Consider the following 57671-nt stretch of genomic DNA (forward strand, 5'->3'; position numbering starts at 1 on the left):
CTTTGTATGGCATTTTATAATTAAATTCTAATGATAAATCATCCATTATTTCTGAAATATCCCTTACTTTTTTAACAAATTTTACTGCTCTTTGATGCCAATAGCTGCCTTTTTTAAATAACTTGTCATATTCTTTAAGCGATGCACCACAGCCTCCAATCGTATTAACGATATAATCTATATCGGTATCGGCATATGCTGCTATATTCTTTTTAGCCAATTCGATAGTATCATTTGTTTCACCTGCATGATGTTGTAAAGCACCACAACAAGTTTGATTTGGTACTTCATGAACTTCTATATCATGTTGTTTCATAATTTTAATTGCTAAGTTATTGATTCTAGAGAAAAAGGCATCCATAATACACCCTTGGAAAAAGGCAACTTGTGTTTTTGTTTGTGTCTTAGTTTTATTTACTTTTTCATTATCATGGATTTTACGTGTTTTTTTCACATCGGGTAAAGCTAAATTTAACTTACCATACTTTGTTTCTTTTCCTAAAAGATGATTTTTGTTTATTAAGTTTTTAGCACCTAGCTTCTCATAGTAATATAATGCATAATTTATTTTTCGAATGACACCTTTTTTAGGTAAAATATGTTTGAACGTTACATTTCGAGCTAACTTTTCACTTAATCCCATCTTTTTATCTTCTTTTATGACTTCAACTGCTGACATTAATATATCTCCGTATTGAACATTTGTTGGACATACTGTTTCACATGCTCGACAACCTAAGCATAGATCAATACCTTCACTCATATCTCCAATTGAGACCTTACCTTCAGCAGCCATTTTCACCAGATTAATACGTCCACGCGGAGAATGTTTCTCCTTTTCAAAAGCTATATAAGTTGGACATACTGGTAAACAATATCCACATTGAACACAGTCAAACGTTGCTTGATAATCTAATTTGTCCACTAATGTATTATTCATTTCGCAACACTAACCTTTCTTCTCCCTTTTCAGGAAATATCTTTCCAGGGTTAAGAATATTCTTAGGGTCTAATGCTTTTTTAATCATTTGTTGATAACGTACCCCCACTTCACCCATTTCTTTTTTGATAAATGCTTTTTTCATAACGCCAATACCATGTTCCCCCGAGAGCGTTCCACCTAATTCAATCGCATAATTAAAAATTTCTTCCACAGCATCTTCTGTCTTACGCACTTCATTTTCATCTCGCATATTTGTATTAATTGTCGGATGTAAATTACCATCACCTGCATGTCCAAATACAACGATATTTAAATCATATTTAGTTTTAATCTCATCGATTTTCTTAAACATTTCCGGAATTTTACTTAGTGGTACTGTTGCATCTTCTGAAATTTTAGTATAACCACTTTCAACTACTGCAGGTGAGACAAGTTTTCTAACTTGCCATAATTTATCTTCTGCTTCTTTAGATTCAGCAATTTCAACATTTTCAACATCTATTTCTTTTAATGCTTTTTTGATAGTATCCAATTCATCACCTAAATTCTCTGGATTACCATCGACTTCAATTAATAATATAGCTGCTGCATCTCTAGGCAAATCTAATCCTGCATAGTCTTCAACTTTATTTAATGCATTATGATCTAAAATTTCCATTTTCGAAGGTCTGACACCTGATGTTAATATTTTGGATATAGACTTTCCTGCTGTGTATAAATCATCAAATATAACCATCGCTGTTTTTGTATCTAAAGGCTTAGGTATTAAGCGTAACGTAGCTTCAGTAATAATACCTAGTGTACCTTCTGAACCTATTAACAATTTTGTTAAATCATATCCTGTGACATTTTTAATCGTTTGGCCACCAGTGCGTATAACTTCTCCATCTGCCATAACAACTTCTAATCCAATAACATAATCTTTTGTTACACCATATTTTATACCACGCGGACCTCCAGCATTCTCAGCTAAATTACCACCAATTGTGCATACCACTGAAGAAGAAGGATCTGGTGGATACATTAAATTATGCTTTTCTGCTAAAGCATGTATTTTTCCTGTAATCACACCAGGCCTTGTCTTTATGATTAAATCATCAGGATATATTTCAAATTCATCATTCCACTGAGAAAAATCAACTACTATACCACCTTTAACTGGCAAAGCTCCCCCTGACAAACTTGTGCTTGCACCTCTAGCATAAATAGGAATGATATATTCATCTGCTAATTTCACTACATTTTGGACATCTTCCGTAGATAACACTTGAACTACATAATCCGGCATATATTGACCGAACGATGCATCAAAACCATAAGAAACAAGATCTGAAACATCCATAAGTAATCTGTCCGCGAAAATTTCTCTTAATCTCTGTTCAATCTCCTTGCTTTTCATATTTATCACCTACACCTTTTATCTCCCAATTTTTTGCGCATTGTAACTAAATGTTCTTTCATAGCCTTTTTTGCATTGTATTCGTCTTGATTTTTTATAGCCTGATATATCATTTCATGTTCATGAATTACACTCTCTCTTTTTTCAACCATACCTATATTTAACTTTAATGAATATGATAAAGCATTTACATGAATATCCTGTAAATTTTCAAATGTTTTGATTATATATTGATTCTTAGTACTTTGAACAATACATTTATGGAAATTATAATCAGGATCTATTCCTAAAGCATATTCATCTTGATGTGTTTCTATATATTCATGAAAAGCATCTTCTATTAATTGCATATCTTCTTCAGTTCTTCTAAGTGCACAAATACCTGCTGCTTCAACTTCTATAATTGTTCTCATTTCTAAAATATCAAGCAAATCTTTCTCTGAGAATCTACCATAAGCATGCTGCCTAAACGTATCAGAAACGTCATGATTAATAACAAAGCTACCTTTACCTTGAAATGATTCAATATATCCGGCTGAAGCTAGTTTACTCAGTGCTTCTCTTATAGGATATCTACTCACTTCAAATTCTTTAGCTAATACTGACTCTGAAGGTAATTTATCACCAACTTTATATTTGTCATTTTTAATTCTTTCTACTAATTTATTAAAGATGACTTCTGATAAACGTTTTGAGCTAGCATTTTTCATTTATGTTACGCCTACTTTCCTGAATTTAATATAATGAACACTCATCAATAATATAACTCCAATAATCCCTACAATACTTGTTATAATTTCAGGGAATATTAACATTACTGCAAATACAATAAATAAAATTCTTTCTAATATATTCAACTTCGTAAATAAATAATTTCCCATACCAGTAACTAACGCATAAATACCTACTAATGAAATTAAAATTGCCACTATTAATTGGCCATAATTTAAACCGCCTGTAGTTGCATCATTTAGTAACAACTCTGGGTGATATACAAGTAAAAATGGAATTATAAATCCTGGTAACGCTAATCTTAATGCAGTCCAAGATGTTTTTACAGGATCTGCTTTTGCAATACCAGCTCCAGTATAAGCAGCAAGTGCTACAGGTGGTGTTACGTTTGACATCGCTCCAAAATAAAATACAAAGAAGTGTGCTGCTAGAGGTTCTACACCTGCTTGTACTAATGACGGAGCTACTGTAACAGCCACGACAATATAAAGAGCTGTTGAAGGTAAACCAAAACTCAAGACTATACAAGTTACCATTACCATAATTAATATAACTATTAAATGACCGCCTGCTATATCAATAACATTGTAAGCCAGCATAGAGCCAACACCAGTCATTCCAACTGTTGCAATCACTATTCCTACAGAAGCACAAGCTAAAGCAACTTGAATAGAACCTTTGGCTCCGTCTATTAGAGCCTCTAAGAAACTTTTTGGCGTTACCCGATTTGTCTTATCTGTTGTACAGTAAGAAGCGATAATCGAAGAAATTATTCCGGCGAATCCTGCAAATATAGCTGTCTTACCGATTAACAGAGCTACAATAACTACAATAATAGGTAATAATAATGCGCCTCTTTCTTTTAATACTTTACGTACTAAAGGGATATTTTCTTTACTAACTCCTTTTAAACCTTTCTTTTTAGCTTCTGTATCAATTGCCCATATTAAAGCAATATAATAGAATACAGCAGGGATAATACCAGCTAATACAATCGTTGTATAAGGAACACCTAAAAATCCGGCCATTATAAATGCAGCTGCTCCCATAATTGGTGGCATAATCATACCTCCAGTTGAAGCGGCAGCTTCAACTCCACCAGCGAATCGAGGAGTAAGGCCTATATTTTTCATTAATGGAATTGTAAACGATCCAGTTGTTGCCACGTTGGCAACGGCACTACCGTTTAATGATCCAGTTAAGGCACTAGATATAACCGCAACCTGTGCAGGTCCTCCACGGCGTTGACCTGCAATAGCTAAAGCCAAATCATTAAATAACTTGCTTGCGCCACTTACACCCAAAAATGCTCCAAATAAGATGAACAACATAATATATGTAGCAGCAATGGATAAAGTACTACCAAATATACCTTCAGTTGTCATATAAAATCGATATAAAAGTCGATTTAAACTAAAGCCAGAATGTGCAAAATCAATAGGAAAATAATTACCATACAAAGCATAAATTATTGCAAATATACTTAATAAAGGAATAAAAATACCTATTGTTCTTCTTGTTATTTCGAATAATACGATAATAGCTATAACTGCAAAAATATAATCTGTTGTATTTGCATGTGATGCTCGGTCAACATGTAACGTATTATAATTTAGAATGATATATCCAATTCCAAGTAACGCTAAAATTATAAATCCAATATCTATAATAGAAGGATGATGTTTATCAATACCTCTTTTATTCAACGGATATAATAAAAAACCTAATAACACTATCAATAATAAAAATATTGAATTTTGATGAAATGTTTGCAGATTTAAGAAACTTGAAGCTGCTAACACAAATAAAGATAAAATTATAGCCAAACCATTTAGGATGTATTTACTACCACCTTTTAATTCTCTAACAGAATCTACGATTTCTTTTTCTGGTTTATTTTTCATCTTGATAACCCCCTTTGCTTTCTTTTTCTTTAACTTCTTCAGGGATTAATCGATCATCAATTTTGAGACCTTTTTCTTTATAATAACGGTATGCACCTTCATGCAATGGAGTATTTAAACCATTTAGTGCAGTTTCCAACTTCATTTCTTTCGCAGAGTTATGTACATCAATCATAAAATCTCGATTTTCGTGCAACATTTTAGTTAAATTATAAACCATGTCTGCGTCCATTTCTTTAGTCGTAACTAAAATATTAGGTTGTGCAATTGTTTGAATATCCTTCTTTTGCTTAGGATATGTTCCTTTTTTTATTGTATAGCGATACCAAGTATCCACTTGACTGTTAATTTGTTTCATTTGCTTATCTGTCACTTCTAAAATAGTAGCATTTACCCCTGAAGCATACATATCAGTAATCGATGATACAGGTACACCTGCAGGTAACGAACCTCCATCAAGCCTACCATCTCTCATAGAAGAAATCGTTTCTTCATATCCCAAATATTCAGGAGATATATCTTTTTTTGATTGGCCAATACCTTTCAACATCATTAAAGTTGATTGTTCAGTACCACTAGCTCTAGGACCTACTGAGAAAGAACTTCCTTTAATATCAGCAATTGTGCCAGTTTCCACTTCGCTATTTTTTAATACAAAATGTTCGACATTAGGCCAAATCATGCTCATTGAACGTAAGGAATCATACTTTTCTCCTTTATAAATTCCTGTTCCTTGAGATGCTTGAGTAGAAATCAAACCTTGTAAAATTGAAAAGTCAGCTTCATTCTTTTTCATTAAATCAATATTTTCTACAGAACCTGCAGAAGATTGACCATTAAATTTAGTATTTTGACTTCGATAATGCTTAGTCCATAACTGTCCCATGCCAACACCTATAGGATAATAGGTACCCCCTGTTGACGCTGTCGCAATGTTATATGTTTTCTTTTTCTCAAAATTACAACCTGCCAATATAACAACTAAACATACTAGTAAACTGATCAAGCGAAACTTCATACTATATCCCCCCTAATTATAAATAAAGCGCTTTCACTTGTATTACAAGTTTATATTTCAGAGTTACATTTTTCAACATATTTCTGAATATTTTTTCAATTAATTGTATAAATAGGTGGTATTAACCCCTTTATTATATGAGTTGAATTATAAAATTTTCTTTTTATTTTCTTTTAAATATTTGCATTAAACAACCATATCAACGCTCTCGCTGCCTATTTGTACAATAATAGGCAAATAAATACAGTTAGGAATTATTTTTATTCAATTAGGGAAAATATGACAAATTTTCAATTTTTACGTTTATACTAAAGTTAATTCAAAAAGAAAAGGAGGTCCTTCAAATGGGTATCGCTGAAATCGTAGGTGGAATTGTAGATATTATTAAAACTATCATTAACAAATTCGCTTAATAACTAGCTTTTCTTTTAACATTATAAAAAAGAGGAAATCATCAGTTGGGTTGATGATTTCCTTTTTTAATTTTGGCTATACATTTTAGCTTCCAAATAAATCTCTGACAATTCTTTCGCTTGATTTGCCATCCTGATATTTAAAGTGCTTGTCTAAGAATTTTGGCACCTTTTCTTCTTCAAAGTCTTTGTTATCTAGTGATTCTATCAGTTCTTCGAAGGTTTCTACGATTTTACCAGGCACAAACGTTTCATATGGCTCGTAAAAATCTCTTGAAGTAATATAATCTTCTAAATCAAATGCATAGAATAACATTGGACGTTTGAACACAGCAAATTCATAAACTAGCGAAGAATAATCACTTATTAGAATATCTATGACAAACAGTATGTCATTTACTTCTCTAAAGTCTGATACATCTACAAAATATTTTTTATATTCTCTAGGAATGTTCAGTTTATTCTTCACAAACGGATGCATTTTAAATAAAACAACCGCATTGTTTTCACGACAATAGCGTGCAAAACGAGTTAAGTCAATTTTGAAAAATGGGTAGTGAGCACTTCGATGACCATTTCCTCTAAATGTTGGTGCAAAAAGGATAACTTTTTTCCCTTTAATAATCGGTAATTCATCTTCCATTTCTGCTATAATTTTTTGTTCATAGTCTTTATCAAATAAAATATCCGTTCTTGGTACACCAGTAGGTATAATATATTTTTCTTTAATACCAAATGCTTCACCGTAGTATGGGATATCATTTTCTGATGAAACATAAGCTTTTGTATAGTTTCTATGGTTAGGAGAATTGAAAAAAGGGCCTCCTTTTTTACCTGTACGACTAAATCCGACTGTTTTAAATGCACCCACTGCATGCCATAGTTGAATGATTTCTTGGCTCTTTCTGAATTTAATAGTATAAAGAAGTGGATGATAGTCATCAACAAATATATAATCAGCTTTTCCTAATAAGAATGGAAACCTAAATTTATCAATTAACTTTCTTCTTTCTGTAATATCAGATTTGAAAATCGTATGAATTTTATATTTTTCATCTAATTTTTTATCTAACATTTCATTATAAACAAATTCAAAGTTACCAGACATTTCTGCACGCGAATCTGAAGTAAATAATACTGTGTTCCCTTTTTTTAAGTGAAAGAATTTTGTAATATTAAATATTGTTTTAAAGAAAAAGTTACGTACTTTAAATGATCTTTTGTTATATTTACTTCTGTACTCTTTATATTTAGTTACTATCTTCTTTTCTTTTGGTTTTGGAGCTTGGAATTTAATGTCTAGTACAAACTCGTTAACTTCTCTAGAAATTTTAGGTATTACTTTGTAAGTTGTTTTTTTAGAGTCGCCGCCTCTTTTAAATTCATGCTTAAAGTAGCTTAATAAATAATTATTTTTTCCATTACGCGTTTCTATTTCTTCATAATGCTCTAATTGTTCTTCATCTAATTCATATTTTAATGGGTCTAATAATGTTTCATTAACATTTGCAATATAATCAAATTTACCTTTATAAACAAGCAAATATTGATCAGATGGTAAATAATTCCCATCATCTAATATAGCAACATTAAAACGTGCTATAAAATGATTACCATCTATTTTCACATCATTTGCCTGTAATTCTTTTGTTTCTGTTAAATTTCTAAGAATGAATCCATTACTTACTATTTCTATATCTTCAGCATAACCTTCGATAAAAAGTTGGATTCTTTCCCAATATATATTTACAACTTTTAACTTATACTTACTCAACTTTTCTTTCCACTCCTAAGCTAATCTCAGTCGTTACATTACCCACTTTATAACCGTTTTACCCCAAGAGGTTGACAGGTCAGATTCAAAAGCATCAACTGCATCATTTATAGTTCTTACTTCAAATTCTTGGCCTTTAAGTAAAGATAATTTTTCTATAACGTCTGGATATGTTCTATAAAATTCAGCAATATCTTTAAAATCTTGCGCACCACTTCTACTACTGCCTATCATCGTAATGCCTTTTTCCAACACTAAACGCGTGTTTACTTCAATAGGGTATTCGCTAACACCTAGTAAAGCAATACTGCCTTCTGGTGAAATTAAATTAATAATTTGATCGACTGCAGATTGACTGCCTTTTCCGCCGACACATTCAAAAGCATGATCAATTATTAAATCTTCTGGTACACGGTTAATATAAAATACCTCATCTACAAATGAGAAATGACTTAACTTAAAATCCGTTTTCCCAAACACGTAAATTTTCGCTTCTGGATATAACTTACGTAATAAAATAGATGTTATAAAGCCTAAATTACCGTCTCCCCATATGCCAAAACTGCCTTGTGTTTCTATAGATTTCTTCTGAAATCGTTGTATAGCGTGCCAACTTACAGACACGAGTTCTGAATATGAAACAACACTCAAATCTATATCATCCGGTAATTCAACGATTCTATCATGTTCCATAAAGACATAATCTTGCATAAAACCATCAAAACCACTTGATCTAAATTTACTACTTGGTAAATAGTTTTCACTGATGACTTCGCTTTTTTCAATAGGTGTATTCGGTACCATAATCACTTTCGTCCCGACTTTATACTCGCCTTTGTTATCGTATACAACCTCTCCTACGCCTTCATGTACTAATGACATAGGGAGTTTCTTTTCAAGAACTTGTTCATTACGACTACCAGTATAGTATCGTTGGTCAGCCGCGCAAATTGATAAATATAAAGGTCGTACGATAACTTTATCACTCTTAATATTCTCATTATTATAAGTCACTTCAAATTGACGGGGCGCTACAAGTTGATAAACCTGATTAATCACTCAACATCCCACCTTTAATAATAGAATTGGCAACTTTTAAATCATAAGGTGTTGTAATTTTAATATTGTAAAGTTCCCCATCTACTAATTTCACTTTTTTATTTAAAACAACGAGTATTTTACAAGCATCTGTTAAAATTTTTTTATCTTCATCAGATAAGTTATAGTAACTATTTTTCAATAAATTAATGTTAAACGATTGTGGCGTCTGGCCTTGATACATATGATCTCTTACAGGAATGCTTGAAATATCTTCTTTATTTTCAGATTCGATAATTGTATCTGTTGCAGGAATAACAGTATCAACTGCACCATGTTCAAGAACTAGATCAATGTTCTCTTTAATAATACGTCTTGTTAGGAAAGGACGAACTGCATCATGCGTTACAATAACATCTTCATCCGTTACTGATTTAAACTCTGAAATCGCTGCAATGATATTCATAATTGTTTCATTACGGTCTTCTCCGCCTTTTATTACTTCAACTCTATCGTCGTTAATATTAAATTTATTTAATGTGTCTTTGGTGTGAGAAATCCACTTTTGCGGTGTCGCAATATAGATTTTATCAAACTCTCTTGTTAATAAAAATTTCTCAACTGTATGTATAATGATTGGTTTACCATCAAGATCTAAAAATTGTTTTGGCAAAGGAACGTTTCCCATTCTAGAACCGATTCCACCTGCTAATATTCCAGCATATATCATTTAATTAACCCCCGCTTTTATATATTTTGATGATTTATTAAACTTAAATCCTAATAACCTAAGATTTAAATCTTAGGTTAAAAGCTTACTCCTTTTTGATTTTTTCTTTTATAGTTGAAAGTGCAGTACCTACACTTATACCCATACGCGTAGATTTTCTCTTTAATACTCGTGTTAGGTTATCAATTTGTTTATATTCTTTCTTAATTATTGCTTGTTGTTTTTTTACTTTCTTTCTTAATTCTTTATTCGTTTTATTAGTTTTATTTTCTTTTGACTCAGCTAATTCAGTATATCCAATTAACCTATTTGAAATTTCAATTGGTGATAACTTATTAATAGGTGCTAACATATTAGGTAATTTGATTTTTTCTAATTGTTTATCTAATGGTGGATTATTATAGTATTCATAATTATATATATGATCTAAACCATTTTTATTCAAAAATTCTATAAAGTTATCAAAGTTTCTAGCTTGCACTTTTTCAGGCGCATGAAAGTCAAGTCGCTCTACTAGCTCATCCAATGTTACCCCAGATTTTAATTCGCTCTCTTCTATATGTGTTAAATTATGATATTCAGCTAACTCTTTCATACGTGCATCTTTTGTTAACAGTAAACTAGGAGTGCCTGCAATTGTAGCTGTTATATTACCATGTAGTCTTGCCCCTACTGCAAAATCCATTTCTCCCATAAAATCTATCCATGATTTAGCATTTAAAGGATATCTCACTTTATCTTCTTCATAGTATCTATCATTTATAGTATTAGGATAAAAATCAGTATTTTCACCTAATTTTTGATTACCTAAATATGTCATTTTGAATTCTTTCATCCATTGAGGAATAAAATAATAGTTATCATATTTATCAGTAACACTTGTTATGAATTTCAAAACATGTTCTGGTGAAAGTTTAGAAGAATTTATTGCCACAGTAGAGTTTTCATGAAGATTTAAATCTTTGATTTTTAAATCTCTGCCAAAAGCATACATAGATGGACAGCCTATAACCACATGGTCTACTCCTTCTTTAAATCCAAGTGAAGTTAAGTAATCAGCTGTAATTTGTCCCCTTAAGCCAATTATGTTCGAACGCTCCAATACAGCATTAACAAAATCTTTAACTTCTTTATCAAATGAAAATCCATCTTCAACATTTTTATCTATAGGAGCTTTAACACCTGCACCAATTACAATGACTGGGATATTCAGTTTTTTAAATAATTTTGTATAAGCTTTTAAACTTGCAACAAATGTATCACGAAATGCATCTGCTAATGGGATAATATAAGCATCATAATTTTTATTAATATAATCAGCATCATTTTCGTTTATTCTATATCTATCAGGAACAATTTCTACATTTTCAGTTGTTAAGTTTCTATAAATACTATAGGCGTAAATTAAATTACCTATATTCCCTCCTATTAAATTATTAAGAATCATCTCTTCAGGCGCTTTAATTTCATTTGGAGCTATACCTGAACGTATTAAGTATCTCTTCAAAAACTTCCCCTCCTAAATTATTCACTTATTACATTTTATATCATTAGTTAACAAAAATAAAATGAATTATATATAATTTAAGTAGATATATAAAGTTTTTCATACGTTTTTATAATAACTTAAATATTTAAATACTATACTAATAAAGTTATTCCCTTTTTGAATTTATTGATTTTACTTTAAAAAACCAAAAACGCCATAATGTATCCATTTAGGCGTTTTACTTTTTTACTATTAACTTAAAATTAATTGAGTAAGCTCTGCTGACGTAATATTGCCAAAGTAATATTTTAAGTTTATTTCATCTAACGCTTTAATAAGTTCTGCTTTGACTACTTTTGTGCCTATTAATGCTTCTTCTACTTCTGTGATATCTCCTTGACCAAAGAAATCTCCGTAAATTCGACATTTGGCAATTCGATTTTGTTCTATGGATAATGTTATGTCGACTGTGCCACAATTGAATCGGTCACTGCGATTATATTCATATTTAGGTGAACGTCCGTAGTTCCAATCCCAGTTTTTATATTTTTTCGCTGCAAGTTCATCAATTGCATCCCAATCTTCTGCGCTTAATTCATATCGTTTCGCTTCTTTAATATCATCAATACCCATAATTTGTTCGACCATTAAATTTTTAAATTCGTCTATCGTAACATTTTTATATTTTTCATCTAAGTAATCACGAATATTGCCAACGCGAGCACGTACGGATTTTATACCTTTAGATTCAATTTTTTTACGATTTGGTTTAAGTACATTTACCATTGGCTCATAATCGACATCTAATAATAAAGAATAGCCGCCATATATACGATTGTTAATAAGCGTCATAGCTGCTCCTGATACTTTTTTATCATGAATTGCTAAATCATTACGCCCGCTTTGAATCACTTCTGTAGCTCCTAAATTATGTAGGGCATCGATTGCTGGCTCGTAAAACCTCTGAAAATCTCCATAAATAGAAGTATCTTTTTCAAGAATACAGCACATATTTACAGCACCACGATCAACATATACTGCGCCTCCCCCTGTATCTCGGCGGACAACTTGTATATCATGTTCGTCTACATAATCTTGATTAATTTCTATAGCTGTATTTTGGAAACGGCCAATCTCGACTTTCGGATCACAGTAATATGGAAACAAAATATCATCATCCAAGAAAATATTCTGACTTACATAAACTTGCATTGCTAAGGCTATTGCCCCGTCTGCAATATATTCTCCATTACGAATAGGTTCAATTAAATACATATCATCACTCCTAATTTTGTAAGATTTGTTGTGCATCTGTTATTAAAGTAGAAATGTCTTCTGTTAAATGTATTGTTCTATCTTCTATATTTTTAGGAATGCGATACGCTTTTTTGTTTAAAGTCATATAAACTGCATTTTCGTTATGGCGTGTCATACGTTGGAAAGGATGTTTCACAAATTGAGGTGTTGTGTAACCAATGCCAATTTCTATATAAAGAACTTTGTCATCTTGATGTTTTTCTAAAAATGCATTATACCGATCTAACTGTGCATGAAAGTCAGCATCTTCTACCATACCTACTTGTGCTTTACGTTTATTTATTTCCATAGGTGCATCACATTTCGGACAATGTGGAATGAGGTCCCAAGGGATTTTCATATCTTCTTGTTGTTCTACCATTTGTCTAATTGCATCATCATCTCGATACGTTTGAGCATGACAGTGTTGACTACATTGCCATAAAATATATTTACCTTGGATGTGGAACACTTTATCCATGTCATATTCAGCTATATCAAAAGCATTATCCGCATTAGTTGTTATAATATGGTGTTCTTTATCTTTAAGCATTTCTTTTAATGCAATATATGACTTACCTACAGGTTGATCTATATAATTTAATTTTACAAATCGACTTTCAAAAGCCCAATATTCTTGCCAACTTTCAAAAGGATGTAAACTCGCTTGTAACATATCAAAAAATCCATACTTTTCGATAAAGTCTGGAAAGTTCTTTGTAAAACGATCGCCAATATACGTGAAGCCATCAGAAGCTGACATACCAGCACCAATACCAACTACGACCGCATCCGCTTCTTTAAAAGCTTGAGCAATTACTTCAGCTTGGGTATTGTGGGTTTGGTTCAATGTTAATGCATCCCATGTTTCTTTATTCATGTTGACTGAGTGCCTCCTTATATAATTGGAAATCTTTATCTTTAAAAACATTAAAAATAACTTTTATAGGAGAATTTGTTTCATTTAAATAATTTAACGTTGTTTCGATTGCAATTTTTGTCGCCTCTTCTTGTGAAAATCCAAATACACCAGTTGAAATACAGCAGAATGCTAAATGCTTCAATCCATTTTCATCAGCCAGTTTTAAACAACTTCGATATGATTTCGCAAGCAAGTCTTTATTCATTTGTGAGACAGGTTTTCTTTGAACTTGTGGTCCTACTGTATGAATCACATATTGGGACGGTAAATTATATGCTGACGTAATTTTAGCTTTACCTACGCCTTCTTTTTTACCTTGTTTTTTAATAATTTCATCGCATGCTAAACGAAGCTGTACTCCAGCTTTTGTATGAATAATATTATCAATACAATTATGGTTAGCCTGCATACAACCTAAGAACTTACTATTAGCAGCATTCACAATACCATCTACTGCTAATGTAGTGATATCACCTTGCCATAAATAAATATTTTGGTTTAATTCTGGCTCCAAATCTTCAATATATGTTACATGCTTTTGGTTAAGTTCTGATAAATAAGCATCTTGTACTTGGATAAAAGCATCATCTATTGGTTTAGGGGGACGAACATTTTGGAGTCCGCGATACAGCTCCCACTTACTTCGTCCCTCATCAACAATAGGATTGTCTCCATGTGCTTCATTCCATAAATAAGCTGTGAGATAAGCGAGTCTCTCATCTTGTGTTTGTTTCATTTATGCCTCAGGTAATGCGTTAAATGCAGCTTCGTCTACATTTTCTAATTTAACTAACCAATTTTCTTCAGGTTTTTCAGAGTTTAAAATTGTTGGCTCATCTTCAGCTTTTTTATTACGTTCCACGATTGTACCTGCTAATGGAGATTGTACATCTAACACTGTTTTAGATGCTTCAATACTTACAATTTCATCGTCTACATTTATGTCGTCTGGTCCCATAAATTCTACATAACCTACAGTTCCAATATCATCTTGTAACTCCGGTGTCATTCTAAAAACATATTGATTATTTACTTTCTCTACCCATAAGTAATTCGCTAATTTTTTCATTAAAAATCTTCCTTTCATTTATAAATATATTTCTGATAATAGCTCTAAAGTTCTACATCTCTGTTTAATTCCTGGATGTAATGGTACTAATAAGACTTCATTTGCTTGGAAATCTTCGACAAGTCGATCTATTTTAAGTTTAACTTGTTCTTTCGTCCCTGCAATAACACGTGCACGATGTTGTTCAATCAAATGTTGATCTCGTTCACTTAATTTATATGATTTAGCAGTTTCAATAGATGGAAATCGACTGAATTCAGCAAACTGTTTTTTGCCTAGTAACCATACATCTAATGATTGTAACAAGTCTTCAGCTTCTTGTTCAGTATCTGTAACAATAACAAATGTTGTTATCATAACAGTGGAGCTCATATTTAATGATGTGCGATTAAAAGCTTTGCGATAAGTATCGACACTTTCTTTTGCACTATCAATTTGAGCTTGATTAGGTAATAAAAACGTACCTAACGTCAAGCCTATTCCTTGCTCAGCTGCAATCTGAGCTGATTCAGCACTTGTACAAAGTAGCCACATATCCGAATGATGAGATAAATGAGGTTGAGCAATTAATCCTTTATAGCGCTGACTTTCATCTTGATTCGTAATATAATGACGTATATCTTTGATACTTTGCTCATAATCTAGGAAGTCTGTTTTACCTTCATTCAAAGCACGTTTAACAATCGCAGTTCCTAAATTGCTACCAATGCCTAAATCCGTTCTATTTGGAAACAAACCTTCTAACAATCTAAAGTTTTCTGCTATTTTATACGGGCTATAATGTGGTAACATAACGCCACCAGAGCCTAATTTAATTCGCTTTGTTTCTGATAATAAATGCATCATCATTAATTCAGGACTACTGCAAGCAAACGCTGGCACATCGTGATGCTCTGTTAACCAAAATCTCTTAAAGTTAAGCTTGTCTGCTAACTTAGCCAGTTTCACAGTATCTTGCAAAGCTTCTTCAGCGCTTTTTCCTTCATCTATCACAGCGTAATCCAATACACTTAATTCAACCAAACCATCATCTCCAAGATTACTTACATCACTGCTAAAATCATGTTCGACTATATTATGCATGATGATGTATGAAATATCACATTTATTGCTTAATTCCCTTTTTGTCCAATATATATTATAACTTTTTTATCAGTATTTTGTTAACCATTTATGCAATTATTAAATTTCCAGCATATAAATATTCATTTAGCTATTTGTTTATTGATTATTAAATTTTTCAATGTTAATTTGAAAGTAATGAAAAGCGCGAAAGAGGATGTTATAACATGAATAAATACTCACCTTTATTAGAATCACTTCAATTGCCTAATGGCGTTGTATTATCAAACCGTTTTGTACTTTCACCGATGACAACAAATTCATCTACTAAAGAAGGTCATATTACAGAAGAAGATTTAAATTACGCCAAAAGACGTGCAGATTCAGCACCTTTGCAAGTAACTGGCGCAGCATACATAGAACCTTACGGACAATTATTTGAATATGGATTTAATATTTCTGACGATGCTTGTATACCGGGGTTAACTAAAGTTGCTAAAGCAATGAAAGGTTCAGGCAATAAAGCTATTTTACAACTTGCACACGCAGGTCGTTTTTCTAATCATGCTATTTTAAAATATGGACAAGTTTATGGCCCAAGCCCAATGTCATTAAATTCACCTATTAAACATGAAGTACTAGAAATGTCAGTTTCTAAAATAAATGAAGTAATACAACAATATGCTGACGCAACTTCGCGTGCTATTCAAGCAGGATTTGATGGTGTCGAAATATCTATAGCACAACGTTTACTTATACAGACATTCTTTTCTACATTCTCAAATGAACGAACAGATCAATATGGAAGAAACACATTAGAAAACAGAGCAAGATTCGGATTGGAAGTCATGGAAGCTGTCCAAAAAATAATCGATAAAGAAGCACCTGATGGTTTTATTTTCGGTTATAGAGCGACTCCTGAAGAAACACGAGGAGATAAACTTGGTTATACAATCGATGAATTTAATCAACATTTAGACTGGGTATTAGAAGTTGCAAACATTCATTATTTAGCTATCGCTAGTTGGGGGCGTCATATTTACCAAAATACAACGCGCACACCTGGTAAATATTTTGGCAGAAGAGTAAATCAAGTCGTATATGAACATTTAAGTGGAAGAATACCACTTATCGTTAGTGGAGGTATCAATTCTCCTGAAACAGCTTTAGATGCACTCCAAAATGCAGATATGGTCGGGATGTCTTCACCTTTCGTTACAGAACCTGATTTTGTTCATAAATTAAAAGAAGGCAGACTCGAAGAAATTAATTTAAATGTTACATCAGAAGAACTTGAATCATTAGCAATTCCAAAAGCAGCTTTTAAAGACATCGTACGCATGATGGATTATGGGGAAGGTCTAGAAAAGAAAGCACGAGACGAATTACGAAAGTTAGAAAAGAATTATGATGACTAAATTTCCTTAACAAAAGCTCCTAATTCGTTAAATAAAGTTTAACGAATTAGGAGCTTTTTTGAAAAATAGAGTTTCTTGCCCTCTTATATTCCCCATTTTATTAATGAACTTGAGTATGTCAAACCACCGCCAAAGCCAAATAACAGTAGTGTTTCGCCTTTTTTAATATCTCCTCTGTCTACTGCATCATCTATAGCAAGTGGTATCGTAGCTGAAGATGTATTGCCGTAATAAACTAGACTATGTAGCGTTCGTTCAAATGGATATTCACTTCTCTTACAGATGTTCTGTATCATTTTCAAGTTTGCACTGTGTGGTACAAACCAATCTACATCTTTCAATTCTACATTTGCTTTTTCAGCTACTTTTTCTATTTCTCTTGGTACCATTTTAATTGCCCATTTATACACTTCTTTACCATTTTGATTTACGAAACCGATTTGTTCTAAATCTTTTCCGAACATCGTTTTACTTACATCTGTACAGTATAAACTTTCAGCTAATTTTCCTTCTGAGCCACTTGTGGACGTGATAAAACTTGATTCTTCATCATTTTCTATTAAAAATGCACCCGCGCCATCACCAAATAAAACACATGTATTACGGTCAGAATAATCAGTGATTTTAGATAAAACTTCACCTGCAACGACAATAATTTTATTGTACATACCTGATGATATATATGCATTTGCCATATTAATACCATATACAAATCCTGCGCACGCTGCATTAACATCTATTGCAGCAGCATTTTCAAGACCTAGTCTACCTTGTACATATGAAGCTACACTTGGCGTTCTATAGTCCGGTGTTAAAGTTGAGACAATTATTAAATCCACATCGCTAATGTCTTTATTATATTTCTTTTCTAAATTTTTAATAGCTTCATAACATAAATCAGATGTAAATTCGTCATCTGCTGCTATACGTCGTTCTTTAATACCTGTACGTGAAATAATCCAATCGTCACTTGTTTCAACTAGTTGTTCCATATCTTCGTTTGTTAATACTTTTGATGGCTTATATGAGCCAACAGCTGTAATTTTTGCATGAGTCATCTTTTCCCCACCTCATCTTGATAGAATTCTTATTTTCTTTTTAAAATAATACTTTTGTTATTCATTAAATGATGTGAACTACTTTTTTATTATCGTACTATAAACAACTATACTCCTAGATTTTAAATTAATAAATGGTCATATTATATATTTTTTGTGTATAAAGTATGTTATTTGGTTTTTTCTTTTGCTCTGAATATGATTAAATCAGGATAATACGGGAATTAATAAATGGTCATATAAGTTTAAGGAGGTCACCTTATGAAGGCTATAACAGTTGGATTGATTCCTTCTCCAGATATGCCAAATAAATTGGTTGATAAAGTAATCAATCAACTAGAGGAAACTTTCAAATCTAATATAGATTCAAACGTGGATTGGCACTTTGAACAGGAAGTAGCTCCTATGATTGGCACATCTGAGCATATGGATGAAACACTTGATTTAATAAAAGATAAAAAAAATCAAAACAATTGGGATTATGTTATTTGTGTCACTGATTTACCGAGTATTTCTGGTAAAAAAGCAGTCGTATGTGATATAAACACAGACACACATTCAGCATTTCTTTCTTTACCAGCTCTTGGTGTAATTAATTTAAAGAAGAAATTGAAAAGCTTTCTAGCTTTTGTGCTTAATTACATGTATCGCAAAGAAGACGATGTTGATTTATTAAAAAATAAAGGATTTAAATTTGCTAAAATATCTAAAGTAACACCTAATGAGGACAATTCAACCCAAACTGTACGAATTATAATAGAATCTGCTGCTATAGGTTGGATTCATATTATTGCTGGAATGACTTATGCTAATGAACCATGGTCAGCAATAGGTGATTTCAAAAAGATTATATCTGTTTCATTTGCGACAGGTACGTATGTGTCTATTTTTTCAACGCCTTGGGATTTAAGTATTTCATATGATTATTGGCGTTTTATTTTATTAACGCTTTTATCTTTAATAGGGATGACTGCATGGTTAATTTATTCTTATAAGCTTTGGGAGCATCCTTCTACAAAAACACAAAGGATTTATCGAAATGCTTATAATTTAACAACATTTATGACGGTAGGCTCGATTACTATATTTCACTACCTTTTACTTTTTGTGTTACTCGGGATAAGTGCGTTACTTTTCGTGCCACCTGAGTTATTTACATCATGGACTTCTTTAAATAGCATACACCCAACTTTCATAGACTATGTTAATTTAATTTGGTTCATTACTTCACTAGGCTTTTTAGCAGGAGCTTTAGGTTCAACAGTTGAGAATGCTGAAAAAATTCGTCGCGTAACGTATTCTTACAGACAATACTATCGTTACGAATACATTTCTCAAAGTCAAAGTGAAGATGATAAAGAAAATGAAGAACAATATGAAGGTGAAAAACAATCGCATAGAAAGGAGGAGAAATAAGATGACTAAAAATAAAATGGTCATAGGTATAGTTGCAGCCCCTGGCCTCCCTGAAAATTTAGCTTATCAACTTGAAAATGAACTACCTGAAACTTTGTCTAAATATATAAATTCAGATGTTGAATGGAAAATTAGTTTAACAATCGATCCTTTAACGGGTTCAGCAGAATCTGTTGAACGAATCTATGAAAAAACAAATGACTACAATCATTCTAATGAATGGGCTTATACGATATGTATAACCGATTTACCAGTCTTTCAAGAAAAATATGTTGTAGCTGTCGATATTAATAAAGACACTGGTACAAGTCTTATTTCTCTCCCTTCATACGGTTGGAGACCAATGAAAAAAAGAGCGAAACATACTATCGTTGGCATTATTAAAGAAGTAAATGAGTACAAACATAAAAATAAAAATAAAGAACCAGAAACAAGCCATGAACTGATGAATAGCCAATTTCCTTTATCATCTCTTAAACGTACATCACACTATATAGAAAATACTAAATCAGAACACGTTCAATATTTAGTATCCAATAAAACATTTGGGGCATTTAGATTAATAAGTGGTATGACTTTTGCGAACAACCCGCTCAATATGATGTCTAGTTTAAGTAGTGTTGTGGCAATAGCTTTTACAACTGGAGCATTCGGTATCGTTTTTACAACAATGTGGAATTTAAGTTATGTTTATACAGAGTGGCGATTATTTTGTATGACGATTGTTGCAGTTTTAGGTATGATGATTTGGACAATTGTAGCACATCGTTTGTGGGAGCCTATTAAACAAAGTGAAGATCGTCGCATTACGAGATTGTATAATTTTACAACGGTTTCTACTTTAGCAATTTCATTGATTATTTATTATGTGACGTTATTGATTTTATTCTTAGTAGCCGCCCTTGTTATTTTACCGCCTGATTATCTCGGTCAAACATTGAAGATGGGCAGATCAGCAGACTTCATAACTTTCTTTAACCTTGCATGGTTCGCAGCATCAATTTCTACTGTTGCCGGAGCAATTGGCGCAGGCTTAAATAATGAAGAATTAATACTCGAAAGTACTTATGGCTATAGACAAAAAATGCGTTACAAACGCATCAAAGAATTACGAGAAGAAAAAGAACAACAAGAAGCTGAAATCGAAGAAGAAGACAAAGCAGAGCAACAAGAAAAAAAACAAGACAATAAAGATCAAACAGTCTATAACACGGATTAAAATCAAGAGAAATAAGAGTACCCGTATCAGTACGGTCAGACAACCCTTAGACTCCCTCTATGTAAATTCGTCTATAAATATTAAAATTGTCTCACGTGAAACAGAAATATTAAAAAAAGCCTTAGCTTAAAACCTAATTACATTAGTAGGTTTATAGCTAAGGTTTTTTATGAATTTGATAAATGAATTAATTTATCAGCGTTATCTGTGAAGATACCATCTATTCCCCAATTTGCGAGTTGATTCGCACGGGATGCTTTATTAACAGTCCAAACGTTAATTTCATATCCTGCTTCTTTAATCACACTTATTTTAGATTGCGTTAACTGAGATGAATCTTGAACATTAACAGTTTTAGAATGACAATAATCTAAAATTGTTCTCCAGTCTTCTCTGAAAGATGTTGTCCAGAATAAACAAGCTCGTTTATATTCCGGCATTATTTCATGCGATAACTTGATTAATACAAAATTAAAACTTGAAATAAGAACTTCAAGATTAGAGTTTAACTGAGCTAACTTTTCTTTAACTTGTTTAACCATACTATTGGAAAGTGCAGTTCCATTTGGTCCAGTTACACCTTTTAATTCTACATTCAAATTCATATTATATTCATTTGCTATTTCAATCACATCGTCAAATGTTGGCAAAACTTCATCTTTGAATTTCGAACTATACCAAGATCCGGCAGATGCAGATTTAATGTCACTATAATTATATTGAGTTATTTCCCCGGTCATATTTGTCGTACGATCTAAATAATCATCATGAATAATAATTAATTGTTCATCTTTCGTAATGGCTACATCAAGTTCCAACCATTTTACATCCTCAATTTCGGATGCTGCTTTGAAAGATGCAATCGTATTTTCTGGAGCTTTACTAGGCAGCCCTCTATGTCCATAAACGGTAAGCATTTCTTCACTCCTTAACTATATTGAAGGTTCTATTAATCTACTACCCTCTTTTTTTGTATTTTAGATATAAAGAACGTCCAACACAAGAAATATGAGTCTCTTGTAAAGGTCATTCTATTAGTTGATTAGCGGTTTAAAGCAAGTTATGTATTTTAACAACATCTTAATATTAATTTAACATCCCATTGCTATAATTCGAAGTAATCATACATAGGAGGTTCTTAAAAGATGAAAAGTGGAAGTTTGTTAAAGTTTGTCACAGCAAGTACAGCAAGTGTTATGTTACTCTTACCTGGTTCACAATATGCAGATGCAAGTGGAGCGGGAAAAGCACCTGAGCAAAACAGTTCCCAAGCCCAAAGTAATCAATCTATCAAGATTATGCAAGAAAAACCTCAAGTAGCGCCCGTGCCTACAAATAACAACCCAAATCGTATAATCGCTAATTTTAATGGTGATACAAGAACACAACTGGGTTTTAGTTGGTACACGACAAATAAGTTTAATGATGCAAAAGTATGGATATCAGAAACGGGAGATTTTAGTGACGCGCAAGTAGTTAATTCAAAGCCTAAAAAAGTAAATTCTAAATATGTCGAACGAGATAAAAACGGGAATTTCATTTTTGCTGATGTAGAGAAAGACGATGAAGGCGAAATTATTAAAGATAGTAATGGTAAAGAAAAAATTAATGGCTATTATACTGATGAGAATGCTAGCGGTGCGGAATGGACTAGCGGTGATAAACACGGTAAGTCTGAATTAACTACCGTTCCAGAGTATACATATAAAGCTAAAGCTCAAAATTTAAAGCCGAATACAAAATACTATTATAAAGTTGGTAGTGCGAGTGGTCCACAAAGTGAAGTTGGTCAATTCAAAACATCTGGTAACAGTGGTGATGAATTTAAATTCGTACAGTATACTGATACACAAAATGCTTACTGGAATGAACATGTAAGAAACGAAGCTCAATTCGGTGCTGATACAATTCAACAAGCAATTCAAACAGCAGGAGATCCAAATTTCGCATTACACACAGGTGATTTTGTTGAAACTGCTGAAGTCGAAGATGAATGGGTAGATTTATACGAGCGCTCAAGACCTTCATTTTTATCTGTTCCAGTCGCTTCTGCTCCAGGAAATCACGATGAATATGCTTTAAGTGAAGACGATGACAAATTATTAGGTCAATTTAACAAACACATGAACGTGCCAAAAGAAAATAATGCAGTAAATGGTGGTTCTTATTACTCATTTGATTACAACGGTGCACACATGGTTGTAGCAAATACAAATGACAACAAAAAATCTAAAGATAATCCTGATGAAAAAGCAATCGGCAAAGAACAAATGGATTGGATTAAAAAAGATATTAAGCAAGCAAAACAAAACGGTGCAAAATGGATTATTTTAAACCTGCATAAACCAATGTATTCAAAATCTTATCATGCACTATCCGATGAAGATGTTAATAAAATTAGAAATGAACTGACAAAAGAGATTGATGAATTAGATGTGGATTTAGTATTACAAGGTCACGATCATGTTTTATCACGAACTAAACCATTGGAGCATACTTCTACTAAAAATAGTTTTGTAAACGCAAAACCTGAAGATGCACCACAAGTTTTAGGAAAAGACCATGTAGAATATTATGATAATCCAAATGGTTCAGTCTATGTGTTGCCAAACACAGGTGGTACAAAAGCTTATGATGCTATTTATGATCGTTCATTAGAACACATTAAAAAAGTACGTCCTGAATTAGGAGATTTAACACAACAACAATTAGATCATTACAACAGCTTGTTCGCACTTGGCAATCAACCACATAAATCTAAAGCTTTTGATACTAGTCATGAAAATAATCGCGATTCATCCGAGCAAAACTTCTCAGTTTACGAAGTATCAGGAAACAAACTTAAAGTGAAAATTTATCAACTATACGGAGATATTAGCAAAGGAGAACAACGTGAAGTAAAATTAGTCGACGAATTTGGTATTTTGAAAAATAAGCAAAATAAATAGTTATGAATGAATTGGGAGTGGGACAGAAATCTTATTTTGATAAAAAGATTTCGTAGTCCCACCCCCTTATACATAAAGGAGTTTATTTATGAAAGCAATATTCAAATACATTTTTCTTACAATTAGCATCGTCGTTTTTACCGTCGGTTGTAGTAGCCAAAGCCAATCTCAACAACACGTTAAATCAGCACATACAACTCAAGCCCAAAAAACAGATATTAATTCATCAGATAAGAAAAAAATTAAAAAATCTATCATGAAATCATTAGATAAATATGCTCAAGAACAATCTTTAGCAATCTCTAATCGTTATTTGAGCTTCGGTGATTATGCTACTGGTGATGCATATACACTTACAGATGATGGTGAAATTCAAGTTAGTGATAAAGGCAAACCAGGCAAAAAAGCATTTGATATACACAATGTTGTTGGGGCTGTCTCATATCATTCAAGTAATGGCACAACTGGGTTTGATAAAGCAGCAGAAAATTTATCTAATATTGAAGGCTATCAAAATGTAGCAAATATGAATAAGCCTATTACAAAATATTTGTTTGCTGATAATGGTAAAGTTTATGCACACACATTTAATTCAGAAGATGACATTACTCTTTCAACAGGGTTCGCAGCAAAAGATCATAATGACAAAGATCCAAACTTAAAACCTAACTTCATTTTCAAAGAAATAAAAAATGAGACCTTAACAGAAGATTGGAAAAAAATTCTAAATAATAAATGATATTAAAAGGAATTTTTACACTTTATCACTCATATAAAAAGCTTATCTTTTGGTCGTAACCAATAAGATAAGCTTTTTACTGTTTTATTCAATTGTTTTTGTTTCTGATAGCTTCTTATACCAATATGCGCTTTTCTTTGGGTATCTTTCTTGTGTATCAAAGTCTACGTAGAATAATCCATATCTTTTTTCATAACCGTTTGACCAAGAAAACACATCCATTAATGACCAGATAAAATACCCTTTAACATTTGCACCATCTGCTATAGCGTCTGATATTACTTCTAAATGTTTCTTAACATAATCAATACGAGCATCATCATAAACTGTATTATCTTCAAATTTATCTTTATACCCTAGACCATTTTCCGTAATATAAATTTTCTTATAGTTTGGATAATCTGCTTTCACTCTCATAATTTGATCATAAAGTCCTTTAGGATATATCATCCAATCCCAATCCGTGCGTGGTACATCTACATCAAACTCACGTTGCCCTATACCTTTAAGTTGATATTTAGATCCACCTTTATTGCCTTTCGAATTATGTGTAATTTCAGATTCACCGTCAAATGCTTTCATCCAATCACTCATATAATAATTGATACCTAAGAAGTCATTTAAGTCTTTTGAATCATTTAATATTTTTAAATCTTCATCGCGAATATCAAGTTCTCCTCCATTGACTTCAAGTATGTGCTGAACACCTTGCATTGTTTTGTCTGAGTACTCGCCCAAGTATGTTGCATCTAAAATAAATTTATTATGGATAATATCTTCAAGTTCCGCTGCTCTCACATCTTCAGGGTTACTTGGATCATATGGATATTTAGTAGGAAGTGCATGAACAATACCAATTTCTCCTTTATACCCTTTTTCTTTAAATATTTTAATTGCTCTTGCGTGCGCTATCATCATATTGTGATGAGATTGAAATACTTTTTCGAAATCATATTTAATACCTGGAGGGAATTTACCTACTAAGTATTGACCATCTCCTATAGGTCCAATTTCATTAAATGTAGTCCAATAATTCACTTCTTCAAATTCATTAAAGCAAAAATCTGCATATTCAACGAAATAATCAATATTTTGACGGTTTAAAAAGTCTCCGTCAGAATGTAACGTTTCAGGTGTATCAAAGTGATGAAGCGTTACAAACGGTTCTACATTTCTTTTTTGACATTCTTTAAATAAATTATGATAATATTCAACACCTTTAGAATTCACTTCACCGTATCCATCTGGAAAAATTCTTGACCATGCTATCGAAATTCTAATTCCATTAACTCCAAATTTTTCACTAAGCTCTAAATCTACTGGATAACGATTATAAAAATCACTTGCTGGCTCTGCCGTATACCAATAATTCTCTTCTAAATAAGTGTCCCAAGCTACTCTTCCTTTTCCATCTGTTTGAGTTGCTCCTTCAGCTTGATATGCTGCAGTTGCGCCACCAAAAATAAAATCCTCAGGTAATTTTTTCATATATATCTCTATTCCCTTCTAATTATTGAATTGATTTTTTACAAACTCTAATGCGCCTTTACCATCACGCGTTAATTTAATGTATTCTGCACCTTCTGTTTTTGCTAATTTAAGACCTAATCTATCAACGTCTTGTTTAATATCTTCGTAGTTTGAAGCTACTTGTGGTGCAAGAACGATTAAATCATAGTCTTTCATAATGTCCATATGAGCACCATAACTTCCAGCTGCTGCCGTAACGTGTGCTCCAAATTCTTTAGCTGCTTTGTTTAAAGCGTTAGCAAGTAATCCACTCGTACCGCCACCTGCGCATAATACTAATACGTTTTTGGCTTCATCGTTGCTTAAGTCATTATTACTTTGTTCTTCATCATATTCTTGAGTTTCATTATTATTAGAACTACTTATAATACTATCAGCTTTACTTGTATCAAAATTTTCCTTAACTTTATCTTGTAGATTCTCAGATTGATTGAGTCCAGAAATTTCTTCTTCAACAATTTGTCTATCGTACACTCTAAGGAATGGGTAATAAATAATAATATCTACTATCACTAAAGTAATCGCTAAAATAAAGGACCATACTCCTAATCCTGTTCCCATCACAATTCCGAGAGGCGCTGGCGTTGTCCATGGAAGGTTAACACTAAAACTATGCATACCAACTAAATCAACAAATATTTTAAAAATCCATACGTTTGCTATTGGCGCTAATATGAATGGTATGAAGAACACAGGGTTCAACACTAATGGTGCACCAAAGAGAATAGGCTCATTCACTCCAAAGAATGTAGGTACTACAGATGCTCTTCCAATCGCTTTATTACGCTTAGATTTAGCTAGCCACATAAACATGAATGGCACGACTAAAGTAGCACCTGTTCCACCCATAGTTGCAATAAACATTTGTGTTCCAGAAGTTATGATTTTGTCTGCATGAGCACCAGAACTTAATAATTGATAGTTCGTTTCAATATTAGCATAAGTTATAGCAGCTATTGCCGGTTCCACTATTGAAGGACCATGAATTCCAACGAACCAAAATAATGCAAAAGCTCCAAATATAATAGTAATACCGACATAGCCGTCTGCTGCCGTAAATAATGGTGCGAAGAACTTGATGATAGCGTGAGCAACATTTGATCCTAATGCTGCTCTACTTAGTAAATCAAAACCATATAACACTAAAATAACTAAAGCGAATGGGATAATATCTTTAAATACTTGTGAAATATTTGGTGGAACTTCTTCGGGCATTTTTATCGTGACGTTTTTCTTAACACAAATGTTATATATTATAACTGTAACGAATGCAGATAAAAATGCTGTTAATAAACCTTTAGTACCTAGAAACTCACTCGCAAATCCGCCCTCTTTTATCGAATCAGAAGCTAAAAATAAAAAGCCACAAATCGATGCTAACATAGTAGATATAAAGTTAATTTGCTTTGTATTTTCTAATCTTCGGTTATACGAATCGGTTAAAGATTTAGCAGTAGTACCCGCAACTAACAATGCTACAATACCCATCGTGTATTGATAAGGCTTCATAAGTGCATCTTCAATACTCTTGCTCCATGTAAAACCAAATACGTTTGGTACATAAGCTATTAATAAGAAAATACTTGAAAATAAAATTACAGGCATTGCTGAAATAAAACCATCACGGATAGCTCTTAAATAAATATTTCGAGAAATTTTTTCAAAAAGTGGCTTAGCTTTTTCAATTTGTGCGATAAGTGCTTCCATAATTATCAGCTCCCTCTTTTATATAGTTCAACGATATGCTTCATCATATCTTTCAGAAGCAGAGTAGTCATAAGGTGGTCTTGACCATGCATCATCGTTACACTATATGCAATGTCTTCGCCAGATGCTTCTTTAGCTAGCAAATCAGTTTGTGCATTATGAGCACTTACAATACATTGATTAGCTCCTTCTATTAATTGTTCTGCTTCATTGAAATCCCCTTGTTGTGCAGCGTTTAATGCTTCTAGTAATTTTGATCTAGCGTCTCCTGCATAAGCGACTATTTCAAAACCTAACATTGTTGTTTCTTCACGATTCATGGTTAACACTCCTTTAATTCGTTCTTATAATTTCTCCTTAACTGAAAAAGCTGTTTGTTTAATCACATTATTCAATGCATTAATATTATTAAAACCTTCTGTTTGCAACCATTTTCTAGCCGCTTCTTCCCCTTTTTCTATGTAAATAGGTACGACTCCTGCCCAAGTTGCTCGTCCACAAAGTACACCATTGAATTTAGCACCTGATGCATGTGCAAATTCCAATGTTTCTTGGAATAATTTTGCAGATACACCTGCACTTAAATAAATGTATGGAAGGTTTGTTGAATCTTCTTGTTCTCTAAAATATTGCATAGCTTCTTCTTTCGTATATACAATTTCACTTTCTCCAAATCCTTCAACGTAATTCATGTTTACAGGAACTTCTACTTTTAATACATCCACATTAAATCTCTCTTCTGAGAATACTTTCATAGCGCCATTAACCTTTCTAGGTTTAACTTTAGCGAATTCAACACTTCCGTTATCAGGAATATTATCGTCATAAGTTAATACTTCTAAGAAAAATGGAATATTTTCAGCTACACACTCAGAACCAATCCTTTCTATATATGCCTTTTTCTTAATATTGATACTTTCAGAATCATCAATGTCATAATATAGAAGGAATTTAACAGCATCTGCACCTTGCTCTTTAATCCTTTTAACTGACCAATCTTCTAAACAATCTGGCAATCGCCCTTTAGTGTTCACATCATAGCCTGTTTTTTCATAAGCTAATAATAATCCTGATTCACTATTACGTACTTTAGAAGCTGGTAAACCATATTCTGGATCTAGCAATATTGAAGAAGCATATTCTGTTAAAGCTTCAGAAACTAATGTCTTTAAATTTTCTATTTGCTCTAAAGTTGGTTCTGTATCTTGATACTTAGCCATCATACGTTTTAAAGCGCCTCGTTGATCGAACGCTAAAGCTGATATGATACCTTTCTCATCGCTTAAACGCCTTAATTGTTCAAATTTATGATCTATTTTATTCATTTGTTCACACCTCAATAATTTTGATTTTGTTATAAAGGTCATCGTAGTTCTTTAAATTGATATAACCCGTAACTGTTTCTTGTGCGTTTAACATACCTAGAGTATTTGCCTTTTTAAGTATTTCTTCATTCGTTGCTTTATTAATTAAAGCAGACGCAAAACCAGCTATCATTGAATCGCCTGAACCAACAGGATTCACAACTTGGATTTTAGGTATGTCCACTTTGTAATATTTATCTTTATGTTTAGCGAATACACCATTTGAACCTAAAGACACAACAACCCATTCGATATTTTTAAATATTGGATTCGATACTGCTTGTTTCAATGAATCAATATTTTCATTTATTTGTTCTCCAAGTAATTCAGCGATTTCATCGATATTCGGTTTAATCAACAATGGTTTATATTGACCTCTCAATACTTCTGTAAGCGCTTTATTAGAACAGTCTAAAATTGCTGGAACAGAGTGTTTATCACAGGTCTTTATTAAACTTGAATAAAAATTTGGTTCCACGCCTTTAGGTAAACTTCCGGATATCACAGCAACGTCAGATTTACTCACGAGTTCTTCAAAATGTTCATTAAAGCTTTCTATTTCTTCAGTACTAATAGTAGGTCCACCTTCAAGTATTTCTGTTTGGTTTCCTTCGTGTAATATAGCGATACAATTTCTTGTATTGCCTTGAATTTCAAAAAAGTGATTTGCTATATTATGATCATTCAAAGATTGTTCAAGAAATTCTCCGAGTTTACCACCTTTTAAACCAGAAGCCACAACTTGTTCATTTAACTGGTTTAAAACTCTCGTTACATTTAAACCTTTTCCACCAGCGGTTTTATTCAATTTATTTGTTCTATTAACATGATTGATTGATAAATTATCCAATTGATATGATATGTCTACTGAAGGATTCATCGTAATCGTTAAAATCATAATAATATTCCTTTAATCATGATATTCACCTTTATCCCACTTCTCTAAAAATTCATCAAAGAAATGAGCGTCTGTTTGGCTTTCACTTTGACCTTCTAAATATTTAATTTTAGAAATAAGCTTTTTATTCTCTTCTGTAGGTTTATATTCAGCTTCAATAAAAGCTTCAATAATATCGCACATTAATAATTCACCAATGATTTTGCCTCCAAATCCAATCACGTTCGCATTTAATTCTTCTTTAGCATAAATAGCAGAAGTCATATCTCTTACTAGAGCAGAACGTACACCTGGAACTTTATTAACAGCATTATTTATACCAACGCCAGTCCCACATATACATACACCCAAATCTGCTTCTCCAGTTGTTACTGCTTCTCCGACCTTTTTTCCGTAAATAGGATAATGTGTTCTCGCAAAATCATAAGTACCACAATCAATCACTTCATGACCAAGCGTTTTTAAAAATTGTGAAACTGCCATTTTTGTATCTGTAACAATATGATCACAACCAATTGCAATCTTCATCTATATTTCCTCCTCATTTAGCACATTTTATTTAACATATCGACACGAATTTGATGTCTTCCACCATCATATTTAGCGTTAATAAACTCTTGAACAATGTTAATTGCGAGTTGTTCTCCAACAATTTCTGAACCTATCGTAATCATTCTCGAATTATTATGTTCCCTTGTCATATATGCTGATCTTTCTTCGGAAACTTCAGCAGCAATCATGCCTTTAATTTTTGTTGCTACCATGAAACTGCCTGCTCCGTATGCATCTATTGCAATACCTAAATTTTCTTCATTTGTTTGAACTTCTTTAACAACAGCTAAGGTCGCATCTACGAAGTCAACATCATTACCTTCTGTAGCATCTACAACTTTATAATTGTTTTTCAATAAATATTGTTTGATACGTGATTTTAGATTTTTCCCATGCTCATCTGAACCAATTACGACATTCATTCAAATCTCCCTTTCTATTTGTTTATTTCATGTTACTTTAAACAATATAAACGCTTACAAAATGATTATGTTTAGATTATAAACTTAAACGAACATATAATCAACATTTATTGTTCGATTTTGTTTAAATAATATAAAAAAGACAAAATCTGTTTAGATTTTGTCTTTTATCGTTTAGTTCTTGTTTATATAATGACTTCTGTATAATCTGCTATTATTTTATTTTTGTCTTCGTCTTTACCATCAGTTATGACACCGTTTAATGACTTCAAATCACAAAATGAAACGAAATCTTCTTTTCCTATTTTTGATGAGTCAACGAGCAAATATTTCTCTATAGAATTTCTAAGCGCTAATTTTTGAGTGTATGCTTCTTCATGTGAAGATGTCATAACATCCATTCCTTTTACGCCATTAGCGCTGAAGAACATTTTACTAAATCTCATTGTTTCTAATGCACTATTCGTCATATCTCCTGCAAATGATTCTGTAATTTCTCTCATTTCTCCACCAATTAAATAGACCTTGAAATATTCATTTTTCTTTTTAAACAAAATATTAAATACAGGCAAACAGTTTGTTATAACTGATAAATTTTTATTATGAATTTCTTCCGCTAATAATTCTACAGTTGTACCTGGCCCTAAAAACACTGTGTTTCCTTCTTCAATAAGAGTAGCTGCCTTTTTAGCTATTTGTTTTTTCTCTGCAATATATTGTGTATGTTTCTCTTTATGTGACATTTCTTTATATTGAAATGCTGAGTTACTTCTTGCCCCACCATGTATTTTGGTTAATATGCCTTGTTCATCTAATTCAGCTAAATCCCGTCTTATTGTCATATCAGAAACATTGAGTTCTTCAACTATTTCAGCAATTCTTATTGATCCTTTTCGATTAACTAAGTCAGTTATTTCGTCTAATCTATCATATTTATTCAATTCTTATGACCCCCTTTATATTATTGTTCGTTTTACAATAAAGTTGTTTGAAAAAGAAACATTTACTTATTAATATATCAGACTTTGTTTGATTATGTTTAATTTTTATTAATATTTAACAAATTAATTACTTTTATAAAACTAACTTCATTTGTTGTTACTAATTTTCATTTTTCAATACTTATTCATACATTTTTACTTGAATTTATAAATTAAATGCCAACAAACTTCTAAAAGTGTTGCATTATTCAACACAAGTTTAAAATTATTGGTGTCTTCTTATTGTATAGAGTGTTAGTGTAATCTTATCAAACCGAAATGAAGTATGAAGTGGTGCGCTATTCATAAATATGGATAGTTTTTTTAATTTACCATTCAATTTGTACTGACATTTAGAAATATTTTAGGAGGAAATCGTTTTGGCGAAATTTTTATACAAGCTAGGAACATTTATAGCTCAGAAAAAATGGTTAGCGGTATTTGCTTGGATTATACTAATAGCAGTTATCGTATTACCTTTAACGTTAAATGCACCAAAGTTTGATGATGATATTCAAATGAATGGTTTAAAATCACTAGATACTAATGAAAAAATTAATAAAGAATTTCATCAGGATAGTGAAAAAGCATCAATGCGTATTGTCTTTCATTCCCAATCTGAAAATGGGATAAATGATAAAGACACTAAAAAAGATATTGAAAAAACGTTAGACGATATTAAACAAGATGATGATGACATCTTAAATGTCTCTAATCCTTATGAAAGTAAACAAATCAACGATGACAAAGATACTGCAATTGCAGATATTAATTACGTTGTATCGCAAACTTCATTAAAGGATTCTTCTAAAAATAATATCATGCACGAATTAAATAAATTAGAAGATGATCATAATCTACAAATTGAAACGACAGAAGGCACATCATCTGATGTAGATATCGGTGGTATGTCTGAAGTTATCGGTGTCATTGTAGCATTTGTTATTTTACTTATAACATTCGGTTCATTAATCGCTGCTGGTATGCCAATTATCAGTGCTGTAATCGGACTAGGTTCTAGTATTGGTTTAATAGGGCTACTGACTTACGTGTTCGATATACCTAATGTCACACTGACACTGGCAGTAATGATTGGTCTTGCCGTCGGTATTGACTATTCACTATTTATTCTATTTAGATATAAAGAAGTATCCAAAACTGAAAAAGATCCAATTAAAGCAATAGGTATGGCAGTTGGGACAGCTGGTAGTGCCGTTATCTTTGCTGGTATCACAGTAATTATTGCTGTTTGTGGTTTATCTCTAGTAGGTATCGAATTCCTAGCAGTAATGGGTTATGCATCAGCTATCAGTGTTCTATTCGCTGTATTAGCAGCATTAACATTATTACCAGCGTTTATCAGTATATTCCATAAACATATTAAAATTAAAAATAAGAAAAATACAGATAATAAAGGGTACGATACACCATGGTCTAACTTTGTAGTTGGCAAACCTGTTATCGCTGTTATTTTAAGTTTAGTTGTTTTAGGTTTAGCGATTATACCTGTCGCACAAATGCGCCTAGGTATGCCTGATGACGGTATGAAACCTGCAGATTCATCTGCATATAAAGCAAATGAATTAGTCTCTAAAGAGTTTGGAGAAGGTTATAACGGTCAAATTGTTATGTTAATCAATACAAAAGACAATGGTAGTGAAAATACAATTAAACGTAATCTAGATAATGTTCGAGACGACTTAGAAGATCTAGATAGCGTCGACAAAGTATCTTCACCACAGTTAACAAACAACAATAACTATGCATTGTTAGCAATAACACCTGAAGAAGGTCCTAATGCTGTTTCAACAAACGATTTAGTTTATGACTTAAGAGATTATGATGACCAAGCACAAGACAAATATGACTTTAATACTGAAATTTCTGGACAAAGTGTTATTAACATAGATATGTCTAAAAAATTAAATGATGCTATACCAGTATTCGCTGGCGTTATCGTAGCTCTAGCATTCGTACTATTACTATTCGTATTCCGTTCAATCCTTGTACCATTAAAAGCTGTTCTAGGCTTTGTTCTATCATTAATGGCAACATTAGGATTCACAACATTCGTTATGCAAGAAGGTTTCTTAAGCGGATTATTCGGAATTGATGCTACAGGTCCAATCTTGGCATTCTTACCTGTCATTACAATAGGTCTCTTGTTCGGTTTAGCAATTGACTATGAATTATTCTTAATGTCACGTGTTCACGAAGAGTTCAGCAAAACAGGAGATAACGCACATTCTATTAAAGTTGGTATTAAACAAAGTGGTCCTGTAATTGTTGCAGCAGCACTTATTATGTTCAGTGTATTCATCGCATTCGTTTTCCAAGATGATGTAACCATCAAGTCCATGGGTATTTCTCTAGCATTTGGTGTGTTATTCGATGCATTCATCGTTCGTATGACACTGATACCAGCACTTACAAAACTATTCGGTAACGCTTCGTGGTATATGCCTAAATGGTTAGACCGTCTCTTACCTAAAATAGATGTTGAAGGTCACGCTTTACAAGAAGGTTCAGAAGAAGATACTCATAATAGTACTTATAACTTTGGCGTAGACCCAAATAACCAAAATGTTGAACAAAGAACAACTAATTTATTCAAAGATTTATCAAATGATTCTTCAGATCAAATGATACTATTCAATGCATTAATGCTTTACGCAAAAGAATATAATCCTTCCGTTTATGACAAATATATTAATCAGGAAGATTTAAAAGAAGATAATCAAGAAGACTTGAATGACGATAATAATGAGTAAAGGAGGTTCTCAGATTGTTTAAAAATAGTAAATTCAAAATAATTGGCCTCGTCACAACACTAATGATTGCAATGATATTAAGTGCTTGTGGAAGTGGAAGTTCAGAAGAAAATTCTTCTACTGATCTAGGCGGAAAAGAAATCGAAATTCCGTATAAAGGGGATAATTCAGCAGCACGTTCACTTGTTATCGCTGAAGTATTAAAAGATGTAGGCTATGATGTCGTAACTACGCCGGTACCTGCTAGCGGACCATTGTATTCAGCAACATCAGAAAACTCTAACTCGTTTAACGCAGCTGGTATTTTTCCGTCAACAGACAAAAGTTATTTAAATAAATATGATAACTTAGAAGTTTACGATGACAAAAATATAATTGATGAAGCAAATGTTTCATTGGCAGTGCCTAAATATATGAAAGATGTAGACTCAATTGATGATTTAAAAAATGATAATGATTTAGGAAAATCAGTAGATTGGACAATCACGGGTACAGATAATAGAAACGGTGTTATGAAAGAAACAAATGAAGCATTAAAAGATAATGATTTCAGTGATTGGAAACTTGATAAATCTTCAGATGAAGAAATGTTAAAGACAATTCAAGAAAAATATAAAAAACAACAACCTATAATCTTCACTGGAACTCAACCCCACTGGATATTCGAAGAAATGGATTTCAAAATGTTAGACGATCCGGATAAAATATATGGCAGTGGTAAAGAACACGTAAACTTAGTATTCAATAAAAACTTCAAAAACAATCATCCAGCAGCTTATAAAATAGCGACACGTATTGCTAATGATTGGAATGAAGATGACGAAAAAGAGTTATCTAAAAAAATCTATGTGGATAACGAAGACCCACAAAAAGTAGCTGAAGATTACGTTAATAATCATGAAAGTAAAAAAGATAAATGGACTGAAGGCATAAAAGAAAATTAATGTTATAGGTCTAGGGAGTAGGATTGAAAAAATTTGATACAATCACTTTTTCAATCCAGTCACCTACTGCCAATTTAATGATAGAGCCCGAGACAATTGTTTATGTCTCGGGCTCTTTTTTTGTATTTTATTTAATTTCTTATTTTATATAATGGATTTTATTTGTTATAAGTCGATGAATACATTAATATAAGCTTATGAATTCCGTAACCAAAAAGGAGAATTTTACAGTGTATTCGTCTGCGCAAAAAAGAACAGTCCAACACATTACTCAAATTTCTTTTGACTTATTGCATGAAACAGATTTTGATCAACTAACTGTTCAAAAGATCTGTAAAGAAGCAGAAGTTAATCGAAGTACATTTTATCGTTACTTTGAAGATAAATTTGATTTACTCTATCATATTACACAATACATAGCAGAACTTTTATATAACGAAGTAAAAGCTTCACGTTATGATTCTTTATTCGAAGCTACAATCCATTATGTATATAACAATAGAGAGCTACTTAATCACGTAATTAATACATCACATCACGTAGATGTCTTTAATGAATTAACCAAAATAAGTAGTAGACTTTTACAAGAGTTTGCTCCGGTTAATGATGACCCGATATGTAAAAAAGTACGAAACTCAAGCCATCCAGATTTAGTAAGTGATTTCTATGGCAGTGGGATTATACATGTAATCAAACAATGGCATAACAATAAATATGATTATACTATTGAAGAACTATTAGAAATAGTAGAAGAAGGCCCAGACAGTATTTTTGAGTAGAAAACACTACCTCAAAAATACTGTTTTTTTAGGGTTTGAAATTTTATTAATGATTCTGAATGTTGCACGTGATGCTCGTCTTGCAACATTCAGTGCCTTTCTACCTCCAGAATTCCCAACGATTATACTTAAAACTATATTAAAATAGGTTCAGCTAATACTCCCCTTCTTTTTTTATAATATTCTTATTTCTCTCAAAACCTTATTGACTTGAATGTCTATAAAAATATAAGATAGTTCATATACAATGCAGTTTGTAATTAATTTATTCATAATTAATTATATTATTACAACTTTTTTGTAATTTTATAGGTTGTAGTGAATAAAAATCACTTACTATTCCGCTAAAATAATAATGGAGGATACATACAAATATCATGAAAACAAAATTAACAATAAAAGAGAATATTTTTATTGGATCCATGCTATTTGGTTTGTTTTTTGGAGCAGGCAATTTAATCTTTCCGCTTCATTTAGGCCAATTAGCTGGTTCTAACGTATTTACCGCGAATTTAGGGTTCTTAATTACTGCAATTGGTTTACCTTTCTTAGGTATTGTTGCTATTGGAATATCTAAAACAAGCGGTATTTTTGAGATATCTTCCAGAGTCAGCGTGATCTATGCTTATATATTCACGATTGCTCTATATCTCGTAATCGGACCATTCTTTGCTTTACCAAGGTTAGCTACGACTTCTTTTGAAATTGCTTTTTCACCTTTTATTTCAAGTTCGTCTAGTACATTATACTTATCTATTTTTAGCATTTTATTCTTTGCAATAGCTTGGTTTTTCGCAAGAAAACCTTCCAAAATTTTAGATTATATTGGAAAGTTTTTAAATCCAATATTTTTAGTTTTACTAGGTATTGTTATTCTTTTAGCTTTTATAAATCCTATGGGTGGTATTTCAGAAGCGCCGATCGATCCTAAATATGACAAGAGTTCATTATTATCTGGTTTCATAGATGGTTATAATACACTAGATGCTTTAGCTTCACTAGCTTTCGGTGTAATTATAGTCTCAACAATTAAAAAATTAGGCATAACAAGTCCGAATGGTATTGCTAAAGAAACAATTAAATCTGGGACAATTAGCATTGTTTTAATGGGTGTTATTTATAGCTTATTAGCTTTTATGGGAACAATGAGTCTTGGCCACTTCAAAATCAGTGAAAATGGCGGTATTGCTTTAGCTCAAATTGCTCAATATTACCTAGGAAATTACGGCATTATCATTTTAGGTTTAATTATTATTGTCGCATGTTTAAAAACAGCTATCGGTCTTATCACTGCTTTTTCAGAAACATTCGTAGACCTATTTCCAAAACAAAATTACTTAGTATTAGCTACAGTAGTAAGTATTATGTCATGTGTGTTTGCAAACGTTGGATTAACTAAAATTATCACTTATTCAACACCTGTACTGATGTTCTTATATCCACTTGCAATCACTTTAATATTACTAACACTATTCAGTCCTTTATTTAATCATTCAAGAACGGTCTATCGTTTCACTACATATTTCACAATGATTGCTTCTTTTGTAGACGGAGTTCAAGCGAGCCCTGAAGTATTCTTAAACACAAAATTTGCTCAAGTTGTTATTTCATTCGGTGAAAAATGGTTACCATTTTTTGATATTGGAATGGGCTGGCTACTTCCGTCTATTTTAGGTTTTGTAATTGGCTTAAGCGTATATAAACTAACTAAAAATCAAAATAAAGAAATTCCTGCTTAAGAATAATAAAACGCGCTTTCAAATTGAAAGCGCGTTTTATTATCTTTTTATAAGTGCTGTTAATTCTGCTTGGTATACTTTTATGTTTTTATCATTAAATGTTGATAAACGAACAGTGAGTAACCCTTGTTCATCATTTAATACTTTCTTATTAATGACTTCAACTCGCACACTTAATACATCTGTTGGATATACTGGTTTAATAAATTTAACAGCTTCCATCTTAGTGCCAGCAATTACATCATCACCATACTTACCCTCTTCCACCCATAATTTGAATGATAAAGCGAGCGTGTGGATACCTGATGCTATAATACCTTGAAACATACCTTGACTAGCTTTTTCATGATCTAAATGCATGTATTGCGGATCAAACTCACTAGCAAATTTTTTAACATCATCTTCAGTTAAAGCATATGGTTTTGTTTCAAATATATCACCGATGGAAAATTCATCTAGTTTCATGATTCATTTCCTTGTTGTTTATAGTTTCTAATATGACCTTCGATACTATCTAAATATACTTTTGTATATGGATCTTGCGTTAATTCTTGCTCAAGGTCAAATTCTCCATTATCAAAGCGATTAAAGAAATGTTCGTATTCTTCTACAGTCAGTTCTTTTCGAGATTTAAGCATATCTAAATGTCTTTCTTTATCTAACATTTTCTCATAGCCCGGTACAAGTGAACCGCTGAATATTTCCCCTACTGCTCCTGATCCGTAACTAAATAAACAGATTTTTTGGTCATCTTTAAATTCGTGATTTTCAAGTAAAGATATTAAACTTAAGTATAATGAACCTGTATAAATATTCCCTACATCACGGTTATAGTTAACAGAATCTTGATATGCATCCATCAATCTATTTTTTGTTGAATCTTCTACGTTTTCGCTTAAAATAGTCTTAAAGGCTTTTTGTCCCATTTTAGTAAATGGCACATGGAAACAGAATGATTCAAAATCATTTAAACCATATTTAGTTCTTTTAGTGTATTCATTCCAAAGTGTATTGAAAGAATCAATATATGCGTCTTTAGATAAAGCTCCATCAACTACTGGATATTTTTCAGACGTTGGACGCCAGAAATCATATACATTTGTTGTATGTGCAACACTGTCGTCGTTTAACGTCAAAATTCTAGGGTTGTGGCTAATTAGCATTGATACTGCACCAGCACCTTGTGTAGGTTCTCCACCAGAGTTTAAACCATAACGTGCAATGTCTGAAGCAATGACAAGAACTTTCTTGTCTGGACGATTAGATAAGAAATCTTTAGCTAATTGAATAGCTGCTGTAGCTGAATAACATGCTTCTTTCATTTCTATACAACGTGCAAATGGTTGTATATTAAGCATGCTGTGTATTTCTATAGATGCTGCTTTAGAATGATCAACACCAGATTCTGTAGCAACGACTACCATTTCGATATCTTTTTTGTCTTCTTCAGTTAACATATTTTGAGCTGCGTTGACACCCATAGAGATGATATCTTGGCTCACGGGATTTACAGCCATTTTTGTTTGGCCAATTCCAATCGTAAATTTTTCTGGTTCTATTTGACGTGCTTTTGCTAAATCAGTCATACTGACATAGAAGTTTGGGATATAAAAATCTAATTTATCAATACCTATTATCATAATAAATTCCTTTCGAGGTTTATTTTATAATAAAATCATATCAAATGAGGGTATTTAATTACAAATATTAATTAATAAATTTATAAAAGGAGATACAATTCATGAAAAAAGTTGTTATCGTAAGTGCTCAAAGAACACCTGTAGGAAAATTTAGAGGGAAATTAAGCCGTTATTCAGCGGTGGAACTTGGCACTTTTGCCTTAAAATCTGCTATAGATAAAATTCAAATAGATCCAGCTCAAATACAAAATATTATTTTCGGGAATGTTATTCAATCTGGCAGTGGTCAAAATCCTGCTCGACAAATCGGTATTAATTCAGGCGTCCCATACAAGACGCCAGCAATGACAGTAAATGAAGTATGTGGATCTGGCCTAAAATCTATTATTTTAGGTAAACAACTCATACAGTTAGGAGAAGCTGAGGTTGTAGCTGTTGGTGGTATCGAAAGCATGACAAATGCTCCAGAACTTATTTTAAAAAAGGATACTGCTCCTGTAAAAAGTTTTATGCATGATGGTTTAACAGATGTATTTAATCAAATACCAATGGGTTTAACTGCTGAACGTATTGCTGAAAAGTATGAAGTAAGTCGTGTAGACCAAGATGAATTTGCGTTAAATTCTCATTTGAAAGCTCATGAAGCAATTCAAGCAGGTAAATTTGATAAGGAAATTGTTCCACTCGAAGATACAAACGGCGAAATGATGAATGCTGACGAATTAGTTAGACCTGAAAGTAACATGGAAGATTTAGGTTCTTTAAAAACAATCTTTAAAGAAGACGGCACGATTACAGCTGGAAATGCATCAGCATTAAGCGATGGCGCATCTGCTTTAATCCTAATGGATGAAGACTATGCTAAAGAACACAATTATACAATTTTAGCTACGTTAGGAGAACATTCAGAAATAGGTTGTGACCCTTTATATATGGGATACGCACCTTTTTATGCAGTTGAAGCATTGCTCAATAAAGTTAACAAAACTATCGAAGATATAGATTTAGTAGAAATGACTGAGGCTTTCTCAGCTCAAAGTATACCAGTTAAGAAAAATTTAAATATTCCAGATGAGATTTTCAACATATATGGTGGCGCAATTGCTTTAGGACATCCGTTAGGCTCCACAGGGTCAAGATTGGTTACAACTTTATCTTATGCACTACATCAAGAGAATAAACAAACTGGTATCGCGACAGCTTGTATCGGTGGTGGCTTAGGTATTGCTTTAATGATAGAAAGAGGAGCAGATCAATAATGGAAAAATTAACAAAAGACTTTAGACATTTATCTCGATTAGAGAAAATTGAACAACTCAAAAAACATGGTTGGCTAAATGAAGAATCTGAACAAATCCTACACAATCATTCTGTAATAGATAAAGAACTATTAGATAATTTAATTGAAAATGTTATTGGACAAGGTACTCTGCCAATAGGTATATTGCCAGAAATAATAGTAAACGATAAAGCATATGTTGTTCCTATGATGGTTGAAGAACCTTCAGTCGTAGCAGCTGCAAGTTATGGTTCAAAACTTTTTAACAATACGGGCGGTCTAAAAATCATTAAGACTGGAACAACTAAATTAGGACAAATTGTATTTGATCAAGTAAACAATACAACAGAATTAAGCAAAAAAATATATGCATTAGAAGAACAAATCCATAAAGTAGCCGACAAAGCGTATCCGTCAATCAAGAAAAGAGGCGGCGGATATCAAAAAATAGAAATAGATGAATTCCCTAAAGAACACATGCTTTCCTTAAAAGTCCATGTGGATACATGCGATGCAATGGGGGCTAACATTATCAACACTATACTTGAAGGTATTGCGAGCTACTTAGAAACAGAACTCGATAACAATGAAATATTGATGAGCATCCTTTCCAATTACAACACAACATCTGTTGTACGTATCGAGGGTAAAATCAACATCAAAGATTTAGAGAAAAATGGTATGAGTGGAGAAGAAGTTGCATATCGTATGGAAAGAGCATCTGTATTAGCTCACATAGATCCATATAGAGCTGTCACACACAACAAAGGAGTTATGAATGGTATTAGCTCAGTCGTGTTAGTTACAGGCAATGATACAAGAAGCGTAGAAGCAAGCGCACATGCATATGCTAGTAAAGATGGACAATATCGAGGATTAACAACATGGAAATTTGATAAAGAAAACAAACAACTTATCGGCAGTATTGAACTACCACTAGCAATCGGAACAATAGGTGGTGGTATCGGGCTGTTACCAGCATCAAAAGTTGCATTAGACATACTAAACGTACAAACATCACAAGAACTAGGACACGTAATGGCAGCAGTTGGGTTAGCACAGAACTTCTCAGCATGTAGAGCGCTCGTTTCAGAAGGCATACAACAAGGACATATGAACCTACACTATAAATCACTCGCGATTAAAATAGGTGCCAAAGGAGACGAAATACACGCTGTAACAACAGCCTTAAAACAATCATCTAACCCAAATCTGACTACAGCTGAAGAAATATTAAAAGAAATTAGAAGTAAATAGTAAGAAAATAGTAAGAAAATAGTAAGAAAAAGAGCTAGGGAGATAAATCCTTAGCTCTTTTTTGGATGGGATTAATCAAAAAAGCAAGAGTTGTTACTGTTGTTGGATTAAATATTATGTGAATACACGTAGAGGATCTCTTGTTGGATTTTCTATCTCATTAATCCAAGTAAACACCTTCTTATTGGATTTTCTATCTCATTAATCCAAGTAAACATCTTCTTATTGGATTTTCTATCTTATTAATCCAACTACATACCTTCTTATTGGATTTTCTAACTCATTAATCCAACTAAACACCCTTTTATTGGATTTTCTATCTCATTAATCCAACTAAACACCCTTTTATTGGATTTTCTAACTCATTAATCCAACTAAACACCTTCTTATTGGATTTTCTATCTCATTAATCCAACTAAACACCCTCTTATTGAATTTTCTATCTCATTAATCCAAATAAACGCCCTCTTATTGGATTTTCTACCTCAATAATCCAACTAATCCTGTTTTTATTGGATTTTCTGCCTCAATAATCCAACTAACCATACCTTCATCGAAATTCTTCAATATGTGGTTCTAATAAATACCATAATTTATTACTTAATTCATCTATAGAACATGGTCTAGATTTTTCTATCCACCAAACAATTACGCCTACAATCGCCGATGCTAGGAATTGTATTGTTATTTCATTATTTTCTTGTTTAATATTCGACTTAAATTTATCTGTTAGTGTCTGTTTCAGTACGTTTAAATCTGATTTTTGTACCAATTTCTTAAGTATTTCGTATTGTTTATCTATAACTTTAAATATTTCACGGATGCTTTCCTGTGCATCATCTCTCTCGGACATGAAATTAGCACATTTTTCAATTCCCTCTGCCATTATAAAATCTATTGCGTGGTCAAGGATGTCATATTTATCGATAAAATTTAAATAAATAGTACCTCTATTAATATTAGATTCTTCTGCTATATCTTTCATAGATATTTTAGCAATATCCTTTTCTTGCATTAATTTTATAAAACTTTCAATAATAAGTTGTTGTGATTTTTCTTTCCTCTTATCCATAATAACTCCTTTTTTCTCAACAATTTTTAATATGTGTGCATTAAACATCATTATCTACTTTTTGTTTATTGAGTTTACTCTTTTACAATGATAACTTCAAGTTAATGAACAAATGTTTATTAACTGAGAGGAGAACAAAAATGAATATACTCATATATGGTGCTGGTGTTCAAGGACAATTTTTGGCACATGCACTTAACAAACGTGACAATAATATTACTATACTTGCAAGAGGTAAGACTTACGAAAACCTACAAGAAAGAGGTGTCAGATTAAAGCACTTTCTACAAAAGAAAAATTCAATCGACCATTTTAACTATATAAGTGAATTATCTGAGACTGACCAATATGACATTATATTTGTGACAATGAAATACTCGGACTTCTTTTCCGTTGTACCTGTATTAGCAAAAAACATTACCCAAAACATTATTTTTGTCGGGAATAACACTAATCCACAGAAACTTCGTAAAACAGTTCTTGAACAATCAAATACAGACAAAAATATTTCTTTTGGCTTTTTAATGACTGGCGGTAATAGAGATAAAGCAAAGACAACTGTTCTTAAATTTAATGCCGGAGAGTTAAAAGTAAGTCATCTTGAAGGACAAATACCATTTCATAATATACTCGATGAGATATTTAAAGACTTATCTATAAAATTAACTTACGAAGCTAACTTTGAGGATTGGCTTATCTCACATGCAGCAATGATTATACCTCTGAATACCGGTATAATGTTGAAAAATCAATATAAAGGAAGACAAAAGCAACTTATTAAGAAAATCATAAATTCATACAACGAAATACACTTATTATTAGAACACAGTAACTATAAAATCATCCCAAGAGCACAAGCTACGCTATTTAAAAAATTTAAATTTATCGCATATCCTCTACTGAAAATAATTTTAAACATTAAAATTATGGATCAAGTCCAAGGTTCAATGAGTGAAGTAGATTCACTATATGAAGATGTTAAATTACTAAATACGCAAAGTGTAATAACAACTAGACAATTAGATCGGATAGTTAAAGAAGTAAATATACTAACTTAACATTCTCGTTCATAGACATGATTTAAATAAACAAGTGAATTAAATATAAAAATTGTTGAGCGGTAATTTTTTATAATAAATTATATAAAATTGATGAATTTACCACTAAATAAAAATACTTTTGCATATGCAAAAGTATTTTTATTTTTTCGAATTTTTATTTTGGTTATATTTTATAGAAATAGCAGAATTTATCAAACTAAAATGGCATTAATTATTCAAAAGGACACAATATGTCTTTTTGAAATGTTAGTTTATTTTTATTAGTTAATTAAATAAATTTTAAATTAAATTTCTTATAACTAAAATTATATGAAAGGAAGAACTAATAATGTCATTATTTGATAATACGTGGAATAATATCGAAGAATTTTGGAATAAGACAAATATTAATAATATATCTGAGCAGTATATTAACTTAAAAAATGAAAATATTAATAACTTAAATAACAAATTTTCTTGGATTCATGACGAAGATAAACCTTTTATCAATACCGATAATTGCAAAGCGGCTGATTGGGGCATACCTAATCAAGTGTTAGGTAATCTTGAAAATGCAAAAATCATCATTGGACTATTTAACCCTAAGAGTCATATGTCGAATAGCCAAGCTAATAAATGTTTATCTGTAAATGAATATATCAAGAATGAGTTAGCTGAAAGTCAAAATGATTATAATTTAGAAGCTCACGAATTCTTTATAAATATTGAAGATTATAAAAACCACATCTTTTCTAAAGATAATGTTATATCTCAAGAACTTAAAAGTTTATATAAACTACATAACGAATCAGTGCCTATTCTAGATCAAAAGCAAACAGAAATAAAAAAAGTAGCTTATTATTATAGTTTATATTTTAGTAAATCTTTTAATAAGCCTTTTAGAGAAGTAAATACTTATTATAAAAATATGTTCGATAAAATAAATAAATTAAAAAGTTATTCAAGCTCTAACTATGACATTGAAAATGAATTTTATTTTCATTTAAGCACTATGAGAATATGTAATGTAGAACTTGTACCATACCGGAATAAAAATAAAAATGACTTGAAAGTAAAAACTGATAAATTACCAAGTAGTATATTTATTGCGAAACAGATCATTAATTGTATTTTAAATGAAAAAGACATTAAGAATAAACCAAAAGTAATTCTTCGTTCTATTAAAGATTGGGTAAATGTTATGCAAAAAATATGCGAAAAGCTCGACATCAACTTTAATAAGGAGATTGCTCCATATTTGTATTCATTTAAGTCTCAAAATGCTGCTTTATCTCAAAATAATATATTACCTTATACCACTAAAAATCAAAATGTTTCAGAAGTTATTAACCTTATTTATCAAGAAATTTCATTAACTAATTTTTATCAGATAATATCTCAACGCTTAGAAGATATAAATTAAGTAATTATTTTTAATATCATTTTTGTTACAATTTATTATTTATGATATTTTTTTATTAAAAAGACACATTTTGTCCACTTTAATTTTTATATTATATATTAGGAGTTGTTTACGTTGGATAAAGCGACACGTGTACTAACACTACTTACTCGTTTATTAAATGATGATGTAGTAAATACTTTTGAGTTTAGTAGAATTGCTGGGGTATCAAGCAAATCGATTCAAAGAGATATCAATGATTTAAATAATTTCTTTTATGAAAGTGATTATTGGAATAATAAACATACAAAAGTTGTATATAGTCGTAACTTAGATGGTTATCAACTTTCTAATGGCTCTTATTCGAAAAATAGTTTAGCTTTATTAAGTTTATTAATTACAATTAAAAGTTTAACACCTATTCTACATAATAATGTATACAATTTATTCTTGGATGAAATTTCTAAAAATCGTTTAGAAGATAAATTTGTGTTAAAAAGCGTATTAAATCATTTTAATATACGTCCCGATATTTTACCTGGTGAACACCTTATGACTTTGCAAAAAAGTATCGCCAAAAAATTAATGGTACGTATTACTTTAGATAAAAAAATTGTAATAAAGCCTTTATCACTAATATATATGCATTATGACTATTGGTTTACATATGAATATCAAAATAATATTTATACTATTAAAGTTCGAGATATTCTTGATATCCGATTATTAGAATCAAAATTTGACGAAGCCAAGAATAATAAACCTTTCAAATTTGAAATAGACAAATCTATTTGGAAACAATTTGAACAACAATATTCTATTCAAAAAATTTTAAAAAATGAAGGCAATAAAATTATTACTGAGGTATCATGCACTGATTTAGATGCCTATTATATCGCTTACCAACTTGCACCTTTAGCACGTATGTTAGCACCAAAGTCTTATATCAATAGCTTTATTGATCGTTTAGAAACAATAAAAGGTCTATATAGTTAAAGGAGATGAAAATGTTGAATAAGGAACAAACATTGCATGATTTAGGATTTTTAATTAATGCACATCAAAAAGTTATAGCTGAACAAGATACTATACGTGCTTGTAGAAATACAATAGCCAATGAAAAAGAAGCAATCAATTATAAACATCGTCGCAAGCAAATGATCATATTAAATTGGGTATGTCTTCCACTATTATTTTTTACTTTTATAGGTTGGAAATTTTTCGTCATTCTTTTAATTTATATTATTTTATTTAAAAAATTTAAATTAAAACCTTTTGCCACAAAAAAATACAAAAATGAAATGAATGAACTAGAAAATACTGTTGTAATACCTAGTTTAAATCAAATCAAAAATTCTGAACAACTTATCCCAAGGATTAATAATCTTATTTTACAATCTTCTGAATATCAGCGTATTCCAAATTCATACTCTCACTTAAATGCACTTGTAAATTTATTTATATATTTAAGAGATGGTAGAGCTGATAACTTAAAAGAAGCAATTAATTTATATGAAACTGAACAACATAGAGCACGTATGGAACAGAATCAGCAAGTTATGATTAGTAATACAGAACAAGCTGCAATTGATGCATATGCCGCTAGACAAAACTCTGAAATAGCAGCTGCTCAAAGTGCTGATGCTGTGAATAATAGTAGAAAGGCCAGTGCATATGCGAGTGACAATAATGATTTATTAAATAATAGAAAACAACCAGAATATAGGAGGTATTAATAATGAACAAGTTATTCATTCTTTGTTTATCAAGCTTATTTTTATTAACTGCATGTGGTAGTAAAGTTGATGGTACTTATTCAAATAACGATATGAGCATTACTGCAGACAGTGAATCAGGTAATGCTTCGTTACACCTTAATGCAATGGAATCTGAAGGGTTTTTAGGTATAGGTGAAAGTGATGGAACAATTGATGGTAACATTAATCCTGATGAAAAAGTTATGACCTTTAGCTTAGAAGGAGAACAGATGAAATTAAATTATAAAGTTAAAGGTGATAAATTAGTCATAGAAAATCCAACACAATACGGTAATGAAGACGACACGTTAGAATTAACAAAAGAGGAATAAAACTCAACATTGAATAAATAAGATACAAGAGTAACATGCGCAAACATGTTACCCTGACAAGCACGTTCGAAAGACGGTGCCTTTGTGTGATTTTGTAATAACCATCCGCCAAAGTTGGATGGTTATTTTTTTGTTTCATTTTGATAATTGCGACCACTAGACTAATCAGTGTTAGTATGAATATACTAATATTGATTAGTTTTTGTCTCAATAAATATTAAGGGTGTATATCAATGCTTACTGATCTAATAATTGCTATCGTGTTAATTACTGTTTCAACAATTCTTTCTATATACATATCAATAACAAAGAACCTCAATATAATCTCAGGTATTGAATCAGAGAAAATCCCTGCAAATAAAATTAATACTGTTATCAAAATTTTTAATACTTGTTTGTTAATTTCTACTATTTTAATAGCTACTAGTCTTTTATTCATTGATAACAATATAGTGTTAGGAATAATATTTTTGTTTACTGGTATGGTTGTCTTATATTTGTTTTATATTTACTACATGAAAATCATAAAGAATTAATTTTTTTATTTCTAATGATTACGAATACGATATTAAGGATGCTTATTAATATTCCAGCTAATATAACAAAGTTAGATCCTAACGATGCTATAAAAATACCACCTAAGAAAGTCCCTACTGTAGTTCCTAAGTTAACAGATGATAGAAAGATCCCATTTGATAAGTCAGGTGCATCTGGAGCCGACGATGTAATGACATATTGTGTAACGTTAGCAGATATTCCTGCTAATGTCCCCCATATTATTGAAATAACAATCATTAAAGCAAAGTATTTTCCTAAACTAAACATAAGTATATAAGTTACGGTTAGCCCAATTGCCAAGAAAAACATAGCTTTTTTGGGGATACTCGTTAATAGACGACCCGCTATAATGTTACCTACTATATTAGATGCTCCATACAGAAACAGCACTGCAGTTACTGAACTACTTGATGCTTGTGTAACAATATTTAAATAATCTGTTAAATAACTGTATACACCAAATACTGCCGCATTAAATAGAAATGATACTGTAATTGAAATCCATGTTAAAGGGCGTTTCAATACACTTAGTTGACCACCGTAACTTGTTGAAGTTTTCGCTGGCATTTTTGGAACAAAGAGCAAAGTCATAATAAGTACGATTATATTAACTACTGCAAAGAATAGTAAAGCTACTTGTAAATTAAATTGTGTAGCTAAGAAATTCACGATTGGAACACCAACAACCATCCCCGCTGATACTCCTATAAATACACGTGCCACTGCTTTAGGTGCATCTTTTTTATCTACTGAATCAGAAGCGACTGAAAAAGCTAATGATATATATACTGGATGAAATATAGCCGGAATTATTCGAGCAATCAATAATACTGTAAAGCTTGATGTAAATAATGTTACAAAGTTACTAATAATAAAAATGACAAGTACAAAAATCATAACTTTCTTTCTGTTTATTTTTGATAATAACAAAGGCATAACTGGACCTGATATTGCTATACCTATAGCAAAGCTAGAAACAAGCCATCCTGCAGTTGATACACTTACATCAAACGCATCTGCAATAATAGGTATGAGTCCAATAAAACCCATCTCTGTGTTCAAAATACCGAATACACCTATAGTGAGTATAAGAATAACCAATTTATTATGTTTCAATACATCACCACTCCTGAATTTCTTGATATATAAAGTGTAGTGTGTAAAATGAGTTATAACAAATACTTTTAAATCATCATTAGAAATGCCTAAAAGGTATAACGAGGTGTATAAATGGAATTAAGAATACTAAAATACTTTGTCACCATAGCTAAAGAAGAGAATATTACAAGAGCCGCGAATTCATTACATGTTACTCAACCTACCTTATCTCGACAAATTAAAAATTTAGAAGAAGAACTAGGTGTATCTTTATTTAAGAGAAGCAATCACAATATACATTTAACAGAAGAAGGACAACTTTTTAAAAAGAGGGCCGAAGAATTACTAGCTATGTCACAAAAAATGCAAGATGAATTTAAAGTGATAGATAAACAAGTGGAAGGCAATATTTATTTAGGATGTGGCGAGACGAAAGGTATGCAATTTATTGCTCAAATCTTTAAAAATATTCAAACTACCTACCCGAATATCAATTTACACATATACAGTGGTAATGCTGATGATATTGCAAATAGATTAGATAAAGGTTTATTAGATTTCGGTATCCTTATACAACCTGCTAATTTAACAAAATATAAAGCATTAACATTACCTTCATACGATAAATGGGGAGCAGTCGCTAAAAGAAATAGTCAATTAGCAAAAAACAAAACCGTAACTAAAGACGATTTGATAGACTTACCATTATTATGTTCTAGACAAGCAATCGACCCAACTATCGTTAATAATGAATTTACAGGATGGTTTGGAGATATGTTCGACCAATTAAATATTGTATCTACTTTTAACTTAGCTTATAACGCTGGACTGATGGTTAAAGAAAACGTAGGATATGCATTAACTTTAGACAGCATCATCAATACATCAGAAGAAAGTGACTTATGCTTCATACCATTCGAACCAGAACTTATAGCAAAACATAACATCGTATGGAGAAAAGACCATAGTTTCTCCAAAGCTGCACAAGTATTTCTTGATAAAGCAAAAGAGCTTGAAACGACTTTTTAAAGTTATTTCAAGCTCTTTTTATCTATACTTTATTTTGTGATTTTTACTTTCCCTACTGAATTGTCTTTACTTTTTGCTGCTACTTCAAATTTTAAACCATGGTTTGGCACTAAGACGCCTGCGTCTTCTTGCCCTTTATTTGAATAGTCTTGGCTATCATCGAATAATGGATTTTTCTTCGTTTTATTATCGTGTAGTTCGTATCCTTCTTCATTTTTTAATTTTAATTTTGGTTGGTGATCTAAGATAAATGCTGCATCTCTAATTTGGAATTGCGTTGCTGCCGGGTCATCTTTGAGACCTTTTTTCTTCCAGTTTAATGTGTTTTGATCTGCATCCACTATACTTATAAATCCTTGTCCTGGATGGTCTTTTACATTATTATCAGAAAAGCTTTTATCTACGTACCAAACTGTTAATCCGGTATTATAAGCCATCGTTCCGCCACCGCGTTTAATGTTCTTTAATCCTTTGTCTGGTCCAGTATAGTTTCTCCATTGTAATAAGTAATAATTTTCATCGTAGCGATTTCCATCACTTTGGGTAAATCCTTGTAGTTCAAAATCAGATTCACTTTCTGCATCATCATTTAATATTTCTTTTCCATCTTTTGATGTTACTTTAATTTGGTCGATAAACCAGCCTGGATATGTTTCATATTTATCTGTAACGTATGAGAAGCGCAGTTTAATCTTTTTACCATCGTATTTAGATAAATCAAATTTAGCATCTTTATACTCGTTAGATTTACCGTCTATACCGTTACCTTGGTTTTGTCCGCTTCCTTCTGGATCATCATTGTTTGTTATATTGCCTTTAATATTCTCCCAATTTTCACCGTTGTCTGTTGATACTTGTACGTAACCATAATCAAACCCTTGTTCAATATCGTACCAAGTTTTGAAGTTTAACTCGCTTGTCTTAGCTGAAGTTAAGTCTAAATCTGTTTCCATCGAATATTGTGTATCATCTTTCGCGCCACTCCAATATGCTTGCTTACCTTGTACAGGTTTTTGGAGCAGAGTTGATTTGTCAGGAAGATTAACTTTTATTGCGTCGTTATTCGTACCTTTCGTTGCTGCTTCATCTATTAACTCTGAAGTTTCACCTTTAAATTCACTTGCATTAATTTCACTTCCCGTTTGCCAATTACCACCGTGTTGTTCTTGCAACATTTCTTTCATATATGGATCAAACCCAGTAGGTTCTGTTCCTGGTATTGCACCAGCCCAACTGCCTGAAGACATAATTGACCAGAATGATACCGGCTCACCTTTACCTGTATATTCTGTGTCATATTCGTCTGGTAATCCTAAGTCATGTCCGTATTCATGGGAAAATACGCCGGCTGCCCCATCTTCTGGTTGTATCGTATAATCAATAGCTGCTAATTTACCATCAAATTGGTCTAATCCTGAATTAGTTCCTGGTATTGTATAAGGCTCACCTTTTTCATCAAAATCAAGCGACCATCTATGTGACCAAATTGCATCTGTTCCAAGTTTACCACCACCTGATTCTTCACCTGGACCAGAGTGCACAATCATAATATGATCGACAATTCCATCTTTTTCGTCATACACTCCATCGCCATCTATATCATCACGATCCCATTGGTCATAATCACTTAAATCGATACTAGGGTCTTTTGCTGCTTGTTCCAATGCTTCTTGCACTAATTCTTTCGGTTTACTATCGCTACCACCTTCGTCTGGTGCGTTACCCCCATAATAACTAGCTGGGTGTTTTGCTTTATACCAACCGTGTACTTGACCATCTATATCATAGCTGCCACCTGATTGATTTTGATAATATTGCTTCATGCTCATCAAGTTTTTACCATTTGGGCCTTTATATCCTTTCTCTCCAAACACCATATCTTGAAAATGAGAAACAGGGTATTCGTCATAATACATATCTGTTTCATCTTTTGTAATAGAGCTATTTGGATAATCTGGAAATTCCATTGCTATAACTAATACTTTATCTTTACGAACTTTACCAGTATATTTTTCTTCTTGAACTTTATCTACTCGTTTACCATTATTCTTTTTCTTATACATTTCTTTTTCATTTTTGTTCAATTGACCTAAACGTTTACCATTATTACCTTTTTTATAGCGCTTATCAAAAAGTCCTTTATTAGGTATGTATTTTTGATGATATTGTTCTCCTTTACTATCCATATATCGTTTTAATCTTTCTTCTTTTTCTTCAGGCGTATTCGTAGATTCAATAACACCTTCTTGTTCTAAAGTTTCAAGTAAACGATCTTCATTTGGTGCGACTTGGTTAGCAGAAGCGCCTTGTGATAAAAAAGGAAGTGCTATTATTGTACTTAAAGAAACACATGTTAATTTTTTAAACCATGAATTCACTAAAAATCCCCCTTATTTGTGTAATATAAACATATTATATACAATAATCCATAAAATAGTAATGAAAAATTCAAATAATTCAAATAATTATTTTTAGTATATAAAAATAATACACCTCCATATTAGTTCGTTATTATACGAAAAATATGGAGGTGCTTTTATAGATTAAAATTTGATTTTTATTCCACTATAAATTGATGTGCTTTTAAATCTCTAACAGCATTATCTAGAATCTTTTCAGTATGCGCTGAAATCGTATGCAAATGTACATTGTCCGTTAAATGAGCTAACATTTGTCCTTCAAATTTATTCATTGCATGTATAAACTTATCTAAATCGTCTTGTGTTTCTATCATTAAGTTTGCTTTTATATTCCCATACACAGGATGATCAATTGCCACATCATCAATCATGGCCCCGTTATCTATAATTAATTGTAGTTCTTCTTCCATTCTTTCATTGTTATGCTGGCATACAATAACACGTTTATACGCTTTACCTTGAGGCGTATTATTAATCACATATCCTCTGCTTGTAGAATTAATAATATGTTCTTGAGATTTGAGAATAGAGATATCTTTCACAATAATTTGTCGTGAAACACCAAATTGTTGGCTCAACTGTTTACCACTAATTGGCTCATTTGTTGATTCGAGTAACTGCAGAATTGCTTTCCTGCGATTAAAGGGATTATTCATGTCGCTAGTCTCCTCTTAAGATTGTTTTTAAATGTTCAAAGCAATTATCTATATCTGCTTTTGTCGTATATTTACTAATTGAAAAACGAATATATTGGTCATACGTCTTTTCTGCTATTGTATCTATTTTAACTTGTAAACCGTCACTTAACAATGCTCCGTGACCACAAGCTGTACCTGTCGATATACATATATTTCTATTAGATAAGTATTGCATAATATATTGCCCTTCAAACTTTGGAGAAAGTAAAGCTAAAATATGAGGTGCTTCCACATTGTATACTATGGGTGTAAACCTTAATTCGACAGCTTGATTCAATAAATATTGTTTCATTTTCTTCATGTGATTAATATCATCATCAATCGATAATGCTTTTGTCATGGCTACAATACTTGGTGAATCTATCGTGCCATTTTGTGTATTCATCTCATGAAAGTAATAATCATTTAATGGTTTTACATATTCGTGGTTTATTAACAAGCTACCCGAGCCCTTAGTTCCGTGAAATTTATGACTAGAAAAAGCATATGAAGTAAACAATTGTACGTTTATATCTTCTAATTTATGAACAGCTTGAACGCCATCAACATGTATAGGAATATGATTTTCCATTGCAATGTTACTCAAATCATTTATCGGCAAAATATACCCAGTCTCTGAATTCACATGTTGTGTAATAATAAGAACAACTTCATCCGTTACCAGTTTTGTTGTTTTCTCCACATCAATTTCTCCGTTACCGTCTAAAGGCAAGTCTAAAATTTCGAATTTCGACTTATACAGTTCTAATGCAGCATGTATAGAAGGATGCTCGTATGGTGATACAAGTATTGTTCCTCTTTCTTGATATTCTAAATAACTACGTATTGCAACTTCATTTGCATGAGAACCGCTTCTTGTAAAAATAACTTCCTTATCAGTTTCAAAATATTTTTTAATATATTGTTTACATGATTCCAATAATTGATTTGTATGTTGTCCACCTATATGTAAACTCTCTCCATTATAAAACGCTTCTCTTTGAACATCTTGATATACACTTAATACTTCATTATCAGGTATCGTAGTTGATGCATTATCTAAATAAATCATTTCAAAACTCCTCTTGTTATTTTTCTTTACATGTGTCAATATAATGTATATAAAATATAACATATATGTAAAGTAAGGTGTAAACTTGAGAAAAGTTATAGTGATAGGTTCAGGAATTGCTGCATTATCAGCCATTAAAGCCTTAGGTCCAAATGTCGAAATTCATTGTATTACAAAAGATAAACTTAATATGCATAATAGCAATTTAGCTCAAGGCGGTATTTGTTTTTCAAAATATGAAAATGATTATGGGAACGCACATATACAAGATACATATACTGCTGGAAATGAATTAGGTGATTTAAGCATCATCCAATCAATGATTCAACAAAGCCATAACATTATCCAAGAGATGATAGATGATGGCTTAAATTTTGATAAAAAGTCCGAACAAACTTGTTTAGATTTTGCTATGGAAGGTGCCCATTCAAAAGCACGTATTCTACACATAGGAGGCGATCAAACAGGTTCTTATATTACTAAATATCTCATTCAACATTTACCGTCAGAAAATTTAACTATTTACGAAGAAACTGAAGTGATTGACTTATTAAGAGACGTTTCACATGAAATATCCGGTGTCGTTGCGCTTGATAAGCATGACAACAAATTAGAAATCATCGCTCATGACGTGATTTTAGCTACTGGTGGTTACAGTAACTTGTTTCCTATCAATTCTAGCGCGTCTCAAACAATAAACTCAGGTCATATAGTTGCATATCATAGCAACATCCATCTAAGACATATGGAAATGATACAATTTCACCCGACTTTACTAGGCACTAACAACGAAACATATGGCTTAGTTTCAGAAGCAGTAAGAGGGCACGGCGGTATATTAGTCAATGAAATTGGTCACGAGTTTATGAACGACTTACATCCGCTTAGTAGTTTAGCACCACGAGATGTGACGAGTAGAGCTATTTTCCAGCAACAAAAAGAAGGTCACCAATGTTATATCAACATAAAACATATTGACCACTTCCCTACTAGATTTCCAACGATATATAAAAATCTAGTTAAACATTTTCCGGATGCATATCATAATCAATTGATACCTGTTTCTCCAGGTGCACACTATACAATGGGTGGCGTTAAAGCGCATTTAGACGGTACAACTGAAGAACCACACTTCTATGCTATTGGTGAAGCCTGCAATACAAATTTTCATGGTGCTAATCGATTAGCTAGCAATTCACTTTTAGAAGGTCTTGTTATGGGAAACCTTTGTGGAAGAAAAATAAAAAACTCTTCAACCAGAGAAATACAAAGCATTCAACTATGTAGGTTACAAATACCTCTCATTACAGCACAAGATTTTCATGCGTTACGAAATCAAAGTTTTGAAGTATTAGGTATAGAACGTAATGGCCAAAATATACAACGTTACTTAAAAGATATTCAACTTTGTCTTAGAAATTCAATGGTTACAGATGAATGGAATAAAGAAAATTGGCAAAGGTATGTAGAAATAAAAACTTTAGAAATGGTAAGTTTATCAGCTTTAAATAGAAATGAATCTAGAGGTGCTCATTTTAGAACGGATTACCCGCATAGCCAACCTCAATTACAAACTATTGATATAGAAATCACAATGGAGGATAAATTTCATGCTAAACAAGTTGTATGTCCAAGAAAAGCTCAAACAATTTTACCTTGAGGATAATCATTATGGTGATTTATCTTCAAGTGTTTTTGATTTAAATCAAAAAGGTGAATTAACTCTTATCAGTAAAGCTCAAGGTATTTTTTGTGGAGAAACAATCATTCAAGAAAGCTTTAAACTAATTGAAAGCAATGTTCATACGAATATATTAGTTAAAGACGGTGAAATTGTAGAAAAAGGACAAAAAATCGCAATTATAAAAGGTTCTATCACAACTTTACTTACGATGGAACGCATCACTTTAAACTTAATACAACGCATGTCAGGCATTGCCACATCAACTCATCACATCGTACAAAAAGTTCAAGATACAAACGTTAAAATAGTTGATACAAGAAAGACAACACCGGGTCTCGGTATGTTTGAAAAACATGCTGTTCACGTGGGCGGTGGATACAATCATCGTCGAACTTTAAATGATGGATTGATGTTAAAAGATAATCATATTAGTTTTAGCGAATCTATACAAGACCTCGTGTCAAAAGCAAAGCAACTAGTCGGTCCAATGGATAAAATAGAAATCGAAATAGAAGATATAGATTCATTACAAGAAGCAATTAAAGCAGAGGTAGATATCATTATGTTTGATAATTGCAAACCTGAATGGATAGCACAGCATATTCAAGATGTACCTAGTCATATTAAGACGGAAGCTTCTGGAAACATCAATATTGATAATGTTCTAGAATATGCTCAAACAGGTGTTCATTATATTTCGATAGGTTCTTTATTTTACAATCAACAAGCATTAGACATTTCAGCAAAGGTGGTTATTTAATTGTTTAATCCTACAATAGAAAAAGCACAGTCTATACCAGATCAATATTTAAATATGACAACGGAACAACTAGAAGAGAAAATACGAATAATCAAAGCTAAATTAGGTGACCAGTTATTTATGCCAACACACCATTACCAAAAAGATGAAGTCGCGCAATTTGCAGATATAATGGGAGACTCTCTAGAACTAGCAAGAATATGTAAAGAAAATACAAAAGCTAAATATTTTGTATTTAACGGTGTACATTTTATGGCTGAGACTGCAGACATACTAACGTACGATAATCAAAATATATATTTACCAGATTTATCTGCAGGT

52 protein-coding genes (2 of these 52 only partly in view) are annotated in these 57671 nt (G+C 31.8%); 20 read left to right on the top strand and 32 right to left on the bottom strand.

The window, feature by feature from the left end; translation table 11 throughout:
* The 14 genes from LQ688_RS05870 to LQ688_RS05935 form a co-directional block, all read right to left on the bottom strand.
* On the bottom strand, positions 1 to 940 hold the 5' portion of the coding sequence (locus LQ688_RS05870; RefSeq protein WP_239752673.1) for a (Fe-S)-binding protein. Its footprint begins 347 nt before the window's first position; 940 of the gene's 1287 nt are visible here — the first part of the coding sequence; the start codon lies at positions 938 to 940; the stop codon falls past the left edge of the window.
* Positions 933 to 2342, bottom strand: a complete 1410-nt coding sequence (locus LQ688_RS05875; RefSeq protein WP_239724346.1) for an FAD-binding oxidoreductase — start codon at positions 2340 to 2342, stop codon at positions 933 to 935. Before LQ688_RS05875 ends, LQ688_RS05870 begins: the two co-directional genes overlap by 8 nt.
* Before the next feature lie 5 nt (positions 2343 to 2347).
* Positions 2348 to 3052, bottom strand: a complete 705-nt coding sequence (locus tag LQ688_RS05880) for a FadR/GntR family transcriptional regulator (protein ID WP_239752674.1) — start codon at positions 3050 to 3052, stop codon at positions 2348 to 2350.
* Complete coding sequence (locus LQ688_RS05885) at positions 3053 to 4978, bottom strand: TRAP transporter permease (protein WP_239752675.1); 1926 nt, start codon at positions 4976 to 4978, stop codon at positions 3053 to 3055.
* Entirely contained in the window at positions 4968 to 5996 is a 1029-nt protein-coding gene (locus LQ688_RS05890; RefSeq protein WP_239724350.1) for a TAXI family TRAP transporter solute-binding subunit, read from the bottom strand. The genes LQ688_RS05885 and LQ688_RS05890 overlap by 11 nt, the downstream gene beginning before the upstream one ends.
* 498 nt (positions 5997 to 6494) lie before the next feature.
* A complete protein-coding gene (gene tarL / locus LQ688_RS05895; protein ID WP_064211378.1) occupies positions 6495 to 8183 on the bottom strand; it encodes a teichoic acid ribitol-phosphate polymerase TarL in 1689 nt (562 codons plus the stop codon).
* 33 nt (positions 8184 to 8216) lie between these two features.
* Entirely contained in the window at positions 8217 to 9242 is a 1026-nt protein-coding gene (locus LQ688_RS05900) for an alcohol dehydrogenase catalytic domain-containing protein (protein WP_064204395.1), read from the bottom strand.
* Positions 9235 to 9951: a D-ribitol-5-phosphate cytidylyltransferase gene (locus tag LQ688_RS05905; protein WP_064204394.1), complete on the bottom strand. Its 717-nt coding sequence runs from the start codon at positions 9949 to 9951 to the stop codon at positions 9235 to 9237. The genes LQ688_RS05900 and LQ688_RS05905 overlap by 8 nt, the downstream gene beginning before the upstream one ends.
* Positions 9952 to 10036: 85 nt before the next feature.
* Positions 10037 to 11458 (bottom strand): polysaccharide pyruvyl transferase family protein, encoded by a 1422-nt coding sequence (locus LQ688_RS05910; RefSeq protein WP_064211379.1) that lies wholly within the window; start codon positions 11456 to 11458, stop codon positions 10037 to 10039.
* A 234-nt stretch (positions 11459 to 11692) separates the two neighbouring features.
* The gene (gene lplA, locus LQ688_RS05915) at positions 11693 to 12715 is read right to left on the bottom strand and encodes a lipoate--protein ligase (RefSeq protein ID WP_064211380.1); all 1023 of its coding nucleotides are present in this window, start codon (positions 12713 to 12715) and stop codon (positions 11693 to 11695) included.
* A gap of 10 nt (positions 12716 to 12725) precedes the next feature.
* The gene (locus LQ688_RS05920; protein WP_216683594.1) at positions 12726 to 13616 is read right to left on the bottom strand and encodes an SIR2 family NAD-dependent protein deacylase; all 891 of its coding nucleotides are present in this window, start codon (positions 13614 to 13616) and stop codon (positions 12726 to 12728) included.
* Entirely contained in the window at positions 13609 to 14394 is a 786-nt protein-coding gene (locus tag LQ688_RS05925) for a protein-ADP-ribose hydrolase (protein ID WP_239752676.1), read from the bottom strand. The genes LQ688_RS05920 and LQ688_RS05925 overlap by 8 nt, the downstream gene beginning before the upstream one ends.
* The gene (locus tag LQ688_RS05930) at positions 14395 to 14727 is read right to left on the bottom strand and encodes a glycine cleavage system H family protein (RefSeq protein ID WP_064204389.1); all 333 of its coding nucleotides are present in this window, start codon (positions 14725 to 14727) and stop codon (positions 14395 to 14397) included.
* A gap of 18 nt (positions 14728 to 14745) precedes the next feature.
* Positions 14746 to 15750, bottom strand: coding sequence for an LLM class flavin-dependent oxidoreductase (locus tag LQ688_RS05935; protein ID WP_194200371.1), 1005 nt, complete (start codon positions 15748 to 15750; stop codon positions 14746 to 14748).
* 266 nt (positions 15751 to 16016) lie between these two features.
* Here LQ688_RS05935 and LQ688_RS05940 point away from each other — a divergent pair, with 266 nt between their 5' ends.
* Positions 16017 to 17207 (top strand): NADH-dependent flavin oxidoreductase, encoded by a 1191-nt coding sequence (locus tag LQ688_RS05940; RefSeq protein ID WP_239724351.1) that lies wholly within the window; start codon positions 16017 to 16019, stop codon positions 17205 to 17207.
* A gap of 83 nt (positions 17208 to 17290) precedes the next feature.
* Here LQ688_RS05940 and LQ688_RS05945 read toward each other — a convergent pair whose 3' ends face one another.
* A complete protein-coding gene (locus tag LQ688_RS05945; RefSeq protein WP_064211384.1) occupies positions 17291 to 18265 on the bottom strand; it encodes a ketoacyl-ACP synthase III in 975 nt (324 codons plus the stop codon).
* Positions 18266 to 18526: 261 nt separating this feature from the next.
* Here LQ688_RS05945 and LQ688_RS05950 point away from each other — a divergent pair, with 261 nt between their 5' ends.
* Both LQ688_RS05950 and LQ688_RS05955 read left to right on the top strand, forming a co-directional pair.
* Entirely contained in the window at positions 18527 to 19681 is a 1155-nt protein-coding gene (locus LQ688_RS05950) for a hypothetical protein (protein ID WP_239724353.1), read from the top strand.
* 1 nt (position 19682) lies between these two features.
* Complete coding sequence (locus LQ688_RS05955) at positions 19683 to 20900, top strand: 5,10-methylene-tetrahydrofolate dehydrogenase (protein ID WP_239752678.1); 1218 nt, start codon at positions 19683 to 19685, stop codon at positions 20898 to 20900.
* Between the two features lie 167 nt (positions 20901 to 21067).
* Here LQ688_RS05955 and LQ688_RS05960 read toward each other — a convergent pair whose 3' ends face one another.
* The gene (locus LQ688_RS05960; RefSeq protein WP_064204384.1) at positions 21068 to 21817 is read right to left on the bottom strand and encodes a glycerophosphoryl diester phosphodiesterase; all 750 of its coding nucleotides are present in this window, start codon (positions 21815 to 21817) and stop codon (positions 21068 to 21070) included.
* 279 nt (positions 21818 to 22096) lie between these two features.
* Between LQ688_RS05960 and LQ688_RS05965 the strand changes: the two genes are divergently transcribed.
* The gene (locus LQ688_RS05965; RefSeq protein ID WP_481817069.1) at positions 22097 to 23848 is read left to right on the top strand and encodes a purple acid phosphatase family protein; all 1752 of its coding nucleotides are present in this window, start codon (positions 22097 to 22099) and stop codon (positions 23846 to 23848) included.
* 88 nt (positions 23849 to 23936) lie between these two features.
* Positions 23937 to 24587, top strand: a complete 651-nt coding sequence (locus LQ688_RS05970; RefSeq protein WP_239724359.1) for a hypothetical protein — start codon at positions 23937 to 23939, stop codon at positions 24585 to 24587.
* Between the two features lie 84 nt (positions 24588 to 24671).
* On the opposite strand, the gene lacG is transcribed toward LQ688_RS05970, so the two are convergent.
* From lacG to LQ688_RS06010, 8 genes are all read right to left on the bottom strand, one after another.
* Complete coding sequence (lacG, locus tag LQ688_RS05975; protein ID WP_064204381.1) at positions 24672 to 26075, bottom strand: 6-phospho-beta-galactosidase; 1404 nt, start codon at positions 26073 to 26075, stop codon at positions 24672 to 24674.
* Between the two features lie 18 nt (positions 26076 to 26093).
* Positions 26094 to 27827, bottom strand: coding sequence for a lactose-specific PTS transporter subunit EIIC (locus LQ688_RS05980; protein ID WP_239724364.1), 1734 nt, complete (start codon positions 27825 to 27827; stop codon positions 26094 to 26096).
* A 2-nt stretch (positions 27828 to 27829) separates the two neighbouring features.
* The gene (locus tag LQ688_RS05985) at positions 27830 to 28144 is read right to left on the bottom strand and encodes a PTS lactose/cellobiose transporter subunit IIA (RefSeq protein WP_016998946.1); all 315 of its coding nucleotides are present in this window, start codon (positions 28142 to 28144) and stop codon (positions 27830 to 27832) included.
* 24 nt (positions 28145 to 28168) lie between these two features.
* Positions 28169 to 29149: a tagatose-bisphosphate aldolase gene (gene lacD / locus LQ688_RS05990; protein WP_239724360.1), complete on the bottom strand. Its 981-nt coding sequence runs from the start codon at positions 29147 to 29149 to the stop codon at positions 28169 to 28171.
* A 4-nt stretch (positions 29150 to 29153) separates the two neighbouring features.
* The gene (locus LQ688_RS05995) at positions 29154 to 30086 is read right to left on the bottom strand and encodes a tagatose-6-phosphate kinase (protein ID WP_016998944.1); all 933 of its coding nucleotides are present in this window, start codon (positions 30084 to 30086) and stop codon (positions 29154 to 29156) included.
* Between the two features lie 12 nt (positions 30087 to 30098).
* On the bottom strand, positions 30099 to 30614 hold the full coding sequence (gene lacB / locus LQ688_RS06000) for a galactose-6-phosphate isomerase subunit LacB (RefSeq protein WP_064204377.1): 516 nt from the start codon (positions 30612 to 30614) through the stop codon (positions 30099 to 30101).
* A gap of 17 nt (positions 30615 to 30631) precedes the next feature.
* Positions 30632 to 31060 (bottom strand): galactose-6-phosphate isomerase subunit LacA, encoded by a 429-nt coding sequence (lacA, locus tag LQ688_RS06005; RefSeq protein WP_016998942.1) that lies wholly within the window; start codon positions 31058 to 31060, stop codon positions 30632 to 30634.
* Between the two features lie 185 nt (positions 31061 to 31245).
* The gene (locus LQ688_RS06010) at positions 31246 to 32001 is read right to left on the bottom strand and encodes a DeoR/GlpR family DNA-binding transcription regulator (protein WP_135032093.1); all 756 of its coding nucleotides are present in this window, start codon (positions 31999 to 32001) and stop codon (positions 31246 to 31248) included.
* A gap of 419 nt (positions 32002 to 32420) precedes the next feature.
* Between LQ688_RS06010 and LQ688_RS06015 the strand changes: the two genes are divergently transcribed.
* From LQ688_RS06015 to brnQ, 4 genes are all read left to right on the top strand, one after another.
* Positions 32421 to 34811, top strand: coding sequence for an MMPL family transporter (locus tag LQ688_RS06015; RefSeq protein WP_218708556.1), 2391 nt, complete (start codon positions 32421 to 32423; stop codon positions 34809 to 34811).
* 14 nt (positions 34812 to 34825) lie between these two features.
* Positions 34826 to 35755 carry a glycine betaine ABC transporter substrate-binding protein gene (locus LQ688_RS06020; protein ID WP_370686875.1) on the top strand — a complete coding sequence of 310 codons (930 nt, stop codon included), beginning with the start codon at positions 34826 to 34828 and terminating at the stop codon, positions 35753 to 35755.
* A gap of 230 nt (positions 35756 to 35985) precedes the next feature.
* Positions 35986 to 36534: a TetR/AcrR family transcriptional regulator gene (locus LQ688_RS06025; RefSeq protein ID WP_147640685.1), complete on the top strand. Its 549-nt coding sequence runs from the start codon at positions 35986 to 35988 to the stop codon at positions 36532 to 36534.
* Positions 36535 to 36908: 374 nt separating this feature from the next.
* The gene (brnQ, locus tag LQ688_RS06030; RefSeq protein ID WP_218708576.1) at positions 36909 to 38273 is read left to right on the top strand and encodes a branched-chain amino acid transport system II carrier protein; all 1365 of its coding nucleotides are present in this window, start codon (positions 36909 to 36911) and stop codon (positions 38271 to 38273) included.
* 39 nt (positions 38274 to 38312) lie between these two features.
* Here the strand turns inward: brnQ and LQ688_RS06035 are convergent, their stop codons facing one another.
* Positions 38313 to 38738 (bottom strand): MaoC family dehydratase, encoded by a 426-nt coding sequence (locus LQ688_RS06035; protein ID WP_239752681.1) that lies wholly within the window; start codon positions 38736 to 38738, stop codon positions 38313 to 38315.
* A complete protein-coding gene (locus LQ688_RS06040) occupies positions 38735 to 39913 on the bottom strand; it encodes a hydroxymethylglutaryl-CoA synthase (RefSeq protein ID WP_239752682.1) in 1179 nt (392 codons plus the stop codon). Before LQ688_RS06040 ends, LQ688_RS06035 begins: the two co-directional genes overlap by 4 nt.
* A gap of 101 nt (positions 39914 to 40014) precedes the next feature.
* On the opposite strand from LQ688_RS06040, the gene LQ688_RS06045 reads away from it, so the two are divergent.
* Together LQ688_RS06045 and LQ688_RS06050 are read left to right on the top strand one after the other, a co-directional pair.
* Positions 40015 to 41172, top strand: a complete 1158-nt coding sequence (locus LQ688_RS06045; RefSeq protein WP_218708558.1) for a thiolase family protein — start codon at positions 40015 to 40017, stop codon at positions 41170 to 41172.
* Entirely contained in the window at positions 41172 to 42449 is a 1278-nt protein-coding gene (locus LQ688_RS06050) for a hydroxymethylglutaryl-CoA reductase, degradative (protein ID WP_239752683.1), read from the top strand. Before LQ688_RS06045 ends, LQ688_RS06050 begins: the two co-directional genes overlap by 1 nt.
* A 550-nt stretch (positions 42450 to 42999) precedes the next feature.
* Here LQ688_RS06050 and LQ688_RS06055 read toward each other — a convergent pair.
* Entirely contained in the window at positions 43000 to 43521 is a 522-nt protein-coding gene (locus LQ688_RS06055) for a TetR/AcrR family transcriptional regulator (RefSeq protein WP_239752684.1), read from the bottom strand.
* A 140-nt stretch (positions 43522 to 43661) separates the two neighbouring features.
* On the opposite strand from LQ688_RS06055, the gene LQ688_RS06060 reads away from it, so the two are divergent.
* The 5 genes from LQ688_RS06060 (at position 43662) to LQ688_RS06080 (ending at position 48052) form a co-directional block, all read left to right on the top strand.
* Positions 43662 to 44579, top strand: coding sequence for a ketopantoate reductase family protein (locus tag LQ688_RS06060; RefSeq protein WP_239752685.1), 918 nt, complete (start codon positions 43662 to 43664; stop codon positions 44577 to 44579).
* A gap of 331 nt (positions 44580 to 44910) precedes the next feature.
* Positions 44911 to 45984 (top strand): hypothetical protein, encoded by a 1074-nt coding sequence (locus LQ688_RS06065; RefSeq protein ID WP_239752686.1) that lies wholly within the window; start codon positions 44911 to 44913, stop codon positions 45982 to 45984.
* A gap of 114 nt (positions 45985 to 46098) precedes the next feature.
* Positions 46099 to 46959 (top strand): WYL domain-containing protein, encoded by an 861-nt coding sequence (locus tag LQ688_RS06070; RefSeq protein WP_017000014.1) that lies wholly within the window; start codon positions 46099 to 46101, stop codon positions 46957 to 46959.
* Positions 46960 to 46973: 14 nt separating this feature from the next.
* On the top strand, positions 46974 to 47699 hold the full coding sequence (locus LQ688_RS06075) for a hypothetical protein (RefSeq protein WP_147640677.1): 726 nt from the start codon (positions 46974 to 46976) through the stop codon (positions 47697 to 47699).
* A 2-nt stretch (positions 47700 to 47701) separates the two neighbouring features.
* Positions 47702 to 48052, top strand: coding sequence for a hypothetical protein (locus LQ688_RS06080; protein ID WP_017000016.1), 351 nt, complete (start codon positions 47702 to 47704; stop codon positions 48050 to 48052).
* 217 nt (positions 48053 to 48269) lie between these two features.
* Here LQ688_RS06080 and LQ688_RS06085 read toward each other — a convergent pair whose 3' ends face one another.
* Both LQ688_RS06085 and LQ688_RS06090 read right to left on the bottom strand, forming a co-directional pair.
* Positions 48270 to 48491, bottom strand: a complete 222-nt coding sequence (locus LQ688_RS06085) for a hypothetical protein (RefSeq protein WP_147640676.1) — start codon at positions 48489 to 48491, stop codon at positions 48270 to 48272.
* A gap of 83 nt (positions 48492 to 48574) precedes the next feature.
* Positions 48575 to 49726 carry an MFS transporter gene (locus LQ688_RS06090; RefSeq protein ID WP_239752687.1) on the bottom strand — a complete coding sequence of 384 codons (1152 nt, stop codon included), beginning with the start codon at positions 49724 to 49726 and terminating at the stop codon, positions 48575 to 48577.
* A gap of 114 nt (positions 49727 to 49840) precedes the next feature.
* Between LQ688_RS06090 and LQ688_RS06095 the strand changes: the two genes are divergently transcribed.
* Positions 49841 to 50737 carry a LysR family transcriptional regulator gene (locus tag LQ688_RS06095; RefSeq protein ID WP_239752689.1) on the top strand — a complete coding sequence of 299 codons (897 nt, stop codon included), beginning with the start codon at positions 49841 to 49843 and terminating at the stop codon, positions 50735 to 50737.
* 29 nt (positions 50738 to 50766) lie between these two features.
* On the opposite strand, the gene LQ688_RS06100 is transcribed toward LQ688_RS06095, so the two are convergent.
* The 3 genes from LQ688_RS06100 to LQ688_RS06110 form a co-directional block, all read right to left on the bottom strand.
* A complete protein-coding gene (locus LQ688_RS06100) occupies positions 50767 to 53115 on the bottom strand; it encodes an immune inhibitor A domain-containing protein (RefSeq protein WP_239752690.1) in 2349 nt (782 codons plus the stop codon).
* A gap of 179 nt (positions 53116 to 53294) precedes the next feature.
* Positions 53295 to 53813, bottom strand: a complete 519-nt coding sequence (locus tag LQ688_RS06105) for a transcription repressor NadR (RefSeq protein ID WP_103269222.1) — start codon at positions 53811 to 53813, stop codon at positions 53295 to 53297.
* A 4-nt stretch (positions 53814 to 53817) separates the two neighbouring features.
* Complete coding sequence (locus LQ688_RS06110; RefSeq protein WP_103269223.1) at positions 53818 to 54906, bottom strand: cysteine desulfurase family protein; 1089 nt, start codon at positions 54904 to 54906, stop codon at positions 53818 to 53820.
* An 85-nt stretch (positions 54907 to 54991) separates the two neighbouring features.
* Between LQ688_RS06110 and LQ688_RS06115 the strand changes: the two genes are divergently transcribed.
* The 3 genes in view from LQ688_RS06115 to nadA are tightly spaced (each overlapping or abutting the next) and all read left to right on the top strand, a layout consistent with a single transcriptional unit that may run on beyond the window.
* Positions 54992 to 56566, top strand: coding sequence for an L-aspartate oxidase (locus LQ688_RS06115; protein WP_239752691.1), 1575 nt, complete (start codon positions 54992 to 54994; stop codon positions 56564 to 56566).
* Complete coding sequence (gene nadC / locus LQ688_RS06120; RefSeq protein ID WP_070045004.1) at positions 56517 to 57350, top strand: carboxylating nicotinate-nucleotide diphosphorylase; 834 nt, start codon at positions 56517 to 56519, stop codon at positions 57348 to 57350. The genes LQ688_RS06115 and nadC overlap by 50 nt, the downstream gene beginning before the upstream one ends.
* Positions 57351 to 57671: the 5' portion of a quinolinate synthase NadA gene (nadA, locus tag LQ688_RS06125; RefSeq protein WP_218688681.1), read on the top strand. The gene runs 780 nt beyond the window's last position; 321 of the gene's 1101 nt are visible here — the first part of the coding sequence; its start codon is at positions 57351 to 57353; its stop codon lies off the right edge, out of view. It abuts the gene before it with no gap.

The organism is Mammaliicoccus sp. J-M40, assembly GCF_022386395.1.
GTDB lineage: Bacteria > Bacillota > Bacilli > Staphylococcales > Staphylococcaceae > Mammaliicoccus > Mammaliicoccus lentus.

Excerpts from the sequence above, each read along its gene's own strand:
- LQ688_RS05920 (WP_216683594.1), bottom strand. The coding sequence starts at position 13,616 with ATGAATAAAGAAACATGGGATGCATTAACATTGAACCAAACCCACAAT.
- LQ688_RS05940 (WP_239724351.1), top strand. The coding sequence starts at position 16,017 with ATGAATAAATACTCACCTTTATTAGAATCACTTCAATTGCCTAATGGC.
- LQ688_RS05925 (WP_239752676.1), bottom strand. The coding sequence starts at position 14,394 with ATGAAACAAACACAAGATGAGAGACTCGCTTATCTCACAGCTTATTTA.
- lacA (WP_016998942.1), bottom strand. The coding sequence starts at position 31,060 with ATGAATGTCGTAATTGGTTCAGATGAGCATGGGAAAAATCTAAAATCA.
- LQ688_RS06055 (WP_239752684.1), bottom strand. The coding sequence starts at position 43,521 with ATGGATAAGAGGAAAGAAAAATCACAACAACTTATTATTGAAAGTTTT.
- lacG (WP_064204381.1), bottom strand. The coding sequence starts at position 26,075 with ATGAAAAAATTACCTGAGGATTTTATTTTTGGTGGCGCAACTGCAGCA.
- LQ688_RS05885 (WP_239752675.1), bottom strand. The coding sequence starts at position 4,978 with ATGAAAAATAAACCAGAAAAAGAAATCGTAGATTCTGTTAGAGAATTA.
- LQ688_RS06110 (WP_103269223.1), bottom strand. The coding sequence starts at position 54,906 with ATGATTTATTTAGATAATGCATCAACTACGATACCTGATAATGAAGTA.
- LQ688_RS05875 (WP_239724346.1), bottom strand. The coding sequence starts at position 2,342 with ATGAAAAGCAAGGAGATTGAACAGAGATTAAGAGAAATTTTCGCGGAC.
- LQ688_RS05995 (WP_016998944.1), bottom strand. The coding sequence starts at position 30,086 with ATGATTTTAACGATTACGATGAATCCTTCAGTAGACATATCATATCAA.
- LQ688_RS06060 (WP_239752685.1), top strand. The coding sequence starts at position 43,662 with ATGAATATACTCATATATGGTGCTGGTGTTCAAGGACAATTTTTGGCA.
- lacB (WP_064204377.1), bottom strand. The coding sequence starts at position 30,614 with ATGAAGATTGCAATTGGTTGTGATCATATTGTTACAGATACAAAAATG.
- lacD (WP_239724360.1), bottom strand. The coding sequence starts at position 29,149 with ATGAATAAAATAGATCATAAATTTGAACAATTAAGGCGTTTAAGCGAT.
- LQ688_RS06045 (WP_218708558.1), top strand. The coding sequence starts at position 40,015 with ATGAAAAAAGTTGTTATCGTAAGTGCTCAAAGAACACCTGTAGGAAAA.
- LQ688_RS06095 (WP_239752689.1), top strand. The coding sequence starts at position 49,841 with ATGGAATTAAGAATACTAAAATACTTTGTCACCATAGCTAAAGAAGAG.
- LQ688_RS05880 (WP_239752674.1), bottom strand. The coding sequence starts at position 3,052 with ATGAAAAATGCTAGCTCAAAACGTTTATCAGAAGTCATCTTTAATAAA.
- LQ688_RS06080 (WP_017000016.1), top strand. The coding sequence starts at position 47,702 with ATGAACAAGTTATTCATTCTTTGTTTATCAAGCTTATTTTTATTAACT.
- LQ688_RS06040 (WP_239752682.1), bottom strand. The coding sequence starts at position 39,913 with ATGATAATAGGTATTGATAAATTAGATTTTTATATCCCAAACTTCTAT.
- LQ688_RS06105 (WP_103269222.1), bottom strand. The coding sequence starts at position 53,813 with ATGAATAATCCCTTTAATCGCAGGAAAGCAATTCTGCAGTTACTCGAA.
- lplA (WP_064211380.1), bottom strand. The coding sequence starts at position 12,715 with ATGTATTTAATTGAACCTATTCGTAATGGAGAATATATTGCAGACGGG.
- LQ688_RS05905 (WP_064204394.1), bottom strand. The coding sequence starts at position 9,951 with ATGATATATGCTGGAATATTAGCAGGTGGAATCGGTTCTAGAATGGGA.
- LQ688_RS05890 (WP_239724350.1), bottom strand. The coding sequence starts at position 5,996 with ATGAAGTTTCGCTTGATCAGTTTACTAGTATGTTTAGTTGTTATATTG.
- LQ688_RS06065 (WP_239752686.1), top strand. The coding sequence starts at position 44,911 with ATGTCATTATTTGATAATACGTGGAATAATATCGAAGAATTTTGGAAT.
- LQ688_RS05985 (WP_016998946.1), bottom strand. The coding sequence starts at position 28,144 with ATGAATCGTGAAGAAACAACAATGTTAGGTTTTGAAATAGTCGCTTAT.
- LQ688_RS05950 (WP_239724353.1), top strand. The coding sequence starts at position 18,527 with ATGAAGGCTATAACAGTTGGATTGATTCCTTCTCCAGATATGCCAAAT.
- LQ688_RS05965 (WP_481817069.1), top strand. The coding sequence starts at position 22,097 with ATGTTACTCTTACCTGGTTCACAATATGCAGATGCAAGTGGAGCGGGA.
- LQ688_RS06035 (WP_239752681.1), bottom strand. The coding sequence starts at position 38,738 with ATGAAACTAGATGAATTTTCCATCGGTGATATATTTGAAACAAAACCA.
- nadC (WP_070045004.1), top strand. The coding sequence starts at position 56,517 with ATGCTAAACAAGTTGTATGTCCAAGAAAAGCTCAAACAATTTTACCTT.
- LQ688_RS05945 (WP_064211384.1), bottom strand. The coding sequence starts at position 18,265 with ATGACTCATGCAAAAATTACAGCTGTTGGCTCATATAAGCCATCAAAA.
- LQ688_RS06050 (WP_239752683.1), top strand. The coding sequence starts at position 41,172 with ATGGAAAAATTAACAAAAGACTTTAGACATTTATCTCGATTAGAGAAA.
- LQ688_RS05960 (WP_064204384.1), bottom strand. The coding sequence starts at position 21,817 with ATGCTTACCGTTTATGGACATAGAGGGCTGCCTAGTAAAGCTCCAGAA.
- LQ688_RS05970 (WP_239724359.1), top strand. The coding sequence starts at position 23,937 with ATGAAAGCAATATTCAAATACATTTTTCTTACAATTAGCATCGTCGTT.
- LQ688_RS05955 (WP_239752678.1), top strand. The coding sequence starts at position 19,683 with ATGACTAAAAATAAAATGGTCATAGGTATAGTTGCAGCCCCTGGCCTC.
- LQ688_RS05930 (WP_064204389.1), bottom strand. The coding sequence starts at position 14,727 with ATGAAAAAATTAGCGAATTACTTATGGGTAGAGAAAGTAAATAATCAA.
- LQ688_RS06085 (WP_147640676.1), bottom strand. The coding sequence starts at position 48,491 with ATGAATAAAAGACTAGTAGCTATTAAAATAGTAGAAATTAACAAACAA.